Raw genomic sequence first — 55,739 nt, 5'->3', positions numbered from 1 at the left:
GCGCAGGCCCCGGCGATGCGCAGGGCGCGTGTGACGGACGCCGGCAGCGACCGTCCGATGAGGTCGTGCTGCTGGCGATCCATCGCGAAAGCCAGCGCGGTGAAGCCCGCCAAGCACAGCATGAAAGACAGTGGGTGACTCATGCTTCTCCTTTGCGCAGCGTGGCGCTGGTGGTCACGGGCTCCCGGCTCGGCTTGCGCGTGGATCGAAGCTTGGGCCGGTGCCTGGCCGTGCGTATCGCCAACGCCGCGTGGAGCCCGGCCAGCACCCAGCACATGAGATCCGTGCCGGCGAACACCCAGTCGCCTTCGACCAGGCTGTGCCACAGCGGCCGTTGCGTGGTGACCGCGTTGAGGATGGGCAGCAGCGCCAGCAGCGCGGTCGCCGCCCACAGCTGCTCGACCCAGGCTTTCTTGGCCGGACGCAGCACGGCGTGCGCCAGCGTCAACAGCCAGACGATGAAGAAAACGTGGATCTCCCAGTTGGCGCGCGCCACGAGATCCTGAGGCAGCAGGCGGTTGGCCCACAGGAACCCGGTCATGGCGACCGACAGGCCGGCGATGGTCACGATGTTCAGCCGCTCCACGATGTGGAAGCCGACATGGGGCCGTTCCGGATCGGGCAGCTTCTGCCGCCGCTTCACGATCCACATCACGAGCCCGGTGCCCACCATGGCCGTGCCCGCGAGGCTGACCAGGAAGTACAGCCAGCGCGTCACGCTGTCGCTGAAGCGCCCCAGATGCAGCGCGTAGAGCACGCCGCGAGTCTCGGCCGCCGCCCCGACGCCCTCGTGGACCGCCAACAGCCGGCCGGTGGTGCCTTCGAATTCCAGGTATTGTGGGCTCATGGAGACGCGGCCGGCCTCTCCGCGCGCCACGGCCACCCGCGCCGCCGCGTCGCCGGGATGGGTGGCGGTGACGCGGCCGACGTTGTCGCGGCCCCAGCGTTCCTGGGCCTGCCGCACCATCGCCTCGACCGAAGCCAGCGGTGCCGCCTGCCCGCTGGGCTTGCCCGGCTGGATGAAGGCGCTGAGTTCGGCGTTGAGCTGCTGGCGCTCGGCCGGCGTCTTGAACGCCGCCTGCTCGCCCCACGGCATGTACAGCGCCATCAACGTGACCAGACCGGTGTAGGTGATCATGAAGTGGAAGGGCAGCCCGAACACCGACACCGCGTTGTGCGCGTCGAGCCACGAGCGCTGTCCCTTGCCCCAGCGGAAGGTGAAGAAGTCGACGAAGATCTTCTTGTGCGTGATGACGCCGCTGACGATGGCCACGAGCATGAACATGGCCGCGACGCCCGCGATCCACCGCCCCCAGATCACCGGCATGTAGTGGAACTGGAAGTGGAAGCGGTAGAAGAAGTCGCCGCCCAGCGTGTCGCGCGCGGTCACCTTCTGCCCGGTGGCGGGGTCGAAGTTGGCCTCGCCGAAGCCGCGCTGGCCCGGTGTGCCCGTGGCGGTGCGCCAGAAGGCGTAGACGCTGTTGTTGCGCCCGTCCGGCAGGCGCATGCTCCATTGCGGGCTGCCGGGCGCGACGGTGCCGAGCTCGTCGGCGATGCGCTGGGCCACCACCGCTTGATCGGGCAATTCGGTTTGGTGCGCCAGCTCGGGGCGCATCCATTGGGACAGCTCGTCCTTGAAATAGGCCACGGTCCCGGTGAGGAACATGGCGTAGAGAACCCAGCCGAGCAGAAGTCCGACCCAGGTGTGCAGGTCGGACATGCTCTGGCGGATGCCTTGGCCGGCGGGGCGCGGCTCTTGGACCGTTTTCACAGCGGCGCTCCTCGTTACCAGACCGACCACGCCGCCAGCAGCAGCGGCGCGGCCACGACAAGAAGGCCGGTCCAGGCGCGGAGCGCGCTGCGCACCGCGAAGACCCAGATCACCGCCCCGGCGTAGATCGCGAAGCTTGCCAGCATGCCCGTGAGCACGGCCTGCGGCTTGCTCATGGGCAACGCCAGCACCGCCACGCTGGCGAGCGCGGCCAGCGCATAACCGCCGAACAGGGCGGCGGCGATGCGCGAGAGAAGCGGCCCGACGTTGCGGACCCTACCGGCCACGGAGATCATTTGCCGGGCGCTGCCGCCGGCCCAGCGGGGACCGGCGCCAAGCCGTCGGCGTGGACGTAGGTCACCGTGGTGACGTAGCTCACGCCGTCGTACTTCTCCGCACCGTTCGCGCCCGGACGCTCGCCGGGGGTGCGTTCGTTGAGGCTGACCTCGGCCACGTAGGTGCCCTTCCAAGGCATGTCGAACTCGACGAGCCCCTGCTCGTCGGTGTGGCCTTCCTTGGCCCAGCCCGACTGGGTGACCAGCGCCACCTTGGTCTTGGCCTTGGGCTGGCCCTTGAAGAACAGCTTGAATTGCCCCGGCTTGCCGGCGGGCACCAGATCCAGCGCCAGCTTGGGCGGCTGCTCGGCGAAGCCGGTGATCAGGCGCGCGGCGGGGTGGAACCAGTTGGTGGTGTCCTTGTCGCCCTGCTTCCAGGTGTAGAGCGGATATTGCGCGTCCTCGGCGACGATGCTCTCGCCGCCGGCCGCCTTGAAGGGCAGGGTGAAGCCGTCGGCGGCCTTGGCGGCGTCGGCCTTCTGCTCGCCCTTGGCGGAGACCAGCGTGCCGGCCGGCTTGACGAACTTGTCGAGCAGGCCGGGCGAGGCTTCGCGGAGGTTCTCGCCGAACTCCCCGAAGCGGACCGTCGCGTTTCCGCCGTCGGGCTGCTCGATCCAGATCTGGTGGGCCTGCGCCGGCAGGGCGAAGCTCAGCGCGGCGGCGAGGGCGATGGAAAGTTTGGTCATGGCAAATCCAACCGGAAAATGTGGGGCGTCAGAAATCGACGGAGGCGGACAGCACCACGGTGCGCGGCGCGCCGACGGTCACGTAGGTGCCGGTCGTGAGCCAGTAGTTCTTATCGAACAGGTTATCGACGTTGGCGCGCAGCGCGACCGGCTTGCCACCCACCTCGGTGTTGTAGCGGGCGCCGATGTCGACGCGGGTCCAACTGTCGAAGCGCAAGGTGTTGGCGGCGGTCAGGTAGGACCCCGAGGTGTGGATCACCCGCCCGTTGAGCGACAGTTCGGGCACCCACGGCGTGGTCCAGTCGAGGCCGCCGGAGAAGGTCTTGTCCGGCACGCCGGCCGCGTCGTTGCCCTGTTCGGCCGCGACGGCCGTGCGGGTCAGCTCCGGCTTCAGGAAGGTCGCGCTGGCCATGGCGCGCAGGCCGGGCAGGATCTCGCCATAGGCGGAGAGTTCCAGGCCGCGGTTGCGCTGCTCGCCGTCATAGGCCAGATCGTTGGAGGCCGTGCGGACCGAGTTCGGCTTGGACACCTGGAAGACCGCCGCCGTGGTCGTGAGGGTGCCCCAATCGACCTTGACGCCGGCCTCGTACTGCTTGGACTTGTACGGGGCGAGCACCGCGCCGGTGTTGGCGTAGCCGGCGCCGACGATGGTGCCGCGCGTCAGCCCCTCGGCGTAGTTCGCGTAGAGCGAGACGTAGTCCAGCGGCTTGACCACCAAGCCGGCCAGCGGCGTCGTCGCGCTGGCGTCGTATTTGCTGGTCAGCGCGCCGGTGGCCGTGTTGTAGCTCTTCACGGTCACGTTCTGGTCGCGCACGCCCAGCGTCAACAGGATGCGATCGTCCAGGAAGGACATCGTGTCGGCCACCGCGACGCTGGTCAGCGTCGTTTCGGACGCCTTCCTCGGGTCCGTGCGCGCGGCGGTGATGACGGGAAGCCGCGAGGGCCGGTAGATGTTGCTCGCGGCGCTGCCGGCCGATTGGATGTAGGCGTTGCCGCCTTCCTGCTGGAAACCGGTGAAGGCGACGTTGACCGAGTGGTGGACGGGCCCCGTGTCGAAGCGCAAGCGCGTTCCGGCCATGCCGCTGGTCGTCTCGGTGTAGGAGTCGTAGTAGGCGTTGCGGACCACGAAATTGCCGAGCGCGTTGACGGCCGTGGTGGAGGACGGGAAGACCTGATCGTTGGAGCCGTCACGATAGCCGAGGCCCGCGTAGACGGTCAGCCAGTCGGTCACGTCGAACTCGATGTTCGAGGCGACCGTCGTGTCCTTCTGGACCAGCGTCGTGCCCGGATACCAGTTGCTCCGCGCGTCCGGCGGTGACGGGATGGCGGTCGTGGTGGGCAGGAGGCTGATCTGCGGACGGAAATTATCCGTGCTGTCGCGCTGCACGATGGCGTCGAGCGACCAGCGCACGCGCTCACCCCGGTAGTCCACCCCCAGCGACCCGAGGCCGGTGCGCACGTCGCCGCCGTCGATCGAGCCCTCGCCGCCGCGCAGCAGGCCGTTGAAGCGGACGCCCCACTCCTTGTTCTCTCCGAAGCGGCGTCCCGTGTCCACGCTGAGACCGAAGTTGGCGTCGCTCTGGTAGGTGGTGGTCACGCGGGTGAGGGGCTCGTCGCCGGCGCGCTTGCTGAGGATGTTGATGCCGCCGCCGATGCTGCCGCTGGGGTTGATGCCGTTGGCGAGCGCGCCGGGTCCCTTGAGCAGTTCGATGCGTTCGATGATCTGTGCCGGCACGCGGTTCTGCGACACCAGACCGTACATGCCGTTGAAGCCGACGTCGGTGGCGGAAACGGCGAAGCCGCGGATTTGGAAGGTGTCGTCGAAACCGTTGCTGCCGGTGGTGGTGCGCACCGACGAATCGTTGATCAACGTGTCGGCCGCCGTGCGCGCCTGCTGGTCCTCGATCAACTGGGAGGTGTAGTTGACCGTGCTGAACGGCGTGTCCATGACGTTCCGGGAGCCGAGCAGCCCCAGGGAGCCGCCCCGCGCCACCTGACCGCCGGCGTAGGGACGCTGGAGTTCGCCCGGAAGCGGCGCGGAGTTGGCCGTGACCTGCAGGGCCGGCAACACCGTTCCACCGGCCGCTGCGGCCGGCGCGGCGCCTTGCGCGACCAGCGTGTAGCCCGAGGCCGTGCGTCCGATCTGGTAGCCGCTTCCCGCCAGCAGCCGGCGGAAACCGTCCTCCACCGTCGTCGCACCGTTCAGCCCCGGCGCGGTCTTGCCTCGGACCTGCTCCGCGTCCACCGCGATGGCGACCCCCGCCTGCGTGGCGAAGCGATTCAGCGAATCGGCCAGAGGGCCTGCCGGCACATTGGCGTTGACTGTCCCAGTCGCAACCGCCGACTGGGCCTGGGCGGCCGGCGCGAACAAAAGGCCGCCCGCCAGCATGGCGCCGGCCAGATGAACCGCCACCGCGACCGGGCGCAGGCCGGAAACGGAGGCGTCGGACGCAACACGCATGTCGCTGCGGCGGTGGGCGGTTCGGCGCGAAGCGGCCTTACCGTGGACTCGATTCATAATGCCGGATCCTCTACCAAACGGCGGTCTCTGCAACGCAACTTCAGCGGCCGGCACCGTGTCCTCCAGCGAGGCGAACATCGGTGCGGATCGGCAAAAATGCGAATGATTATTATTATATGAGAGGTGCGGCGGGGCCTGCAAGAAATGTCTGTCTACGAATGACTTGGCCGAGCGCGCCGCAGCCGGCGTGTTGCACGGAGGTCACTGTCCGGATGGGGAAGGGATCGTCGTTGCCGCCGCGCGAGTTGTGCAATCGGCTGTGCTCCCTTGCCTCCGGAGTCGTCTTGCCTGTGTGGCGTAGGAGGCGAGCCTTTGCTGCGGCGACCAGGGTTTCGTGAATCGTCGCGCGTGTGTTTGTCCCACCCAGGCGGCGAGCGAACAGCAGCGGGTGCCCCAACGGCACCGTGACCACGGCCGCTCGTGAAACAGGAAGAGCAGGTTCAACGCCGGCTCGGAAGTGTCCGGCGGCCCGGCCCGCGCGAGGCCGAACCGACCGGACAGCGGGCGGGGCCTTGGGTGGTGAGCGCCTCGGCTTGGATGATCAGCCGGCGCGCTCCTTTTTACCCGTTCCCGGATTCGGTGGCGCTTGCCGCGTTCAAACGCTCGATCGACGCGGGATCGAGCCGCAAATGGGCCGCCGCGAACAGATCACCCAGTTGTTCGACCCGCGAAGCGCTGGCGATCGGAGCGGTCAGGCCGGGCCGGGCCATGAGCCAGGCGAGCGCCACCTGCGCCGGCGTCGCCTCGTGCTGTCCGGCCACCTCGTCCAGCGCGTCCAGAATCGCAAGGCCCCGCTCGTTCAGGTATTTGGAAACGGCGCTCCCGCCGCGCGCGCTCTTGCCGGCGTCCCCGGCGGAGCGGTATTTGCCGGTCAGGAAACCACTGGCCAGCGAATAGTAGCTGATGACGCCCAACTCCTTTTCCCGGCACACTCCTTCCAGTTCCGCCTCGTAACCCTTGCGGTCGTAGAGATTGTATTCGGGTTGCAGAGTTTCATAACGCGGCAGCCCGCTTCGCTCGCTGGTCCGCAACGCCTCGCGCAGCCGCGCCGCAGTGAGGTTGGAGGCGCCGATGGCCTGGATTTTTCCCTGATCGATCAAATCCTTGTAGATGCCCAGCGTGTCTTCGAACGGCGTGTCGGGGTCGTCCCAGTGGGATTGGTAAAGGTCGATGCGGTCGGTTCGCAGACGGCGCAGCGACGCCTCGACGGCGGAACGGATATAGGCGGGGGACAGTCCCTTCTTGCCGGGCCCCATCTCCGACCCGACCTTGGTCGCGAGCACCACCTTGTCCCGGTTGCCTCGGCTTGCCATCCAATTGCCGATGATGGTCTCGGATTCGCCGCCGCTGTTGCCGGGCGCCCAGGCGGAATAGACGTCGGCGGTGTCGATGAAGTTGAACCCGGCGTCCATGAAGCTGTCGAGCAGGCGATGGGATGTCGCCTCGTCGGCGGTCCATCCGAACACGTTGCCCCCGAAACAGAGCGGAGCCACCATCAGGTTTGTCCGGCCAAGCTGTCGCTGCTCCATAACCCTCGTCTCCTGTTCGTTCCTTGTGGGGAGGGACATGGGGGGACGGCGGACGGCTTGCCAGACGAACCGGACCGTTTCCCTGTTGCGGCTCACTCGACGAAGACCTCCTGGCGGCCGCGCTTGACGGCCGGCAGCAGCGTGAGGGCCAGGAGGGCGGCGGCCAGCAGCAGCAGGACCAGGCTCACCGGCTCGCGCAGGAAGACGCCGGCGTCGCCGCGCGACATGGTCATGGCCCGGCGCAGGTTCTCCTCCATCAGCGGTCCCAGGATGAAGCCCAGCAGCAGCGGCGCCGGCTCGAAGGCGGCCTTGACCAGGACGTAGCCGAGCAGGCCGAAGGCGGCGGCGAGGCCGACGTCGAAGGCGCTGTTGCTGACGCTGTAGATGCCGATGCAGGCGAACAGCAGGATGGCCGGGTAGAGCAGGCGGTAGGGGATGCGCAGCAGCCGAACCCACAGCCCGATCATCGGCATGTTGAGCAGCACCAGCATCAGGTTGCCGATCCACATGCTGGCGATCATGCCCCAGAACAGGTCGGGCCGCGAGGTCATGATCTGCGGACCCGGCGTGATGCCGTGGATCATCATCGCGCCGACCATCAGCGCCATCACCGCGTTGGACGGCAGCCCCAGCGTCAGCAGCGGGATGAACGAGGTCTGGGCCGCCGCGTTGTTGGCCGATTCCGGGGCGGCGACGCCCTCGATGGCGCCCTTGCCGAAGCGCTCGGGCGAGCGCGACAGCTTCTTCTCCAGCGCGTAGGCGGCGAAGGAGGCGAGCGCGGTGCCCCCGCCCGGCAGCAGCCCCAGCAGCGAGCCCAGCGCGGTGCCGCGCAGCACCGGCTTCCAGGACTGGCGGACGTCGTCCCGGCTGGGCCAGACCCGGCCGTGGGGGATGACGGTCCCCTCCTCGTCCTTGCGGCGCTCCAGCGTGACGATGATCTCGCCGATCCCGAACAGCCCCATCGCCAGCACGACGAAGTTGATGCCGTCCGCCAGCTCCGGCAGCCCGAAGTCGAAGCGCGACACCGCCGAGTTGACGTCGGTCCCTACCAGCCCGAGCAGCAGGCCCAGCACGATCATCGACACCGCCTTCAGCAGCGAGCCCTGCGCCAGCACCACCGCCCCGACCAGCCCGACGACCATCAGCGAGAAGTAGTCGGCCGGGCCGAAGCGGACGGCGATGGCGCCCAGCAGCGGCGAGAACAGCGCGATCAGCAGCGTCGCGGCGCAGCCGGCGAAGAAGGAGCCCAGCGCCGACACCGCCAGCGCCGGCCCGGCGCGCCCCTGGCGGGCCATGGCGTGGCCGTCCAGGCAGGTCACCACCGACGAGGTCTCGCCCGGCAGGTTCAGCAGGATCGAGGTGGTCGAGCCGCCGTACTGGGCGCCGTAGTAGATGCCGGCCAGCATGATCAGCGCGCTGGTCGGCTCCAGCGCGAAGGTGGCGGGCAGCAGCACGGCGATGGTGACCACCGGCCCCACCCCCGGCAGCACGCCGACCAGCGTGCCGAACAGCGACCCCATCAGGCAGTAGAAGAGATTGATCGGCGTCGCCGCCACCGAGAAGCCCAGGATCAGGTCGTTCAGCATCATCCGCGCTCCTTAAGCTCAGACCGGCCAGATCTTGATGGGCAGGCCGAGCCCGTAGACGAAGACGACCAGCGAGAAGCCGCTGAGCCCCAGCGACAGCACCGGCACCTCCCAATGGCGGACGTCGTGCGTCGCCAGCGCCGAGACGGTCAGCGCCAGCAGGCTGGCCAGCGCCAGCCCCAGCACGCCCAGCGCCACCGAGAAGGACAGCACCCCGCCCAGCACCAGCACCAGCGGCCGCCACGCGACTCCGCCCATCCGGTTGCCCTCGTCGATCCACAGCGCGCGCAGGCTGATGGCGATGCCCAGCAGGGCCAGCAGCCCGCCCAGCAGCGCCGGGAAATAGCCCGGCCCCATGCGGAAGGCGGTTCCCATGGCGTAGTCGCGGGCGGCGAAGAGCGCGCCGCCGCCGACGGCGACCAGCGCCAGACCGGACACGAAGTCGCTTGTGTTTCGGATGCTCATGGACTTTTCCCTCACCATTTCTCGGGTGGCAGCACGGACATGCTGTCGCGCGGGGCGTCGCCGCGCTGGACGCTGGCGATCAGCGCCGTCTCGCCGGCCGTTGCCGCCTGGGCGCGCCGCAACACCTCGTCCACAAGATCGGCCGGCACGGCGATCAGCCCGTCGCGGTCGCCGAGCAGCAGGTCGCCGGCCTGCACCTGGGTGCCGCCGATGTCGATCACGCCGTTGAACTCGACGATCTCCAACCGGTGCTTGCCGGTGCGCGGGGTCAGGCCGCGCGACCACACCGCCAGCCCCATGCGCCGCATGGATTCGGCGTCGCGCACGCAGCCGTCGACCACCACCCCGGCCAGCCCGCGGCTGTGCACCGCCGTCGCCATCAGCCCGCCGAAGCTCGACGCGTCGTCGGCGCCCCCGGCGTCGATCACCAGCACATCGCCGGGACGGCTCAGCGTCACCTGATCGAGCCCGCCCAGGCGCGGGACCAGGCGGTGGGCGACGCCATAGCCGGCCGGACGGCGCACGCGGGCCTGCCGCACGGTGACGGCCGGGCCGACGATCCGCTGCTCCGGGGCGAGCGGGGACAGCCGCCCGCCGGGGATCGCGGTGTCGAAGCCGAGATCGTCGAGAATGTCCGCCACCACCGAGGTCAGGTCGGGCAGCGCCTTGTACCCGGCGATAAGCTCGGCGGAGGGGCGGGGGATGGCGACGCGCCGGATCATCTCCGGCGGCAGCAGGCCTAGCAGGTCGGCCGCGAAGGGGGCCAGTTCGGCTTCAACTTGCGGATCCATCACTTGGCCTCGATGCCGGCGTCAGCGACCACTTTCGTCCACAGCGCCAGATCCTTCACCAGCGTCTGGCTGAACTCGGCCGGGCCAGAGCCGACCCAGTCGATGCCGGCGGCGGCCAGCTTGGCGCGGAAGGCGGTGTCCTGGCCGAGCGCCAGGATCTCGCGGTTGAGCAGGGCGACGATGTCGGGCGGCGTCCCGGCCGGGGCCAGCGCCCCCAGCCACCACTGCACGCCGTAGCCGGGCACGCCGGCCTCGGCGATGGTCGGCAGGTCGGGGGCGGCGGGGGTGCGCTTGGCGCCGCCGGTGGCCAGCGCCTTCAGCGCGCCCTTGGCGAAATAGGGCTGGGCGGTGCTGAACACGCCGATCATCAATTGCACGCGGCCGCCCAGCATCTCGGTCAGCATCTGACCCTGGCCTTGCAGCGGAATGTGGACGATGTCGGCACCGGTGGCCGATTTCAGGTATTCGGTGGAGAGGTGCTGCGGCGCGCCGATGCCGGCCGAGGCGTAGTTCAGCTTGCCGGGGTTGGCCTTGATGTAGGCCAGCGCCTCGGCCAGCGTCGCGCCCGGCACGTCGGGCGTCACCGCCAGCACGGTCGGCAGCTCGGCGACCAGCGAGATCGGCGTGAAGTCCTTGACGGCGTCGAAGCGGAGCTGGCGGTTGAGCGCCGGGGCGGTGACGAGGCTGTTGGACACCACCAGGATGGTGTAGCCGTCGGCCGGGGACTTGGCGACCGCCTCGATGCCGATGGCGCCGCCGGCGCCGCCCTTGTTCTCGACGACGAAGGGGGCCTTCAGGCGCTGTGCGAGAGCGTCGGCGATCTCGCGGGCCAGCAGGTCGTTGGAGCCGCCGGGTGGGAAGGGGACGACCAGCTTGACCGGCCGTGAGGGGTAGGCGTCGGCGGCCTGCGCGCCCGGCGTGCCGGTCACAAGCACGGCCAGCGGCGCCAGCAGGCCGGCGACGAGGAGCGCGCGGCGAAGTTTGGACATGGTGTCGGTTCCGACTGGGTGGGGCTGTCGCTTGAAGCCCTTCTCCCGCGAGGGAGAGGGGCTCATTCGCAATTCAAGAGAAGCGTCAGTGCGTCAGTTCGATGCCCTTGCTTTGCAGCAGGGCGTCCAGGTTCAGCATGTCCCAGGTGGTCTTGCCGCTGAGCAGCGCCTCGCGGAAGCGCTCCTCCTTCTTCTCGCGCTCGCGGCTGGCGGCCAGCACCGCTTTCGCCGTCTCAAGCGGCACCACCACGACGCCGTCGTCGTCGCCGATGATCAGGTCGCCGGGGTTCACCGTGACCCCGGCGATCACCACCGGGCGGCCGATGGGGCCGAGGCTCTCCTTGACCGTGCCGATGATGGACTGGGCGCGGGCGAAGACCGGGAAGCCGATGTCGCGGATGGTGGCGCCGTCGCGCACGCCGCCGTCGGTCAGCAGCCCGGCGATGCCGTTGCCCTTGGCGCAGCTCGCCATCACGTCGCCGAACAGGCCCTGTTCGGTGAAGCCGCCGGTCGCGCAGACCAGCACGTCGCCCGGCTTGGCGAGCTTGAGCGCCGCGTGCAGGGTCAGGTTGTCGCCCGGCGGGCATTCGCAGGTGAAGGCGGGGCCGAGCAGCCGCATGCCGGAATAGATCGGCTTGACGCCGGAGGCGAGCGCGCCGGTGCGGCCCTGCGCCTCGTGGGCGGTGGCGGCGGCCACGGTGGCGAAGGCGCGGACGAGGTCCGGGGAGGGGCGGCGGTGGTCGTTGACGTGGGGCATGGGAAAGGGTCCCGAAATCAGGAAAGGGGGATCAGGGAATGGGAAGGATCAGCGCGTGACGTTGGCGACGCCCCACACGTAGTTCTTGCGCGGGAATTCCTCCCAGTACTGGCGCATGTCCTTGTGCGGGAAGTCCTGGTAGGGGCGGGCGAGCAGCGCCTCGCGGTCGATCTCGACGCCGAGGCCGGGGGCGGTCGGCAGCACCGCCCAGCCGCCCTCCTCGATGACGATGGGCGAGGGCGTGATGGCGTCGCAGGGTTCCTGGAGGTTGATGAACAGCTCGGCGATGGTGAAGTTGGGGATCACCGCCGACAGGTGCAGCGTCGCCGCCAGACCGACGATGGTGCTGTTGTAGTTGTGCGGGCTGATGGCGACCGCGTGCGGCTGGGCCATGGCGGCGATGTCGAGCATCGCGCCGATGCCGCCGACCGCGCAGACGTCCGGGTTGAGGATGTCGGCGGCGCGCTTGGCCAGCACCGGCACGAAATCCTCCTTGGTGTAGAGGGTCTCGCCCGTCACCACCGGCACGTCGATGGCCTGCCGGACCTCGGCCACCAGATCGATGTTGTCGGAGAGGCAGGGCTCCTCGTAGCAGTAGATGCCGAATTCGGCCAGCCGGCGGGCGACGCGGATCGCGTGGTGCGGCGCCACCCGGCGGTGGGCGTCGATCAGCAGGTCCATCTCCGGCCCGACCGCCTCGCGCACGGCGCGGACGTTGTCGACCGCGTAATCCTCCTCCGCCGACGAGACGAAGGTGCGCCAAGGGCCGGGGAAGGGATCCCATTTCAGGGCGGTGTAGCCCATTGCCTTGACCGCCAGGGCGCGCTCCACCGTCTTCTCGATGGAATCGACGCCGTACCACCAGCCGTTGGCGTAGACGCGCACCTTCTCGCGCACCGCTCCGCCCAGGATGTTGTGCAGCGGCAGCCCGGCCTTCTTGCCGACGAGATCCCACAGGGCGATCTCGACCGCGCTCCAGGCGCAGAGGAAATCGACCGAGCTGCGGCGGATGGCGAAGTCGTCGAACAGGATCTGGCCGAGATGGCGGATGTTGAAGGCGCTGCGGCCGATCAGGTAGGAGGCGATGGCCTTCAGATACTGATCGACCACCTTCTCCTTCTTGACCGAGACATAGGCCTCGCCCCAGCCGTGCAGGCCGCTTTCGGTCTCGATGCGCACGAACAGCAGGTTCTTGCCGCTGCCCGGATGGAACAGGAAGGTTTCGACGCGGGCGATTTTCACCGATGGTCTCCTAGGGATTCGTCGAGCAGGGCAACGGATTGCGCCACGGTGGGGCGGCCCTCGACGTCGGGGTGCGGAATGCGGGCGGCGGTGCGGGCCATCAGCGTAGCGGTGGCGGCGGACAGCAGCGGGTCGAGGCCGGACTCCTCCACCATGCGGGCGGACAGCGCGCATTCCTCGGCCCGGCGGGCGGCGTGCAGGAGATGCGAGCGCAGCAGCATCGCGGCGGTGTCCTTCGCCGGGCGGGCGTCGAGGAACTCGGCGACGCTGGCCTCCACCGTGTCGAGCACGCCGAGGCGGCGGGCGGCGACGAAGGCCTCGACGTAGAGGGCTTCGAGCCCCTTCACGAAGACGCTGCGCACCAGCTTGATCGCCGCCGCTTCGCCGGGCCGCTCGCCGACCACCGAAATGACCATGCCGTGGGGCGTGAAGAGCTCGGCGAAGCGGGCGGCGCCCGGCCCCGAGGCGACCAGCGGAACCCGGTGGCCGCGCTCGACCGCCGAACCGAGGATGGCGGCGTCCACGAACACGCCCGGTGCCAGCTCGGCCGCCGCGCGCTTGCCGGCGGGGTCCAGCGAACTCACGTCCACATAGAGGACGCTCGACGGCAGGCCGGCGGCGCTCCGGGCGGCGTCCACGGCGGCCAATCCCGGCACGGAGGCGAACACCACGTCGCGGTCCGCCAGCGCGGCGATATCGGCGCTGGCCGTGGCGCCCAGCCCGGCGGCGCGGTCGCGCGCCTCTTGGCGGCGGGCGCAGACGGTCACGTCGGTCAGCCCGGCGGCGCGCAGGCCCGGCATCACGTGCGAGGCCACTTCGCCGAAGCCGATGAAACCGATGCGGGGAGGGGCGCCGCTCATGCTCCGCTCACTCCGCCTGGATGCCGGAGTCGGCGACGATGCGCGCCCATTTGGCGATCTCGGCCTCGACATGCGCCTTCAGGCTGGCGGGGGTCGAATCGGTGACCGGGTCGAAGCCGATCTCGGCCAGCTTGCCGGCCAAGGACGGGTCGGAGACGGCGGCGCGGAACACCGCGTTCAGGCGGTCGACGATGGCCGGCGGCGTTCCGGCCGGGAGGAAGATGGCGCTGGTGGAATAGGCGTCCACGCCGGGGATGCCCTGTTCGAGCAGCGTCGGCACGTCCGGCGCGCCGTGCGAGCGGGACGGCCCCGCCACCGCCAGACGGTTCAGCGAGCCCGCCGCGACGTGCTGGTTGGTGGCGGCGAAGGTGTCGAATTGCAGGATGGTGCGGCCGGCCAGCAGGTCGGCGATGGCGGGGGCCGAGCCCTTGTAAGGAACGTGGACCACGTCCACCCTCGCCGACTTCTTGAACAGCTCGCCGGCCAGATGCAGCGGCGCGCCGGTGCCCGACGAGCCGTAGTTGAACGTGCCGGGGTTGGCCTTCAGGTAGGCGACCAGCTCGGGAGTCGTCTTGGCCGGCACCGAGGGGTGGGTGACCAGCACCAGCGGCACCACGGCGACCAGCGCCACCGGCTCGAAGCTCTTGATCGCGTCGAAGTCGAGCTTCTTGAACAGCGCCTGGTTCATGCCGTGCGTCGCCGCCGTGCCGAGCAGCACCGTGTAGCCGTCGGGCGCGGCGGCGGCGACCGTGCTGGCGCCGATGTTGCCCGACGCGCCCGGACGGTTGTCGATGACCAGCGGCTGGCCCAGCTGTTCGGAGACCTTGTTGGCGATGACGCGGATGAAGATGTCCTGCCCGCCGCCGGCCGAGAACGGCACCACGATCCGCACCGGACGGTCGGGATAGGCCGCCTGCGCCGTCCCGGCGGCCAGCGTCGCCAGCCCGGCCATCGACAGGGCGGCCATCGAAAGGCCAACCGCCCGAACCCAAAGCCTCCGCATTTCACACTCCACGCAAAAATTTCATCGCTATTAAAGGCTATAAATCTCGTAGGTTAAACTGACTTTTTTTCACGATGCGCAATCGCTCCTCTTCATCAGCCTTGTTTTCTGCCAGATTGGGCCGGCAAGGCCTTGAGGCGCGGGTTTTGCGCGTCATGGGTGTGATTGATCGCTTTTTTTCATTAAACAGGACTTCCTGTGCAATGCTGACATTAAAACAGATCGAAGCCGTCTATTGGGTGAACGAACTCGGCAGCTTCCACGGCGCCGCCGCGCGGCTCGGCACCACGCAATCGACCATCTCGAAGCGCATCCACGAGCTGGAGACCCATTTCGGGGTCGAACTGATCGAACGCGGCAGCGCCGCCACCCTGACCTTGAAGGGCCGCGAGGTGATCGACGACTTCTCGGCGATGCTGGACCTGCGCCAGGGGGTGCTGCACCGTCTGGCCGGCGACGACTCCTTCTCGGGCCGCTTCCGCTTCGGTGTCACCGAGATGGTGGCCCTGACCTGGCTGGCCGATCTGGTGGCGGCCATCCGCCGGGTCTACCCGCGCATGGTGCTGGAGCCGCGCGTCGACATGGCGACCGGCCTGCGTCACCAGCTTGCCCGCCACGCCCTGGATCTGGTGATCAGCCCGTCCCTGGAGTCCGACGCCGGCTACGTCACCCACCCCTTGCCGAAGCTGGAATCCGCCTGGATGTGCAGCCCCGAGCTGATCCCCGCCGGGGAGGACCGGTTGCCGCTGGAGCGCTTGGCGCAGCTTCCCGTGCTCACCCACGCCGAGGGGTCGATGCTGCATCTGCGCCTGCTGCGCGAGCTGGACCGGCTGGGGATCGACCGGGGCCGGGTGCTGACCTGCAACAGCCTGATCGGTCTGGCGGAGCTGGCGCGCGCCGGGCTCGGCGTCACCTATCTGCCGCGCGCCTATTTCGCGCCCTATGTCGAGGCGGGCGAACTGCGCATTGTCGAGGTTCCGCTCGCGTTGGCCCCGCTCGATTACGCCATCGTGCATCGCGGCGACGCGATCAGCCGGCGGGTGGCGGATCTCATCCCGCCGGTCTGCAACTTCGCCGGGGTCGCCTGCCGTGTCGAGCGCAAGCGGGAGGACATCTGCCTGGGCGAGGGGATTTGATTCCGTTGGCCTTGCAATGACTCGCGCTGGCGGCCGTGTGCAGCAGAACGACGCTGCTCTTGCAGCCGCTGCGGCTGTCCCTCAAGCTTGGTGGGTGGTCAGCCGCGTGAGGTGGAGGATGGCGGTTTCCTGAAGGGAGAGGGCGCGGCCGAGAACCGCTTCGTCGGTTGCGGTCGCAGCGATGTCGGCGAAGCGTTCGGCCAGTCGCTCGGCGATGGCGATGGCCGCCGGCCAGGGTTCCATCGCTCCGGCGGCTGCCGGGGGAGTGGTTGCCGGAATGGTCGGTTGCCCGCTGTTCGCAAGGGACTCCTCCTCCAAGGCGATCTGCCCCAGCAACGCCGAGCCGGCCGCATTTCCAGACGCCGCGAGTTGGCGGGACAGGGCGGCGTGTTCGGTGGCGGCGGCGCTCAGCAGGGTTTGGGCGATGCGGTCCAACGCGGCGGAGCTGTCGACCCGCACGGGTGTCTCCGCGCCGCCATGGTCGCGATGGAAGGCCTTGCGCCGCTCGCGCCGCAGTAGGGCGGCGTGCTGCAATTCCTCCCGCGCCAGGGTCTCGGCGTGGCCGCGCACCGTGTCGTTGCCGGTTCCCGCCGCGATGTGGCTGTAGAAGGCGAAGGCGCGCTGTTCGTTCACCACCGCCAGCGACAGCGCCTGATAGGGCGTCAACCGGGTCCGGTCGAGCAGATCGTCCCAGGAGAGCGCGATGTCCGGCGGCAGCACCCAGAGAAAAGATACCTCATCGGGCGCCGCGCGGCCGAGAGCCGTCGCCCAGCGGTCGACGGCGTCGGTGTGCTTTTCCTCCTCCGCCCTCAGGCCATGGAAGGTGGCGGCGGTCGCGGCCTCGCCCCGCCGTTCCATCAGCGCCGCGAGCTGTCCGTAGCGGCGCACCGCCTCGGCCTCCATGGCCATGGCGATGCCCAGCAGGCTGTCGAGGTCGTCGATCCTGGCTGGTGGTTCGTGGTGCAGCAATGGCATCGGTGCAACCTCCTCGATTCGAGAACTTCTCTGTATGATTGCATAAAATGATAATCTAATAAACTTTTGAGCGACTTGACCAAGATCAAGGAGGCCGCGGTTCGACAGGTTCCTACTGTGGAACCGCCGTGGTTTCGATCCCGTCGGCCATTGCCACAACGACGCTGAACGGCGCATCCATGCTGACGGATTTGGTTGACGGTTTCTGGAACAGGGCGCGCGCGGGCTGCGCGGCCGGGCTGCTGCTGTGCGCCGCGCTCGGCTGGGACCTTGGCGGTGCGCTGGCGGCGGATGCGCGTGGCGGCACGGCGGTCGTCGACCGCTTCATCGGCATGGTGCAGCCAGCCGACCTGATGCCCGGCGCCGACCGTTTCGGGCCCATCGCGGCGAACGCGCCTGTCCTGCCGGTCTACAAGGGAAGCGCGCTGGTCGGCCATGCCTTCCTGACCTCCGATTTCGTCAACACCACCGGCTATTCCGGGCGTCCGATCCATGTGCTGGTCGGGCTGACGCCGGACGGCGTGGTGACCGGGGCGAAGCTGGTCGATCACCATGAACCCATCGTCCTGATCGGCATCCCGCCCGCCCGCATCACCGCCTTCATCGACGGTTACATCGGGCGCAACGTGCTGGAGCTGGCCCGGCAAAACGTCTCAAGCCCGCCGGTGGACATCGTGTCGGGCGCCACGGTGACCGTCATGGTCATCGGCGATTCGATCATCCGCTCCGGCAAGAAGGTCATGCAGGCGCTGGGCAAGGGCGGCGCCGAGGCCGCCGCCCCCACCGTCGTCAAGAGCATCGACCCGTCCAAGACCGGCACGGAGGATTGGGCGACCCTGGTCGGCGACGGCTCGGTGCGCCGTCTGACGCTGACGGTGGGCGAGGTCAACGCCGCCTTCGAGCGCACCGGCAAGGCCGAGGCCATCGCGCGCGCCGAACCCGGCACCGCCGACGAGACCTTCATCGACCTCTACGCTGGCCTTGCCACCATCCCGGTCGTCGGACGCTCGCTGCTGGGCGACGCGGAGTACGAGGCGCTGCTGCAACGCCTGAAGCCCGGCCAGCAGGCCATCGTGGTCGCCGGGCAGGGGCGCTACTCCTTCAAGGGGTCGGGCTATGTGCGCGGCGGCATCTTCGACCGGTTCGAGTTGATCCAGCACGAGGGCGCCGTCCGTTTCCGCGACAAGACCCACAAGCGGCTGGGCAACCTCGCGGCGGCGGGCGCCCCGGATTTCCCGGAGATCGGCCTGTTCATCCTGCCCGAGGGGACCGAGTTCGATCCGGCGGACGCTTGGCGCCTGCAATTGCTGGTGCAGCGGGCGACGGCGGCGCTCGACAAGGCGTTCGTCACCTTCGACCTCGGCTACCAGCCGCCCGACAAATATCTGAGGATCGAGCGGATTGCCGCTCCCGCCCCGTCCGTCGCGGCTGCCGTCGCCGATCCGGTCGAGCCGGAGGCCGCCGCCGAGACTCCGCTGTGGCAGCGCATCTGGCAGAACCGGGTGGTGGACGTCGCGGTGACCGGGCTCGCCATCCTGCTGCTGACCGCGATCTTCTTCTTCCAGGACCAGATCGTGAAGCGACCGGCGCTGTACGAGCGACTGCGGCTGGGATTCCTGGTCTTCACGCTGGTCTGGCTCGGCTGGATCGCGCACGCCCAGTTGTCGGTGGTCAACGTGATGACCTTCGCCAACGCGCTGCGCACCGATTTCCGCTGGGACTATTTCCTGATGGACCCGCTGGTGTTCATCCTGTGGTGCTCGGTGGCGGCGTCGCTGCTGTTCTGGGGGCGCGGCGCCTTCTGCGGCTGGCTCTGCCCGTTCGGCGCCTTGCAGGAACTGGCGAGCAAGGCGGCGAAGAAGGCCGGCATCCGGCAGATCGCCGTCCCCTTCGGCCTGCACCAGCGGCTGTGGCCGATCAAGTACATGATCTTCCTGGCGCTGTTCGGCCTGTCCTTCTACTCGCTGGCCTTCGCCGAGCGGATGGCCGAGATCGAGCCGTTCAAGACCGCCATCATTCTGCATTTCATCCGCGACTGGTGGTTCGTGGCCTTCGCCGTGGCGCTGGTCGCGGCCGGGCTGTTCATCGAGCGCTTCTTCTGCCGCTACCTCTGCCCGCTGGGCGCCGCGCTGGCGATCCCCGGCCGGATGCGGATGTTCGACTGGCTCAAGCGCTACAGCGAATGCGGGAGCCCGTGCCGGCGCTGCGCCAACGAATGCCCGGTTCAGGCGATCCACCCCGACGGGTCGATCAACCCCAACGAATGCATCCAGTGCCTCCATTGCCAGATGCTCTACCACCACGACCGCAAATGTCCGGTGGTGATCCAGAAGCGCCTGAAGCGGGAGCGCCGCGAGGCCACCCAACCCGCCTTGGCAGACACAGCCTTGAGCGGCACGCCGGCGCCCCGCGCGCCCGTGCTGACCAGCGATCCCGCGACCGGGCGTCTCACCGCCCGGCCCTGATACCAACCCGAGGCCGGCGTTCCGGCCGCGCAAAGCCCCTCAAGACCGGGGCCAAGAATGGAGCAGAGAATGTCTGACGAGAAGTCCAAGGCGGTGGGGGTCGTGAACCGCCGCGATCTCCTGGGTGGGACGGCGAAGGTCGCGGCGCTGGCGGGGCTCGCCGGCGCGGCGGGCGGGGCTGCGATCGGTGGCGACGCGCTGTTCGGCGCCGCCACCGCGCGCGCGGCCACCGCCACCCCCGGCAAGCAGGTCTACGAGGTCAAGCCGGGCGATCTCGACGAGTATTATGTGTTCCATTCCGGCGGCCATTCCGGCGAGGTCCGCATCATGGGCGCGCCGTCGATGCGCGAACTGATGCGCATCCCGGTGTTCAACCGCTGCTCGGCCACCGGCTGGGGCCTGACCAACGAGAGCCGCAAGATCCTGCTGGCCCATCAGACCCCGGAGACGAAGAAGTTCCTGGAGAAGCGCGGCGGCGAGTATTTCAACGGCGACCTGCACCACCCGCACATGTCCTTCACGGACGGGACCTACGACGGGCGCTACATCTTCGCCAACGACAAGGCGAATTCGCGGATCGTGCGCATCCGTTGCGACATCATGAAGCCCGACACGATCCTGGAGATCCCCAACGCGTCGGCGATCCACGGCCTGCGGCTCCAGAAATACCCGCGCACCGGCTACGTCTTCTGCAACGGCGAGCAGCGCGTGCCGACGCCCAACGACGGCAAGATCCTCGACGAGCCCAAGCGCTACCGCTCCCACTTCACCGCCGTCGACGGCGACACGATGAAGATCGCCTGGCAGGTCTGGGTCGACGGCAACCTCGACAACACCGACGCCGACTACCAGGGCAAATACGTCTTCTCGACCTGCTACAACTCGGAGGAGGGCGTCACCACCGCCGAGATGACCGGCAACGAGCAGGATTGGCTCGTCGTCTTCAACCTCAAGCGCATCGAGGAGGCGGTGAAGGCCGGCAAGGTCGAGGTGATCAACGGCGTTCCCATCGTCGACGGCCGCCACAACACCCCCTACACCCGCTACATCCCGATCCCCAACAGCCCGCACGGCGTCAACACGGCACCGGACGGCATCCACGTCACCATCAACGGCAAGCTGTCGCCGACCGTCTCGGTCATGGACGTGCGCAAGCTCGACGACCTGTTCGACGACAAGATCAAGCCGCGCGACGTCATCGTCGCCGAGCCGCAGGTGGGTCTGGGGCCGCTCCACACCGCCTATGACGGGCGCGGCAACGCCTACACCACGCTGTTCCTCGACAGCCAGGTCGTGAAGTGGAACATCGACAAGGCGATCCGCGCCTTCAAGGGCGAGAAGGTCGATCCCATCGTCCAGAAGCTCGACGTGCACTACCAGCCGGGCCATCTGCACAGCTCCATGGGGCAGACCAAGGAGGCCGACGGCAAGTGGCTGATCGTGCTGAACAAGTTCTCCAAGGACCGCTTCCTCAACGTCGGCCCGCTGAAGCCGGAGAACGACCAGTTGATCGACATCTCCGGCGACGAGATGAAGCTGGTGCATGACGGCCCCACCTTCGCCGAGCCGCACGACACGCTGATCGTCCACCGCTCCAAGGTGAACCCGAAGAGCGTCTACACCCGCGACGACCCGATGTGGGAGGACGCGCGCCAGCAGGCCAAGAAGGACGGCGTCGATCTCGACAACGACGCCAAGGTCATCCGCGACGGCAACAAGGTCCGCGTCTACATGTGGAGCCGGGCGCCGGCCTTCGGCTTGGAGGAGTTCAAGGTCAACCAGGGCGACGAGGTGACCGTGTACGTCTCCAACATGGACGACGTGGACGACCTGACCCACGGCTTCACCATGACCAACCACGGCGTCTGCATGGAGATCGGGCCGCAGATGACCGCGTCGGTGACCTTCACCGCCGACCGCCCCGGCGTGCACTGGTACTATTGCCAGTGGTTCTGCCACGCCCTCCACATGGAGATGGGCGGCCGCATGCTGGTCGAGCCGCGCAGCACCTGATGCGAGGAGCCCTTCTCCCCTCGTGGGAGAAGGGCTTTCCCATGGTGCTTTCATACAGACAGGTCACCCCATGCTTCTCCGCCTCGCCCTTCCGCTCGCCGCCGTCCTCCTGTGCGGTCCGGCGCTGGCCGCCACCGTCGTGGTGCCGCCGGGCGGGCTGGAATCGGCGCTGTCCGCCGCCTCGCCGGGCGACACGCTGCGGCTGGCGCCCGGCGTGCACCCCGGCCCGGTTACGGTCTCCACCACCGTGACGCTGGAGGGGGAGCCTGGCGCCATACTCGACGGCGGCGGGCAGGGCAGCGTGCTGACCGTGACGGCCCCCGGCGTCACCATTCGCGGCATCGAGGTCCGCAATTCCGGTCTCAGCCTGTTCGAACAGAACGCCGGCATTTTCCTGGGCAAGACCGCCAAGCGGGCGGTGGTCGAGGACAACCGGCTGCGCGACAACCTGATCGGCGTCTATGTCTGGGGCGCTGACGACAGCGTGGTCCGCCGCAACGACGTCACCGGCCGCACCGACCTGCGCGTGTCCGAACGCGGCAACGGCATCCAGATCTGGAACGCGCCGGGCGCCAGGGTGCTCGACAACAGCGTGCGCGACGGGCGCGATGGCATCTTCACCACCACCTCGCGTAAGAACGTCTTCGCCGGAAACCGGTTCGAGCGGGTGCGCTTCGCCGTCCATTACATGTACACGAACGACTCCGAGGTGTCGGGCAACGTCTCGCTCGGCAACGGCGTCGGCTACGCGATCATGTATTCCAACAACCTGACGATCCGCAACAACCGCTCGGTCGCCGACCGCGAGCACGGCATGCTGCTGAACGCCGCCAACGGCTCGGTGATCGAGAACAACAGCGTGCTCGGCCGTTTCGCCGGGGCCGTGTCCGACAGCGGCGAGGCGCTGCCCGACGCCGACGTTCCGCGCGACAGCGAGGCGATGGACGACCGCCTGCGCAGCGGCACCTGGAAATGCGTCTTCATCTACAACGCCAACAAGAACCGCTTCGTCGGCAACCGGTTCGAGGGCTGCGAGATCGGCGTCCACTTCACCGCCGGGTCGGAGCGCAACGCGATGACCGGCAACGCCTTCGTCGGCAACCGCACCCAGGTCAAGTATGTCGGCACCCGCTCGCTCGACTGGTCGGAGAAGGGACGCGGCAATTACTGGAGCGACAACGCCGCCTTCGACCTGAACGGCGACGGGGTCGCCGACGAGGCATACCGACCCAACGACGTGGTGGACCGCGTCATGTGGGCCTACCCGGCGGCCAAGCTGCTGATGAACAGCCCCGGCATGCAGGTGATCCGTTGGGCGCAGAAGCAGTTCCCCGCCCTGCACCCCGGCGGCGTGATCGATTCGGCGCCGCTGATGGCGCCCCCCGCCGGGCCGCAACTGGCCGAAAGGACCGCAAGATGACCAGCGAACCGACCATCATCGTCGAGGGCGTCTCCAAACGCTACGGCGACCAACACGCGGTGCGCGGGGTGGATCTGGCGCTGATGCCCGGCGAATGCGTGGCGATGGTCGGGCACAACGGCGCCGGCAAAAGCTCGCTGATCAAGCTGATGCTGGGGCTGACGACGCCGACCGAGGGCCGCATCCGCGTGCTGGGCGGCGATCCGGCCAGCGCCGCCGCCTCGTCCATCCGCCGGCAGGTCGGCTTCCTGCCGGAGAACGTCGCCTTCCACCCCAGCATGACCGGGCGCGAGACGCTGGACTTCTACGCCCGGCTGAAGGGCGTGCCGACGCAAGGCAACGCCGCGCTGTTCGAGCGGGTCGGTCTGGAATCCGCCGCCGTGGCGCGCCGCGTCGGCACCTATTCCAAGGGGATGCGGCAACGTCTGGCCCTGGCGCAGGCGCTGCTGGGCGCGCCGAGAATCCTGTTCCTCGACGAGCCGACGACCGGCCTCGACCCGGCGCTGCGCCAGAGCTTCTACGAGATCGTCGCCGCCTTGCGCGACGCCGGGACCACGGTCCTGCTGTGCAGCCACGCCCTGACCGAGTTGGAGGGGCAGGCCGACCGCGTCGTGGTGATGAGCCGGGGCCGCAAGGTGGCCGACGGTTCGCTCGCCACGCTGCGTGGGCTGGCCCGGCTGCCGGTGCGCATCCGCCTGACGCTGGCCGACGGGGACGTCGACGGACTGGCCCGCTGGGTGGGCGAGGACGCGGTCCTCACCCGGCTGGCCGGCGGCGTGGTGGAACTGGCCTGCGCCAACGACGACAAGGTCGGTCTGGTCCGCCGCATCGCCTGCGACGGTCCGGCCGTGCACGACATCGAGATCGTCCAGCCGAGCCTGGACGAGATGTACGCCCATTTCCTGCGCCGACCGGACATGGTCGGGGAGGCTGCGGAATGAACACGCTTCTCATCATCGCCGCGAAGGAAATCCGCGACGGTCTGCGCAATCGCTGGGTCGTCGCCACCACGCTGCTCATGGCGGCGCTGGCGCTGAGCATGAGCTTCCTCGGCGCCGCGCCCACCGGCAGCGTCGGCGTCGGGCCGGTCGAGGTCACCATCGTCAGCCTGTCGAGCCTGACCATTTTCCTGCTGCCGCTGATCGCCTTGCTGCTGTCCTTCGACGCGGTGGTCGGCGAGATCGACCGGGGCACCATGACGCTTCTGCTGTCCTACCCGGTGGCGCGCTGGCAGGTGCTGCTCGGCAAGTTCCTCGGCCACGCGGCGATCATCGCCTTCGCCACGGTGCTGGGCTACGGCTCGGCCGGGGCGGCGCTGTTCCTGAGCGGGGCGGAGATCGGTCCGGAGAGCTGGCGCGCCTTCGCCGCGATGATCGGGTCGAGCGTGCTGCTCGGCGCCGCCTTCACCGCGCTCGGCTACCTCGCCTCGACGTTGGTGCGTGACCGGGGCACGGCGGCGGGCATCGCGGTGGCGATCTGGCTCGGCTTCGTGCTGCTCTACGACATCGCCCTGCTGGGGATTCTGGTCGCCGACGGCGGCAAGACGGTGAACGCCGGGGTCCTGAACGGGCTGCTGCTCGCCAACCCGGCCGACGCCTACCGGCTGTTCAACCTGACCGGCTTCGGCAACGTCAGCCTGCTGGCCGGAACCGCCGGGCTGGCGGCGCAGGTGCAGTTTTCCGGAACCGTGTTGCTCGCCGCGCTGGCCGCCTGGGTCGCGGCGCCGCTGGCGCTGGCGGTCCTGCTGTTTTCGAGGAAGCAGATCTGATGCGAACCTTCATCCAAACCACGCTGCTGGCGGCGGCGCTGCTGCTGCCGCTGTCCGCCTGCAAGCCGGAGAAGGCGGAGGCGCCGCCGCCGCAGGCCATCGCCGCCGACGCGGTGGGGCGCTATTGCGGGATGAATCTCGCCGACCATCCCGGTCCCAAGGGGCAGGTGATCCTCAAGGGCACCGACAAGCCGGTCTGGCTGTCGTCGGTGCGCGACACGCTGGCCTTCACCGCCTTGCCGGAGGAGCCGAAGGACTACCGCGCCGTCTACGTCACCGATCTCGGCCGCGCCGCCGATCCGCAGAAGCCGGATCTGTCGGCCTGGGTCGAGGCGCGGCAGGCGTGGTACGTCCTGAACAGTGGCCGCACCGGCGGCATGGGCGAGGCGGAAACCCTGTCCTTCGCCGAGGAGGGCGCGGCGCGGCGCTTCGCCGGCGCCAACGGCGGCACCGTGAAGCGCTTCGCCGATCTGACGGCCGACGAGATCCTGACGCCCGACCAGCCGGAGCCGGCGGCGCCGCAGGAAAGCGCTCCGCAGGAGAGCGGCGCGCATGGCGGGCACGGTCCCAAGGGGGCGATGTGAGACACGCGTCGTTGTTCACCCGCCGCCGCTTTCTGACCATCGGCGCCGCGCTCGCCGGCACCGCCCTGCTGCCGGAGCGGCTGCGGGCGGACGGGATCGGCCTGCGGGAGTGGCGCGGCGTCGCGCTTGGGGCGGACGCCTGTCTCCAACTGGCCCATCCCGACCCGGCCGAGGCCGACCGGCTGATCCGCCTGTGCCTGGACGAGGTCGGACGGCTGGAGCGGCTGTTCAGCCTCTACCGGCCGGACTCGGCGCTGCGCCGCTTGAACCGCGACGGCGCCCTGGCCGATCCGCCGGGCGACGTGCTGCGGCTGTTGTCGGAGGCGGTCGCCTTCGGGCGGCGGACGGACGGCGCCTTCGACGTGACGGTGCAGCCGCTGTGGCAACTCCACGCCGCGCATTTCGGCCGTCCCGGCGCCGATCCGGAGGGACCCCCGGAAACGGCGGTGGTGGCGGCGCGCGGGCTGGTCGATTACCGTGCCTTGCGCGTCGGGCCGGAGCGCATCGCGTTTGCCCGGCGCGGCATGGCGGTGACGCTGAACGGCATCGCCCAGGGCTACGTCACCGACCGGGTGAGCGAGCTGTTGCGCGGGCAGGGGATGGACCGGGTGATGGTCGATCTGGGCGAGATCCGCGCCCTTGGGTCCCACCCGGACGGGCGGCCCTGGCGCGTCGGCCTGAAGGATCCCACCGCCGAATCCCGCTTGTCCGAGACGCTGGAGATCGCCGACCGCGCGGTGGCGACCTCCGGCGGTTACGGAACGCGCTTCGACGCCGCCGGACGCTTCAGCCATCTGTTCGACCCCGCCACCGGGCATAGCGCCCGGCACTGGTCGGCGGTCACGGTGACCGCCGCCGACGCGACCACGGCTGACGCCCTGTCCACCGCCCTGTCGATCCTCCCCGCCAGCAAGGCCGAAGCCCTGCTGAGCGGTTTCCCCGGCGTGACCGCCCGTCTCACCCGCCCCGATGGCGGCGTGCTGCGGCTGGCGGCCTGACAGTCTTTTCGAACCTTTTGGAGACGATGACGATGATGGGAAGTTTCAGCCTGATGCACTGGATGGTCGTGCTGCTGCTGGTCCTGCTGCTGTTCGGCGCCGGCAAGCTGCCGAGCGTGATGGGCGACTTGGCCAGGGGCGTGAAGTCCTTCAAGGCTGGCCTGAAGGACGAGGACGACACGCCGCCCAAGGCCCTGCACTGATTGCGGTCCCGTTCTGCGGCCGGCCAGCCGCATCTTATGAAGCTTCCGCTTCTGCGCGGAAAGGCCACGGTCCTCATCGACATCGCCGACGTCGTCTGCCTGACCGCGCAGGGGCATTATTCCCAGGCGACGACGTCCAGCGCCACGTCCCTGTGCCCCCTGACGCTGGCCGAGTTGGAGCGGAGGATCGGCCTGCGGTTGTTCATGCGCGTGCACCGCAAGCATCTGGTCAATCTGCGCCATGTCGACCGCGTGGACGGGCGGTGGGGCCTGCATCTGTCCGGGGAACAGAAGCTCCGCATCCCCATCGGGCGGGAGAAGGTCAAGATCGTCCGCCGGCTGCGGGCCGTTTGAGACGCCGGCCGTTCGAGATGCCGTTCGTGCGGCGATAATGCCGTTCATCCAGACAGGAGGCGGTCTGGGCCGGAGCTGTTGCCGGCTGGGAGCGTCTTTGTCAAGGTCGTGACCATCACCAAACCGGGGATCCTCCATGACCGCCAGCACCGTGACCACCAGTTCCGCCGCCGACCGTTACGTCAGCTTCAACGGCATCGACTTCGAAGGCAACATGCAGATCGTGTTGCAGCATCTCTTCCGCTACATCGACGACCCGGCCACGGGCAACGCCTTCTGGGACCGCTTCAAGGAGCGTCTGGCCAAGGCGAGCGACGATTCGGTCCGGGTGCAGGACAAGCTTTTGCTGCTCCACTCCCACGTCTATTACATGGTCGAGCTGTTCGAGGAGCACGAGGACGAACAGGCCCTGCGGGATCTGAAGAAGCTCGAAGAGGAATGCTTCTGAGGGCAGCGTCGGTTTTCAAGCGGCCGGGGGCGGGGTCGGTCGCTTTTCCCAATCGGCGTCCCGGAGGGGCCGGGCTGGAGTCGTCGCCAGCCACGGCCCGTTGACGGCGTTGAAGTTGTGAGGGTCAGAGGGCTTCGGTCTGCTTGCGCAGGACGAATTTCTGGATCTTGCCGGTGGAGGTCTTCGGCAGTGGGCCGAACACCACCGTGCGCGGGCATTTGAAATGCGCCATATGGGCGCGGCAGAAGGCGATGATGTCGGCCTCGGTCGCCGTCGCCCCATCCTTCAGCATCACGAAGGCGCAAGGGGTCTCGCCCCATTTCTCGTCGTGGCGGGCCACCACGGCGGCCTCCAGCACGTCGGGGTGCTTGTAGAGCACGTCCTCCACCTCGATGGAGGAGATGTTCTCGCCGCCGGAGATGATGATGTCCTTCGAGCGGTCCTTGATCTCGACATACCCGTCTGCGTGCCACACGGCCAGATCGCCGGTGTGGAACCAGCCGCCCGAGAATGCCTCGGCTGTCGCCTTGGGGTTCTTCAGGTAGCCTTTCATGACGTTGTTGCCGCGCATCATGATCTCGCCCATCGTCCGGCCGTCAGTGGGGCAGGGCTCCAGCGTGTGCGGGTCGGCGACCATGATCGCCTCCAGCATCGGGCCGCGCACGCCTTGGCGGGCCTTGATCGCCGCCTGCTCATCGAGCGGCAGTTCGTTCCAGCGCTCGTGCCAGACGCAGACCACCGTCGGGCCGTAGCATTCGGTCAGGCCGTAGACATGGGTGACCTCCCAGCCCATGCGCTCGATCCCGGCGATCACGGCGGCCGGCGGGGCGGCGCCGGCGGTCATCACCTTCACCGTGTGGTCGATGCCGGCCTTCAGTTCGGCGGGGGCGTTGTTCAGCATGTTCAGCACGATGGGCGCGCCGCAAAAGTTCGTCACCGTCTCCTCGCGGATCAGGCGCAGCACGGTGTCGGGGCGGACCTGGCGCAGGCAGACGCTGGTGCCGGCGGTCACCGCGATGGTCCAGGGGAAGCACCAGCCGTTGCAGTGGAACATCGGCAGCGTCCACAGATAGACCGGCGCGTCGCCCATGTTCCAGGACAGCGCGTTCGACACCGCGTTCAGGTAGGCGCCGCGGTGGTGGTAGACGACGCCCTTCGGGTTGCCGGTGGTGCCCGAGGTGTAGTTCAACGTGATGGCCTGCCATTCGTCCTCCGGCAGGGTCCAGGGATGCAGAGCCCCGGTGTCGGTGAGGAAGGATTCGTAGTCGCGGTCGCCGATCAGTTCGCCACCGCTGTAGCCCGGGTCGTCGATGTCGATCACCGGGATCGGCGAGTCGAGCGCGGCCAGCGCCCGCTTGGCGACGGCCGAGAACTCACGGTCGACGATCAGGATCCTGGCCTCGCCGTGGTTCAGAATGAAGGCGATGGCTTCGGCGTCGAGCCGGGTGTTGATGGCGTTCAGCACGGCGCCGGCCAGGGGCACGCCGAAATGCGCCTCGAAGAGTTCGGGCGTGTTGGCGGCCAGCATGGCGACGGTGTCGCCCTTGCCGATGCCGGCGTTGGCCAGGGCGGCGGCCAATCGGCGTACCCGGACGAAGGTCTCGGCCCAACTGCGGCGGACCGCGCCATGGACGACGGCGGTGCGGTCCGGCCAGACGGCGGCGGCCCGCTCCAGATAGGTCAGCGGCGTCAGCGCCACGAAATTGGCGGCGTTGCGGTCGAGGTCGCGCTCGTAGACGTTCGGTTCGGTGCTGGGCTCGCTCATCGGATCGTGCTCCCTCAGGCTTCTTCTTGGCTTCGTTCATGCCACGCCCGATGGCCGGGGTGGGTGTTCTCGAAGGCGATGGCCGATGGGCACCGGCATCCGCCGCAGCGCGCATTATCAGGACAGAACGCCCAACAAAAAAGGGCCTTCCTCGGCAGGAGGAAGGCCCTTTTCCGTGCAACGGACCGAAGCGGTTACTTCAGCTCGTCCATGGTGTCGATGATGTGGCTGACGATGCCGTATTCCTGGGCTTCGTTCGCGAACATCCAGTAGTTGCGGTCCGTGTCCTTGGCGACCTTCTCATAGGTCTGACCGGTCTCGCGCGCGATGATCCTGTTCAGACGTTCGCGCATGCGGATGATTTCCTTCGCCTCGATGGCGATGTCCGTCGCCCGCCCGCCGGTGCCGCCCAGCGGCTGGTGGATCAGGAAGCGCGTGTTGGGGAGGCAGAACCGGTCCTCCTTCTTCGCCGCCAGGAAGATGTGGCAGCCGGCGCTGGCGACCCAGCCCGTACCCAGCATCTTCACACGCGGCTTCACGAACCGGATCATATCGTGGATGGTGTCGCCCGCCTCGACATGGCCGCCGGGGGAGTTCACCACCACGGTGATGTCGTCGTCGCCTTCATGGGCCAGCGCCAGCAGCTGGGCCGACACCGCTTGGGCCAGCTTCATGTCGATCTGGCCGAAGATCAGCACGGTGCGTGCCTTGAACAGGGTCTGCTGCACGGCTGCGAACGGCGGCTGGGCGGTGTCCTTCGACTTTTCGTCCGGTTCCTTTTCGGGTTCGTCGTCGAACCGGGTGTATCCGACCTGCGCCATTGATGTTGTTCTCCCTGGTATCGGAAACCTGGATATCGGAAACCTGGCTGTCAGACTTGGCTGTCAGACCTGGATCCGAGCATTGCCCCGCCTAGTCTCCAGATAGCCTGTATCGGTTCCATGTTCAACGTCCCGCGACGCCAAAAACGGCGGTGGACGCCGCAGCGGCACGGCCACGTTGACGGTGGGGGCGGCTTGTCCCCACACTCGCGGTCCGGATGGCGGGAAGGGTGCGACGGAATGACCGGGCGGACGGAAGGCGTGGGCGTGTCGGTGATCGTCGCGGCGTACCGCGCGCACGGCACCATCGAGCGGGCCGTGCGCAGCCTCCTCGTCCAGGGTTGGACCGCGTGGCAGGCGGTGATCGTCAGCGACGACGGCACCGACTACCGGGCGACCCTGCGCGCGGCCGGCATCGACGATCCCCGGCTGAAATTCACGGACACAGGCGCCGTCGGGGCCGGCGCCCCCGCCGCGCGCAGCGCTGGGCTGGCCTGCGCGACCCTGCCGCTGGTGGCGCCGCTCGACGCCGACGATCTCTACCGGCCGGGGCGGCTGGAAAACCTGGCGCCGCTGGCGCTGGCGCATGGCGCCGCCTTCGACAACGTCGCCGTGGTGCGCGACGAGGACGGCACCCCGCTGTCCACCCTGTTCGCAGCCGGGCAGGGTGTCGGGCGTCTCGACACGGACGGTTTCCTGGAAACCTCGGTGCCGATGTTCCCGGTGGTCCGCCGCGATCTCGCGCGCTGGGAGGGGGATATCGATTTCTGCGACGACCTCGTCTTCAACATGCGGATCTTCGATCGCATCGCGGGTCGCACCGGGGCGGTGCCGCTGGTCCGCGTGCCGCTGTACGAGTACCGCCAGCGGGCCGGCTCCATCACCTTCTCCGCCGACAGCGGCGATCGGGCGGAGCGCGGCTACCGCCATGTGCTGGGACGGCTGGCGGACGACGGGTTGGGGATCGCGGACGCGGGCCTGCGTGCCCGCTTCGCGGCGGCGGTGGAGCGCAAGCGCGCCCTGAACACCGCCTATGGCGCGGCGCAGAAGGCCGGGCTCTGCGCCAATTTCCAGGAGTTCCTAGCCTTGCGCGGGGCGGGGGGCGGCATACCGGGGTAATCTTTGCTTTACCGTTTTCCGGCAGGCTGATGACGGTCTCATGACCGCCCCGATCGGGACTTCCTATGAACGCTCCTGCCTGCTGCCTCGCGCGGATACCGGCCAACGGCAAGTTCTGGCTGAGAAACGCCGCGCTCGACGATTCGCCGCCCGCCGACATCCGCATCGAGGAGGGACGCATCCGCGCGGTGATCCCGGCCGGAGAGGCTCCCTGCTGCGCGCCCGGTCTGGACTTGGACGGCGGTAGCGTGCGGTCGCTGGCGCCGGACGGGCGGGTCGCGGCGGGATTTCCGGCCGATTTGTCGGTGACCCTGTGCGGCGGCCGGATCGTGGAGATGCGCGCCGGCGATATTCCCGGCTTGATAAAAACTGGCGGCTGACCCTTTCCCGTTGAGGGGCGGGCGGGATAGAGTTTCTCCATCGGTCACGAAGGAACGGCCATATGGGGTTGATCGTCCGGCCGCGCGACGGACCGGACTCCGACGACGGAGGAGACCCCCCATGGCCCGCGTGCTGATCATCGACGACGACGACGTGGCGCGGATGATGCTGTTGCGCGCGCTGACCCGTGGCGGGCACGAGGCGACCGGCGCGCGAGACGGAGTCGAGGGCGTCGCCCTTTTCCGGGAGAGCCCGGCCGATCTGGTCATCACCGACATCTTCATGCCGAACCAGGAAGGGTTGGCGACGATCATGGAACTGAGGCGCAGCGCGCCCAGCCTGAAGATCATCGCCATTTCCGGGGGTGGTGCCCGCGCCTCTCTGGATGTCCTGTCGGTGGCGGAGGCGTTGGGGGCACAGAAGACTCTGCGCAAACCCTTCACGCCGTCGGAGGTGATGGACGCGGTGCGGTCCGTGCTCGGCGAATAGGCGGTGCGGTGGGTGAATCGGCCTGCCCGCCCCGTTGGGGCGGGGGACTTCGTCCTACGCGGCCAAACGTTCCTGCTGGGCGCGCAGGTTGCGGCGTACGCGATCGAGCATCTGTTGGAAGGTTTCCCGGTCGATCCCGTCGCGCGCCATGATGGCGATCACCATGGGATCCTCAAGGAGTTCCGAAAGGGTCGGCGGCGTCCTGCGGTCCATGCTTCCCTCCCTGTGAGTACCGGTCGGTCGATCCGGCTTGCCAATCCCTGCACGCTGTTACGATGGAGGTCGTGTTTCGATGGGGATAATGGGGTTTTCCCCTGGCGTTGGATTGTACGCTAAAAATACAATCGCGCAACCCTATCGCGGAACAAAAGAAATTGGCACCCGCACTTTGGGCGATCAGGCCTATATCCTTCCGTTGCTCCTTACTCATGGAACATCGACGTTTGTGCCAACGGAGTAATGCAAAAGTCGATGGCCGCTCAATGACCGTTTTCAGAGGCCGTTCTGTTGCGCCCGCGTGATGCTGGCTCCGGCCCCGGCGCCCTCGGCGGCGGTCGACGGCAGTTCCACATCGACGCGGACGCGCTGCACCTTGGCGTGGGTCAGGCAAAGATCGGCGGCCCGCTCGGCCAGATAATCGGGGCCGGGGATCGTCTCGTCGGCGCACAGCCGCCGCAGTTCCTCGACGATGTCCTCATAGGACATGACGGCCGCGATGTTGTCGGGAAAACCGGCGCCGGGATGGGTGACCGTCAGGGTCAGGTCGATGCGGACGGCCGGGCGTCCCGGCCGTCCGGCCAGGGCGACCGTCGCGGTGAAACCGCGCACGAGAATCGTGTAGGTCAGCGTCGCTCCGCCCGGTTGGACGATGGCGTGCCGCTCCGCGCTGTGATCGGACAAACAGCTTCTCCTGACCGGCCTGCCCTGGGGCCGGCTTTCCCCGGCGGCGGGGCTGGCGCTCATCGCCGTCCCGCCGCCGGGGCGTACTATAAGCGCAACGGCCAAGCCTTGCCAATCCGGCCGGGGCCAATCAGACCGGAGGCGGTGCTCGGCGGGGCACCGGACGGGCCGGATTGCCGACCACAATGCTCCCGGCCGGAACGTCCCGCGTCACCACACTGCCCGCCCCGACGATGGCGTCGTCGCCGATGGTCACGCCGGGCAGGATGATGGCGCCGCCGCCGATCCACACGTTGTTGCCGATGCGGACCGGGATGCCGGACTCATAACCCTCCCGCCGCAGATCGGGATCGCGCGGGTGGTCGGCGGTGTAGATCTGCACCGACGGGCCGATCTGGCAGTGGTCGCCGAGTGTGATCGGCACCACGTCCAGGAACACCGCGCCGAAATTGATGAAGGTGCCGCGCCCGATCCGGATGTTGAACCCATAGTCGCACTGGAAGGGCGGCCGCAGCATCAGCCCCTCCCCGGCTGCCCCCAGCAGTTCGGCCAGGATCGCGCCCCGCTTTTCGCTCTCCTCGGCGCCGGTCGCGTTGTAGGCGCGCAGCAGCCGGTCGGCCCGCAGCGCGTCGGCGGTCAGTTCCGGTCCTCCGGCGCGGTAGAGGTCGCCGGCCAGCATCTTCTGCTTTTCGCTGCGCGGATCCTGTGGGGGCACGTTGGAAGTCTCCTAGATCGTGGATGGGGAGGGCGGGTGCGGTTCCAGGGCATCGGCCACGCGGACCACGCTGTCGCGTCCAGGCGCGCCGGCCAGCAATTCGGCGATGGTTCGACCGAGCGCCGGGTGGCGCAAATCGGCGGCGATGTCGGCCAGCGGGCAGAGCACGAAGGCGCGTTCCGCGATGCGGGGGTGTGGGATCTCCAGGTCGGGCGACGCCATCACCAGCGCGCCTTGGAACAGGATGTCGATGTCGATGGGGCGCGGCCCGAAGCGCAGGCCGTCCAAGTTGCGGCCCAGTTCCTCCTCGATCCGCTTGACGGCGCGCAGCAGTTCCCGGGGCGCCAGGTCGGTGGTGCCGCTCAGCGCCATGTTCAGGAAGGCGGGCTGGTCGGTGACGTACATCGGCGCGGTTTCGTAGACGGCCGACAGCCGGTCGATGCGCAGCAGGGCGCCGAGCCGGTCGATCGCGGCCGACAGATTGGCCCGGCGGTCGCCGAGGTTGCCGCCGAGCGCCAGATGAACCGTGGTCACAAGCGAATCCTTGGCCGGATCCAGGGCCGAAGCGCCGCTTTTCGGGGGCAGGGTTTGATCGGACATGAGAGAAGGGCATCCCGGTGCAATCGACAATCCGCCATAGTCCTACCAAATCGCCGGGATCGCGTCATGGTTGGTGGGAACAGCGGAAGCCTGCCGGGGTTCCCGTTTCGGCACCGTTTGACAAGAACCGTTCGATGGAGGAGATGGCATTATGGGCGTGCGTGTTTCTGGAGTGTTGCTCGGCCTGTCGGTCGTGGTGCTGGCCGCCTGCGCTACCGGGCCGGGGGCGGAGGTGGCGCAGCGCGCCCAGACCGAGCTGGTCGGCATGCCCAAGGACCGTCTGCTGGCCTGCGCCGGCGTGCCGGAACGGCAGGCCAGCGCCGAGGGACGCGATTACTACACCTACGTCGCCCGCCCGTCCGGCGGTTATGGCCCGTCGAGCGGCCTCGGAATCGGCGCCGGAGGCGGCAGTTTCGGCAGTGGGGTCGGCCTCGGCCTCGGTTTCAGCCTGCCGGTGGGTGGAACTTCGACCGGCTGCGAGGTCACCGTCGTGCTGGGGCGTGGCGGCGCCGTGGAGCAGGTGAGCTATCCGGCCGGCGTCAGCCTGTCGGCCTGCGCGCCCATCGTCGAGAACTGCGTCCGGTCGCGCTGACGGCGCGGGTCCGAAGCCTGGGGCTGTCGCATCGGGCGGCGCCCCCCTATCTTCAGGCTTGGGCTTGGCCGCTCGCCTGGGCTCCGGACAACAAGACTTGGGAGGAACGACGATCATGGACATGAGCGGAAGCCACCGGATCGAGGCACCGCGAGACCGGGTGTGGGCCGCGCTGAACGACCCGGAGGTCCTGCGCCAGTGCATTCCCGGTTGCGAGGAGGTCGTGAAGCTGTCCGACACCGAGATGACCGCCAAGGTGGTCGCCAAGGTCGGGCCGGTCAGCGCGAAGTTCGCCGGCAAGGTAACGCTGTCGGATCTCGACCCGCCCAACGGCTACACCATCAGCGGCGAGGGATCGGGCGGGGCCGCCGGCTTCGGCAAGGGCGGCGCCACGGTGGCGCTGGCCGACGACGACGGCGCGACGCTGCTGACCTACACGGCGCGCGCCCAGGTCGGCGGCAAGCTGGCGCAGATCGGCTCGCGGCTGGTCGACGCGACGGCGCGCAAGATGGCCGACGATTTCTTCTCCCGCTTCACGCAGGCGGTCGGCGCGCCGCCCTCCGTCGAGGGACCCGAGAATGTTCCGCCGCCGGCCGCCGTCGCCGCTCCGGCCCATAAGGCCTCCGTCTACGCCGCCCCTGTCGATGCCGCGCCCATCCCCATCGCGCCCGTCGTGACGCCGCAGGCGGTGGCGCCGCCGCCCGAGGTGCCGCTGCCCTCCGCCCTTCGGGCCGCTACCGGAGCGGGTGAAAGCAATTTCTACCTGCCCTGGGGGGCGCTTCTTCTGATTGCCGTTCTGGGGATCCTCCTTGCCTGGATGACATAGCGTCGCAGCTCATGCTTTAGGCTGAGGGCGGCACGTTGGGGTGTTGGCCCCGACCTTGGAATGTGTATGCTGCCGCGCGTTTTCGGCCGGCGTCGCTTTGGCCGGCCATCACTCGGAAGGGAAGCCGAAGAATGAAGAAGCATCTGATGGGCGTGGCTCTGGTCGCCTCCGTCGTCCTGGGAGCCGGCGCCGCGCAGGCCGCCGACGCCGCCGCCGGCAAGGACGTGTTCAAGGTCTGCATGGCCTGCCACACCGCGGAAGCGGGCAAGAACAAGGTCGGTCCGTCGCTGTTCGGCGTGGTCGGCCGCCCCGCCGCCTCGATCGACGGCTTCCGTTACTCGGCCCCGATGAAGGAAAAGGGCACCGCCGGCTATGTCTGGACGGCCGAGAACCTGGATGCCTACATCAAGGCTCCCAAGGAGATCGTCCCCGGCGGCACGATGGCCTTCGCCGGTCTCAAGGACGACGCCAAGCGCGCCGATCTGATCGCCTTCCTGAGCGAGCAGAAGTAATCCACGAAGGCCCAAGGGCCTGGATGCGAAAAGGGCCGGAGGGAAACCTCCGGCCCTTTTCGTTGGACCGCCCGTCCGAGGTCAGCCGGCGGCGTCCAGGCTCTTGCTCGCCACCTCGTAGACATCCGGGGACAGCCCCGGCGTGGCAACGATGCGCTCCAGCTCGGCCTTCATCAGCCCTTGGCGGGCCGCGTCATAGCGCCGCAGGCGGGAGAACGGACCCATCAACCGGGCCGCAACCTGCGGGTTTATCGGGTTCAACCGCAGAACCTGATCGGCGAGGAAGCGGTACCCGGCGCCACCCGCGTCGTGGAAGCGGACCGGGTTGCCATTGGCGAAGCCGCCAATCAGCGCGTAGACCTTGTTGGGGTTCCGGATCTCGAAGGCCGGATGGCCGAGAAGCTCCGTCACCCGCGCCAGCGCGTCCGGCCGGCTGGACATCGCCTGCACGCCGAACCACTTGTCCACCACCAGCGCGTCGCCCTTCCAGCGTTCGTAGAAGCAGGCGAGCACCTCGTCGCGCTCGGGCGCCTGGGCGCTGGCGAGGAACTGGACCGTCGCGATCACGTCGGTCATCGCCCCGCCGTTGCGGTACTGGGCGAGAGCGAGGGCCAACGCCTCGTCCTCCTCCAGCGCCATCAGGTAGGCGAGGCAGAGGTTCTTCAGCGCCCGCTTGCCGATCGACTCCGCGTCCACCGAGAAGGCGCCGTCCGTGGCGTTCCGCCGATAGGTCTCCAGCCACTGCGACCGCAGGGCGGCGGCCAGCGTCTTGCGGGCGAACTCGCGGACCTCATGGATGCCGTCGGGGTCGATGACCGCCATCTGGGTGCCGAGATAGGCTTCGGTGGGCAGCACCAGCGCCTGCGCGGCGAAGGCGGGATCGCGGTCTGAATCCTCCAGGATCTTGGCGACGGCGGCGACGTAGGCGGTGGGCAGCACCAGCGCCCGGCCGTCCCGCCGGTCGGCGACCAGCCCCAGCAGGATGCGGGTGCCGAGGATCTGCCCGGCCTCCCACCGGTTGAAGGCGTCGCTGTCATGCGCCATCAGGAAGGTCAGCTCCTCGTCGGAGACGTCGGCCTTCAGCTTCACCGGGGCGGAGAAGCCGCGCAGCAGCGACGGCACCGGGCGGGCGGCGATGTCCTGGAACTCGAAGACCTGGGTCTCGGCCCTGACGTGCAGGATGCGGCTGGTTTCGGACGCCTTGTCCTCGCCGGCCAGACGCAGGGGCAAGTCGGCGCCGTCGGGGCCGAGCAGGCCGACCACCAGCGGGATGTGCATCGGCTGCTTGGTCGGCTGGCCCGGCGTCGGCGGCACGGTTTGGCGCACCGTCAACCGGTAGGTCTTCGCCGTTGCGTCATAGTCGCTGGAGACGTCGAGCTCCGGCGTGCCGGACTGCCGGTACCAGAGCTGGAACTGCGACAGGTCGACCCCGCTGGCGTCAGCCATCGCGGCGACGAAATCGTCGCAGGTCACCGCCTGCCCGTCGTGGCGCTGGAAATAGAGGTCGGTGCCCTTCCGGTACTTCTCCGGCCCCAGCAGGGTGTGGATCATGCGGATGACCTCCGCACCCTTGTTGTAGACGGTAGGCGTGTAGAAGTTGTTGATCTCGACGTAGCTGTCCGGCCGCACCGGGTGGGCCATGGCGCCGGAATCCTCCTGGAACTGGACGGTGCGCAGCCCCTGCACGTCGGCGATCCGCTTGACCGCGCGCGAGTTCAGGTCGGAGGAGAATTCCTGGTCGCGGAAGACCGTCAGCCCTTCCTTCAGCGACAACTGGAACCAGTCGCGGCAGGTGACGCGGTTGCCGGTCCAGTTGTGGAAATACTCGTGGGCGACGACCGCCTCGATGTTTAGGAAGTCGGTGTCGGTCGCGGTCTCCGGCTTTGCCAGGATGTACTTGGTGTTGAAGACGTTGAGCGACTTGTTCTCCATCGCCCCCATGTTGAAGTCGCCGACCGCGACGATGTTGAAGATGTCCAGGTCGTATTCGAGGCCGTAGACCTCCTCGTCCCAGCGCATCGACTTGATCAGCGAGCGCATGGCGTGGTCGACCTTGTCCTCGTTCCCCGGCTCGACGTAGATGCGCAAGCAGACGTCGCGGCCCGACGCGGTGCGGAAGCGGTCCTCGGCGTGGACGAGGTTCCCGGCGACCAGCGCGAACAGGTAGCAGGGCTTGGGGAAGGGATCCTCCCAACGCGCCCAGTGGCGGCCGTCGCCGATATCGCCCGAGTCGGCAAGGTTGCCGTTCGACAGCAGGACCGGGTAACGCGCCTTGTCGCCGGTGATGGTGGTGCTGTAGCGCGCCATCACGTCGGGGCGGTCGAGGAAATAGGTGATCTTGCGGAAGCCCTCGGCCTCGCATTGGGTGCAGAAGTTGCCCGACGACTTGTAGAGCCCCTCCAGCGCCGTGTTCTCCTGCGGCTTGATGCGGACCACGGTCTCCAGCGTGAAGCGGTCCGGGACCTCGGCGAGGGTCAGGTGGTCGGGCGTGAGCGTGTAGGCCTCCGCCCCCAGCGTCTGGCCATCGAGCGTCACCGACACCAGCTCCAGCCGTTGGCCGTCGAGCGTCAGAGGGGTGGCGGCGGCGTCGGGGCGGGCCGGGTTGCGGCGGATCGCCAGCACCGCACGGACCGTGGTGAAATCCTCGCCCAGATCGACGTGCAAATCGACCGTGTCGATCAGATGGGCGGTCGGGCGGTAATCCTGGAGTCGGATGGCCTTCGGCGTGCCTTTGTCCATGATGCCTTGTCTCTGCTCAGTCGTTCGCGAGGGTTCTGCCGAAGGGGACTGTAGCAAGGCGATCCGGGGCTGTCCCCTGTGGGAATGGGGGAGAGCGCACCGTTGGGCGACCGCCTTTTTGCCCGGCGCCGGCTGCCAAACCCTCCGACCATGGTCGAGCTTGACGTGGCAAGGCCCGTGCCGCGCCGAGGAGGGACGCTTTCAATGGCTTGCATTAACATTCCAATCGTGTGATAGAGAATTCTAATGAAATGCCATGAAAGGAAGGGGGTGAGTGTTAGCTCACAAAGTCTTTATTATTAATGATTATTAACTTAATGAGCATCATGTTTACAGCTTTGCTTTTCCATTAATGATTGATGCAACAGTAAGATTTTATCGTTAATATAATTTCCAAATGCCATCAGGAAAGTTTCAATTGCTGCGGGTTTTTTATTATGTGATATCTCGTATTTTTGGGGAATTTCCTTAAGTTTTTAATTTATTTGTACACAAAGATTTTCCTCATGAAGTCTCTATTCATCCAATCGTTGCGATGAAAGGATTTTCCCTTGGGGGAGGTTCCGGTGCAGCCGACAGTATCGACGAAGCAAGCAATGAGGACGGCGTATCCATCATGACGCTCCAGCCCCTAGCCAGCGAAACGCTCCGGATCCAAAACGGTTTCCGGCCCCTGTGGAGCATGCTCAAAGCAAAGGGATGCCGCCGCCGTTGGCTGTCGCTGGCGCTCTTGCCGTTGGCCGCTTACGTGCTTCTGCTTCTCGCTGCGGTGTCCTATGTACAAAGCCAGATGCTGCACGAGCGTCTCAACGATCAACTGGAAAAGGTGTCCGACAGCGTTCAGCAGATTTTGGCCCAGGAAATCGCCTATCTGTCGGGAATCGCAATTTCGAAAACTCTGGATGCCGCCGATCTGGATGGCTTCCGCGTCGCCGCCGAATTGGCGTGGAGGGAACGTCCTGCCGTCTACACCATCGTCCTGAACGACGAGGACCAGCAACTCCTCAACCTTCGTCTGGGAAAGGGCCGGAAGCCGCCCATCTGGGAAGCCGACAGCCTGAAGCGGGTCTGGGCGACAGGGAAGCCGGCGGTTGGGGATTTGGTGAACGGCATGTTTGCCGTGCGGGTCCCTGTTCTGCGTGACGGCAAGGTTCGCTATGTCCTGTCGGAAATCCTCGATCCCCAGATGTTCAACAACCTGCTGCACGCGGAGTTCTCCGCCAAAGGCTGGATCGCGGCCCTGATCGATCGCCGGCTGACCATCCTGGCGCGCAGCGAAAACGCCGAACGCTTCGTCGGCTTGTCCCCCACCTCCGACATCGTTCGGAACATCCGAACCGGACGCACCGGTTTGGAGAAGGTGATCACGAAGGACGGGATCCCATCCTATGGGGCGGTCGTGCCGCTGGGCGGTTCCGGCTGGTATCTGGGCATCGGCATTCCGGAAAGCGTGGCGGAGGCTTCGTACCAATCGACGCGATGGCTTCTGATCGGCGGCGGCGGGGCCTTGCTTGTCGTCATGATCGCCTTTGGGCTGTGGATCGGCTGGCGCAGCGTTGGAATGTTGGAGGATAAGACGGAAGTACTGTCGGCCAATCTGGTCAACGCGCACCGGGAAAGCGATGAGAAATCCACATTCCTTGCGGTCATGAGTCATGAATTGCGGACACCGTTGACCGGAATCATCGGTTTCTCCGAGCTTCTCACCAATTCCGGTCTTGATGAGCAGCAGAAGGAATGGGTTCTGCATCAAAGAATTGCCGGTCGCCATCTCATGGCGATCATCAATGACATTTTGGATTATTCAAAAGCCCAAGCCGGCGGGATCCGTTTGGAAGTCATCGATTTCGATGTCGTGGCGATGCTGGAAGAGGCGATGGCGTTGTCCAGACCGATGGCGGATGCCAAGGATCTCGCCCTCGTGATCGGCGAGACGTCCGGGACGGCGCGCTGGCTTCAAGGAGACCCAACCCGCTTGCAACAGGTGGTCAACAACTTCCTGAGCAACGCGCTGAAGTTCACGGCGAAGGGAGAGGTTCGGCTTTCGATGGGGCAGGAAAGCATCGGTGAGAGCCGGATTCTCCTGAAAATCACCGTTCAAGACACCGGCATCGGCGTTCCGGCCGACCAGCAGGGACGCCTTTTCAAGCGGTTCAACCAAGCGAATTCCGCCGTCGCGCGAGAGTATGGCGGCACCGGATTGGGATTGTCGATCTGCAAGTCGCTTGTCGAGTTGATGGGGGGAACGATCGGTTTCGAGAGCGTCGCCGGTCAGGGAAGCGCGTTCTGGTTTTCCGTCCCCCTCGCGGTGGGCTCCGAACCTGTGAAGAACATGGTGGAAACGGTGGACTGTGCGCCGGCGGACAGCGGTCCGAGGGCGCGGATTCTGCTGGTGGAGGACAGCCGCGTCAACCAGTTCCTGACCCGGACGATCCTGGAGAGGGACGGCTACCGGGTTGCCCTTGCCGCGGACGGTGCCGAGGCGGTCGACAAGATCCAGCGCGACCGGTTCGATCTCGTTCTCATGGACGTGCATCTGCCGGTGCTGGACGGTGTGGGCGCCACGCGCGCGATTCGCGCGCTCGGCGATGGCTACGCGCGCATCCCCATCTGGGCGTTGACGGGGAGCGTGGTCGAGGAGGACATCCGGAACTGCCTGTCGGCCGGCATGGACGGGCACCTCGCCAAACCCTTTCTGCCCAAGGATCTTCTGTCCATCGTGAAGCGCAGCCTCGAGCAACGGCGTTCCTCGGGCGCGGCGCCGAACCCGCCGACGCTTGACCCGGAGATGTATCGGGCCATGGTCTCCAGCCTCGGCCAGGAGAAGATGGACGAATTGCAGGCTGTGTTCTTCGACTGGTTGAGAAGCGCGAAGGCCGAATTTCCCGATCCCCGTACCGACTGGAATGCCCTGCACGAGGAAGCGCACCGGTTCATCGGCTCGGCGGGGATGTTCGGTTACTTTCGGATCGTCGAGGCGGCCCGGGAGCTTTGTCAGGCGTGCCAATCCCTGGACAGCGCGCGCGTCGAGAGAAGCCACGCGCGTTTGCTGGCCGAAGTGGACGCGGCCTGCGAGACGCAGGGCACGATGCGCATGTCCTGAGCGGAATGACTTCAGCCTGGAATGCGCCGAACCATGCGGCACCCCCAACCTTGCCCGGTTGAGGACATCGTCATGCGCAAAGCAGCGTGGCGGCCAAAATCATGCGGGAATCCAGTGATGGGCTGTTCCCGCCCTCCGCGTGGCCGGGTCAGACGTGGAAGCTTTCCCCGCACCCGCACCGGCCCTTCTCGTTCGGATTCTTGAACACGAAGCCGGTCTGGAACTTGTCGTCCACGTAATCCATCTCGCTGCCGATCAGGAACATCACGGCGGCGGGGTCGATCAGGATGGTGACGCCCTTGTCCTCCACCACCTCGTCGAACTTCAGCTTCTCCTTGGCGTACTGCACGTCGTAGCTGAGGCCGGAGCAGCCGCGCGCCTTCACGCCGATGCGAAGCCCGACGATGTCGTCGGTCGCCTTGGACATCAGCGCCTTCACGCGGTCGGCGGCGTTGTCGGTGATGGTGAGCGCCTTGGGAAGCGAACGGGCCATGGCAGTGATACTCCCTGTACTCGGCTTGCTCTCGAACGGCTCAGAACATGTCCAGCTGGACGCGGGCGACCTCGGACATCATGCCCTGGTGCCAGGGCGGCTCCCAGACGAGGTCGATCTTGACCTCGTTCACGTCCTCCACGCCCAGCACGGCCTGACGGACCTGTTCGGGAAGTTCGCCGGCCACCGGACACATGGGGCTGGTCAGCGTCATGTCAATCTCGACGTTGCGCTCCCCATCCATGTCCACGCGGTAGATCAGGCCAAGTTCCCAGATGTCCACCGGGATCTCGGGGTCGTAGCAGGTCTTGATCGCCGCCACGACCCTGTCCATCAGTTCTTCGCGCGGGTCGTAGCCGGGAGGCGGGGCAAGCGGGTTCGTCGGCGCCGGAGCTTCGGAGCTGGCGGATGGCTGGCTCAAGGAATGTTCGGTCATCGCGGTCACCCCGTCTCAATACTGGTCGCTGGAAGCGGAATCCTGACCGTGCAGGGCCGCGTTCATGGCGTGCCACGCCAGCGTGGCGCATTTCACCCGCACCGGGAACTGGCGTACGCCGGACATCACCATCAGCTTTTCCATGGTCTCCTCGTCCACGTCGCCATGGGCGCCCTGTTCGTCCTCGTCCTTGGTGCAGAGGTCGTGGAAGGCGTGGAACAGAACCTCGGCCTCCGCCGCCGTCTTGCCCTGCACCAGCTCCGTCATCATCGAGGCGCTGGCGGTGGAGATGGCGCAGCCGCGCCCCTGGAAGGCCACGTCGGCGACGACGCCGTCCTTCAGGGTCAGGTAGACCATGAAGCGGTCGCCGCACATCGGGTTCTCGCCCTTCGCCTCGCGGTTGGCGTCGTCGGGATGGCGGAAGTTGCGGGGGTGTTTGCCGTGGTCCAGGATCACCTCCTGGTACAGCTCGCGCAGGTCGTCCATCATGCTCCGAAGAACTCCTTGACCGCCTGGAGGGACTCGACCAGAGCGTCGGCCTCCGCGCGGGTGTTGTACAGGCCGAAGGAGGCGCGGACCGTCGGGCCGACCCCGAAGCGCTCGGCCAGCGGCTCGGCGCAGTGGCGCCCGACGCGGACGGCGACGCCGTACTGGTCCACGATGGTCCCGACGTCGTGCGGGTGGACGCCGTCCAGCGCGAAGGAGACGATCGGTCCCTTGCCGGGCGCCGTGCCGACGATGCGCAGCCCCTCGATCCGGGAGAGCTGCTGGGTGGCGTAGTTCAGCAGATCGTGCTCGTGCACCGCAATGGCGTCGCGGCCGAGAGCCTCGACGTAGTCGATGGCGGCGCCCAGCCCGATGACCTCGGTGATCGGCGGGGTGCCGGCCTCGAAGCGCGAGGGCGGGGCCTTGAAGGTGGTGCCCTCGAAGCTGACGGACTCGATCATGTCGCCGCCGCCCTGATAGGGGGGCATGCGCTTGAGCAGGTCGTACTTGCCGTAGAGCACGCCCAGCCCTGTCGGGCCGTAGAGCTTGTGGGAGGTGAAGACGTAGAAGTCGGCGTCGATGTCCTGCACGTCGACCCGGCCGTGGACCACGGCCTGGCTGCCGTCGAACAGCACCGGCACGCCGCGCTCATGCGCCAGCGCCGCGATGGCCTTGGCGGGAGTCACGGTGCCGAGCACGTTCGAGCAGTGGGTGATCGCCACCAGCCTGGTGCGGTCGGAGAGAAGGCCCTTGTAGGCGTCCATGTCGAGGACGCCGTCCTCGTCGCAGGGCACGACCTTGATGACGATCTTCTTCTCGGCCTGGAGAAGCTGCCACGGCACGATGTTGGCGTGGTGCTCCATGATCGAGAGGATGACCTCGTCGCCTTCCGACAGGAAGGTCCGGCCGTAGCTGGCCGCCACGAGGTTGATCGCCTCGGTGGAGCTGCGGGTGAAGACGATGCAGCGGTCGCTCGGCGCGTTGATGAAGCGCGCGACCTTGGTCCGCACCGCCTCGAACTGGTCGGTGGCGGTCTGCGACAGGAAATGCACGCCCCGGTGGATGTTGGAATAATCCTCCTCCAGGAAGCGCGTCATCGCCTGGATGACCTGGCGCGGCTTCTGGGCCGAGGCGCCGCTGTCGAGATAGACCAGCGGCTTTCCGGGCTTTCCCTTCCGGGCGTGGACGCTGCGGGCGAGGATCGGGAAATCCTCGCGGACGCGCAGGACGTCGTAGGCCTCAACGGACCTCTGGGCGCTCAGGATGGCGTCGGCGTCGGGCATCAGCGTTTTTCCTCCAGCCAGCCGGAAACGAGCGCCTGGAAGGCGTCGCGGACCGGTTCCTCGGCGATCTCCTCCATGGCCTCGCCCAGGAAGGCGCCGATCAGCAGGCCGCGCGCGGTCTCCTGGTCGATGCCGCGGGCGCGCAGGTAGAAGAGGGCGGCGTCGTCCAGTTCGCCGGCGGTGCAGCCGTGGCTGCACTTCACGTCGTCGGCGTGGATCTCCAGCTCCGGCTTGGCGTCGATCTCGGCCGTGTCGGAGAGCAGCAGCGCGCGGTTCAACTGGTGCCCGTCGGTCTTCTGGGCCTGCGGGCGGACGATGATCTTGCCCTGGAACACGGCGCGTCCGGTGTCGTCGATGACGCCCTTGTAGACCTCCCGGCTGGTGCCGTTGGGCTGGGCGTGGTCGATCAGGGTGGTGGTGTCGGCGTGCTGGCTGCCGCGCACCATGTAGCCGCCGCTGACATGCGTCCGCGCGTCGGTGCCGGCGAGCACGCTGGTCACCTCGTTGCGCGACAGCCGGGCGCCCAGCGTCAGGATGAAGTTGTCGTAGCAGCCGTCCTTGGCCACCGTCGCCGCCGTGTGCGACAGGTGGAAGGCGGACGCCGTCTCGCGCTGGGCCTTGTAGTGGTACAGCGTGGCGCCCTCGCCGACGAAGACCTCGGCGACGTGGTTGGCCAGCGTCGTGCCGGTGCCGCAGCCGATGTGATGCTCGACCACCACGGCGCGGCTTCCGGCCTCGGCCACGATCAGCGTGCGCGGGTGGAAGGAGGTCGGCCGCTCGTCCGATCCGGCGGAGACGAAGACCAGCTCGATGGGCTGGTCAACCGCGACGCCGGCCGCGACGCGCAGCACCGGGCCATCGGCCAGGAAGGCGCTGTTCAGCGCCACCAGCGGCCGGTCGTCGGCCAGGGCGAGGCGGCCGAGGTGCTCGCCGATCAACTCGCCGTGGCTGGCGAAGGCGGCGGCGAGGCTCAGCAGCTCGACGCCGGCCGGCAGCGCTTCGGTCGAGGACAGTTCGGCGCGGAAGCGGCCGTCCACGAAGACGAGGCGCGGGCCGGTCTGCCCTTCCGTCCGCACCGTGGGCAGCACGTCGAAGCGGACGTTGCCGTCGGCGGCGTCGGCCGGGTGGAAGGCCAGCTTGGTGAGGTCGCGCAGGTTGGTGTAGCGCCACGTCTCGTTGCGGATCGTCGGCAGGCCGACGGCGGCGAAGCGCTCGCGGCCCTGTTCGCGCAGGTCGCGCAGCCAGGACAGCGCGGCGCCCGGCAGGCCGCTCTTCAGCTGGTCGAGCGGAGCCAGGAAGGCCGGGGCGGTGCTGGGGTCGGCGCCGCGCGTCGCGTAGGTGGTCGTGAGCATCACGCGGCCTCATTCACGCCGAAGTCGCGGTAGCCGTTCTTCTCCAGCTCCAGCGCCAGTTCCTTGCCGCCCGACTTCACGACGCGGCCGGCGGCCAGGACGTGGACGTGGTCGGGCACGATGTAGTCGAGCAGGCGCTGGTAGTGGGTGATGACCAGCATGGAACGCTCGGGCGAGCGCAGCGCGTTGACGCCCTCGGCGACGATCTTCAGCGCGTCGATGTCGAGCCCGCTGTCGGTCTCGTCGAGGATGGCGAATTTCGGCTCCAGCACGGCCATCTGGAGCGTCTCGTTGCGCTTCTTCTCGCCGCCGGAGAAGCCGACGTTGACCGCGCGCTTGAGCATCTCGTCCGACATGCCGAGCGCCTTGGTCTTCTCGCGGATCAGCTTGAGGAACTGCATGGCGTCCAGCTCCTTCTCACCGCGATGCTTGCGCATGGCGTTGATCGCGGTCTTGAGGAAGGTGGTGTTGGCGACGCCAGGGATCTCCACCGGGTACTGGAAGGCCAGGAACACGCCCTCGGCGGCCCGCTGCTCGGGCTCCAGGGCCAGCAGGTCCTTGCCGTAATAGGTGACGGAGCCTTCGGTGACCTCGTAGCCCTCGCGGCCGGCCAGCACGTAGGACAGGGTGCTCTTGCCGGCGCCGTTCGGACCCATGATGGCGTGGACCTCGCCGGGGCGGATCGTCAGGTCGACGCCCTTGAGGATGTCCTTGCCGTCCACTTTGGCGTGCAGATTCTTGATTTCGATCATGGTTCGGTCCTTCAGGCGTTCGGCTGTCCGGGGGGCTCGTCTGGTCCCGGAGACTGGCTGTCGAGATCCCGCGAGCGGGCGGCGGGCGTGGGCGGTTACCCCACGCTGCCTTCCAGGCTGATGCCCACCAGCTTCTGGGCTTCCACCGCGAACTCCATGGGGAGTTCCTTGAGGACCTCCTTGCAGAAGCCGTTGACGATCAGCGAGACGGCGTCCTCCTCCGCGATGCCGCGCTGGCGGCAGTAGAAGAGCTGGTCGTCGCTGATCTTGGCGGTGGTCGCCTCGTGCTCGATGCGGGCGGAGCGGTTGCGGCTCTCGATGTAGGGCACGGTGTGGGCGCCGCACTGGTCGCCGATGAGCAGGCTGTCGCACTGGGTGTGGTTGCGCGCGCCCTCGGCCTTGGGCAGGATCTTCACCAGCCCCCGGTAGGTCTGCTGCGCCTTGCCGGCCGAGATGCCCTTCGACACGATGGTCGAGCGGGTGTTCTTGCCGATGTGGATCATCTTGGTGCCGGTGTCGGCCTGCTGGAAGTTGTTGGTGATGGCGACCGAATAGAACTCGCCCACCGAATTGTCGCCCTGCAGGATGCAGCTCGGGTACTTCCAGGTGATCGCCGAGCCGGTCTCGACCTGCGTCCACGAGATCTTCGAGTTCTTGCCGCGGCAGGCGCCGCGCTTGGTCACGAAGTTGTAGATGCCGCCGACGCCCTCGGCGTTGCCGGGGTACCAGTTCTGCACCGTCGAGTACTTGATCGTCGCGTCGTCCATCGCCACCAGCTCGACCACGGCGGCGTGGAGCTGGTTCTCGTCGCGCTGGGGCGCCGTGCAGCCTTCCAGGTAGCTGACGTGGCTGCCCGCGTCGGCGATGATCAGCGTGCGCTCGAACTGGCCGGTGTTGGCCTGGTTGATGCGGAAATAGGTCGACAGCTCCATCGGGCAGCGGACGCCCTTGGGGATGTAGACGAAGCTGCCGTCGGTGAAGACCGCGCAGTTCAGCGTCGCGTAGAAATTATCGGTGTAGGGCACGACGGAGCCCAGATACTTCTTCACGAGATCCGGGTGCTTCTGCACGGCTTCGGAGATCGCGCAGAAGATGATGCCCATCTCCTCCAGCTTGGCCTTGAAGGTGGTGGCGACCGACACGCTGTCGAACACGGCGTCCACGGCGATGGCCGGGCTCTTGCCCTCGGACCCCTCGACGCCGGCCAGGATCTCCTGCTCGCGCAGCGGGATGCCGAGCTTGGCGTAGGTCTTCAGCAGTTCCGGATCGACCTCGTCCAGCGACTTCGGCCCGGCCTTCTGCTTGGGCGCGGCGTAGTAATGCGCGTCTTGGTAATCGATCGGCGGGAAGCTGACGGCGGCCCATTGCGGCTCCTCCATCGTCTGCCAGACGCGGAAGGCCTTCAGGCGCCACTCCAGCAGCCACTCCGGCTCGTTCTTCTTGGCTGAGATGAAGCGGACGATGTCCTCGTTGAGGCCCTTGGGCGCCACGTCGGATTCGATGTCGGTCGTGAAGCCGTACTTGTACTTCTGCTCGGTGACGGCGCGGACCTGATCGATGGTTTCCGGTTGGGCGGCCATGGCTTGCCTCGTCCTCTTGGGAATGGGTTCAGTGGGCCGGACGCGCGGCGGGCGCATCGACGACGTGGGAGGGAGCGGCGGCGGGGGCCGGGAACAGGACGGGCACCATCATGTCCGCCAGGGTGACCTGCTCCAGGGCGCCACGGATGGCGCGGTTGACCTTCTCCCAGCCGCCGCGCATCGGGCAGAGCCGCTCGACCCCACATTGGCTCTCGGCGCCGTCCACGCAGGCGGTCAGCGCGATGGGGCCGTCCAGCGCCGTGATGATCTCCGCGATGGAGATTGCGTCGGCGGGCCGGTTCAGCGCATAACCCCCGGCGGCGCCGCGCTGCGAGGTCGTCAGCCCGGCGGGGGTCAGGGCCTTCATCAGCTTGGCCACCGTGGGGGCGGGCACGCCCGTGCGTTCCGCCAGGACGGACACGGTGTGGACCGTGCCGGCGTGGCGCGCCATCTCGCTCAAAACGACGATGGCGTAGTCGGTCAGCTTGCTGAGCCGGATCATGGGCGCACCCCGGGGGACAAACGTTGAGACTCCGAATACAGGACTAAATCGGTCCTGATTAGGTGGTCTTCATAGGCCCTTTGTCAAGCGAAACCCTGGCGGAACAGGGCGCTGGAATGCCCGCGCGCGCCACTAAGGTATACATTTCTGCCATGCGAAAATGCCGGACGTCGAACCGGATGCGTCATTCTGCCGCATGCGGGGCTCGCGCGGTCAAAAGAAAAAGGCCCCGCGCGGAAGGCGCGGGGCCGAAGTCGTCTGCCGGATGGACGTTCGATCAGGCCGAAGCGGCGGGTCAGGCCGGCTTCTTGACCTCTTCGCGGGCGGCCTCTCGCGCGGCGTCGGTGGCGTTGCTCGCCACCTCGGTCACTTCCTCCTTGGCGGCCTCGACGGCGGCCTGGGCGGCGCGGGTGCCGCGATCCAGCGCGTCCATGGCCAGGGCCTTGGCGCGCTCGGTCGCCTCGTCGGCGTAGTCGCCGACCCAGCGGTTCTCGTACTGGGTGGAGGGCAGGGCGGCGCCGATGGCCGCGCCCAGCGCGATGCCCATGGCGCCGGCCACGACCGGGTGCTCCTCGACCAGTTCCCAGATGCTGGACGAGACGCCGTGCAGACGTTCGCGCATGTGCGAGCCGCCGGTCTGCACCGAGGGCAGGCGGTTCGACACGCGGCCGGACGCGCCGCCGACGGCCCCGCTCACCCGCTCGCTGGCGCTGTCGTAGGCGCCGCTGACGGCCCCCGACGCGCTGTCGTAAGCCCCGCTGACCGCGTCCGACGCGCTGTCGTAGACCGAGCCGGCGGCGTTGCGCACGCTGTCGCTGGCGCTGCTGAAGGTGTCGCGGGCGTAGTCCATCGCGCCGCCGACGGCGTCGCTGGCCCGGTGACGGACGTTGCGCACGGTGCTGCTGCGGGCGATGCGGCGGTCGTAGCCGGTGGACGACAGCGCCAGCCAGCCCAGCCCGATGCCGACCAGGGCGAGCGGGATCGGGTTGCTGGTGACGTTCCCGATCACGGAGGAGGAGCGGGAGGTCGTCTGGCGGGACTGCGGCTCGCGGACCGGGTAGCCATGCTCGTCGCGGTCGTTCGGGGTGTAGGCGTGCTTCATGGTGCGCTCCATCAGGGTTCGGGGGCTGAGCCGCGCGATCCGGCCGCGCAGCGCGTCGACGGTGCCGTCGATGCGCGCGCGGCTGGCGCGAATCTCGCCCTCCAGGGTGTCGAGGTCGGGCGTGGCGTCCGGGTTGGCCGCCGGGCCGGTGGGCGGTGTGCCGTTCATCGGGCGAGTTGGGACTCCGCCCAGCGCTTGTCGTCGTTCAGGGTGCCGATGGTGCGGCGGGGGCGCAGGTTTTCGGGCTTCAGCCGGTTCTTGCCGACATAGGCCAGGATGCCTCCGACCGCAGCGACGACGACGCCGACGATCAGCGCGGCCAGCCAGGGGGCCAGCACCGTGGACAGGCCGAGAACCGCCGCCGCCAGAAGGACCAAAACGCCCGCGAAGGCGACCAGTCCGCCAGCAGCGATGTAGGCGACTCCGCCGGCCGCCTCGGCCGCCTTGTCGCTCAGCTCGGCCTTGGCGAGCGCGATCTCCGAACGGGCGAGATTGGTGGTCTCGCGCGCGAGGTCGGCGAACAGACCGGCGAGCGGCCGGTCCTGCCGGGAATCGTGACGCCGGGGATCGTCGTAGCGGTTCTCGGCCGCGCTCATGGCCGCTGACCTTGCGGCTTGATGGCGGTCGGGCCGCTGCCGGTGACCGTCGTTCCGCTACCGGTCGGGCCGGTCACGGTGCTGCTGCCCAGCGCGGTGGTCGAGGTGCTGGCGCCCGAGGGCGCCGGGCTGTGCCCGGTCACCGAGGCCGGCGCGCGCGACAGCGGCATGCCGACGGTGGCCGGCTTGGGCGTGTTGGTGGCCGTGTCCGTCAGGTCCGACGTGCGGCGCGGGCTGCGCAGCGCGGAGTCGGCGATGCCGCCGGCCATGGAGCGGCCGGCCTCGGTGCCGCTCGGGAACCTGCCGACGTCACCCTTGGCGCTCTGGTAGTCCGAGGTGCGGCGGGCGTGGCGGTTCGCGGTGTCGGCGGCGGTGCGGCTGTGGAGCGTGCCGGTGGTCTGGCCATGCAGGCGGCGCTCGCCGGAACTCTTGACGAAGCGAGCGGCCAGGAAGCCCAGCGCGAAGGCGCCGCCGATGAACAGCTCGGGCTGGCGGCGGGCGAAGCCCTCCACCTCGCCGACGATGTCGTCGAGGCTGGAATGGCGCAGCATGTCGGCCACGCGCTCCACCCGGTCGGCCGCCTGGACGGCGTATTGGGCGGCGGTGCCGTTGTTCTCGGCCTGCAACTGGTCGGCGGCCTTCTGGAGGGCGCTGGCGACGCCGCCCAGCTGGTCGGCGGCGCGGTCGGTCTGCTGCTCCAGCAGCGAGCGGATGCGGCCCTGGGCCGAGTCGACGCCGTCGCGACCGGCGTCCAGCGCCGCGTCGGCCGCCTGCTTGACGCTCTGCTTCATGCCCGCCACCGTATCCTGCGAGCCGGTGCGGCCGGTGTCGGTCGTGTCGCGGTCTGCCATTCTGATTTCCTCCTGGGAAGTCCCGTTTTCTACGGGCGCGGGGTCAGCCGCGCGCCGTGTCGTCCGATGATGGGCAAGAAACAACAGCGGAGGCTTCAGGGTTCCACGCGGGGGTTGGAGCAAATGGACAAGGGGTGCGTTTGTGCTAAACTTTGCCGGGAAGGACTGTGGTTCCGCCTAACCGGAGGGCGATGGGCATGAACGGCGTTTTCAGCGTGCTGTCCGACGCGCAGGCGGGGATGTTCCGCCTGCAGCAGACCAGGAAGCCGTGGGAAAAGGACAGCGAGGCCAAGGACGCCCAGGGCCAGCTCGCCCAGAAGGCGGAGCGCGCCGCCGGTGCCTTCCAGCTCACGCCGCGCCAATTGCGCGACCACGCGAGTGCCAAGGCGGCGCTGGAGGAGGCGATCCGCGTCGGCGGTCCCAAGGCGTCGGCCGAACAGCGGATGGAACGGGTCGAGCGCAAGATCGACGAGCTGAAACTGGCCATGCGCTTCGCGCGCGGCGACCCGGAAAAGCTGGCGCGTCTGGCCCATGAGGCGGCGCTGCTGTGCAAGGAGGCCGGACGGGCGGCCAAGGAGTATGGCACCGGCATCGCCAACGCGGCGGAGATGGGGCTGGGCGGCGGGGCCGGGACCGCCGGCTCCACCGAGACCACGCGCACGACGACGGTGACGACCCTGACCGTGCAGCAGACGGAGGTGTCGGTCTCGCTGACGGTCAAGCTCGGATCGGGCGACGCCGATGCGGGGGGCGATGCAGGCGCCAGCGCCGACGTCAACGCCGAAGCCGGGGCCGCCGGGGCGGCGCAGCTTGCCGCCGACCTCGCCAGCGGGGAGGCCGCCGCGTCGGCGCCGTCCCCGGAGGGCGAATTGCCGCCGGAGCTGGCGCGGATGGTGGACGGCGCGCTGTCGGGCCTGCGGGACGGCGAGGGGCTGGCCGGCGGCGGGCGTGCCGGTAAGTTCTCCCAGGCCCTGATCCAGAGCCTGATCGCCGACAACGACCGGAAGATGTCCCGCTTCAAGGAAGCCGACGGCTTCGGGCGGCGGGTCGAGGCGGTGCTGCACGTCGCCAAGCAGGTGCTGGGCGAGGCGAAGGTCGCCAACATGGCCGACGAGTCTGAGGAGCGCCGCAAGGAGCGGCGCGAGCGCTTCAAGGCCGACGACAAGCTGGTCGACGGCGCGCAGAAGGAGGTGAACGCCCTGCGTCAGGCGGCCTTCGGCTCCGGCGTCGCGATCACCGATGCGTTGGGTTTGTCCGACGATACGGCGGGCGGGGACGAAACCGGCGAAATGACGGTCGATGCGGTTGCGGCGGATGGCGTGGAGACCGGCCCGCAGGCGGTGAACATGCTGGCGTGACCGTCATCTGGCGTTTCTCTTCGTTCGAAAGGTCGGATTTTTCCAATCCAGAGCGAGAAACAAAAGAACGACGATTGCTTTCTGCAATTGACGGACTTCGGAAATTCACGGACGCGCGAAATATTAATCGGGGTGATACGGTTTTTGTTTCGATAAATTTCTAAGCTTCAAAGAAAATCACAGTTCTTTCATTTGACCGGCCGGGCTGTCAGCATACCTCCTAATCGCAGAAGGCATCGCCGATGCCAGCAGACCGGAGGCGGCCGTATGGCCTTTCAGAATCTCAAATTGGTCTACAAGGTGCTGTCCACCCTGCTGCTGATGGCGATGCTGTCGATCGGCCTGACCGCCAACGGGGTGATCCAGCTCGACCGGCTGGATCAGCGCTACACCACGCTGCTGGAGCAGGACGCCGAGGCGGCGATCTGGCTGGCCCGTGCGACCTCGACCCTGAACGAGACCGGGCGCCTGATCTACGCCCTGGTGGCCGAGGACGACGCGGCGAAAATGCCCGCGCTGTCCGCCGCCATCGACAAGCAGATCGCGGTCTTCGACGAGCGGCTCGGTCTGGTGACGAAGGCGCAGCCGGCGCTCGCGACGGACATGCGGGCGGCGCGCGACGGCTTCGAGGGCATGGCCGGCGTCGGCCGCGCGGTGGTGGCGCTGGCGCTGGCCAACGATGACCAGCGGGCCGTGCGCATGATGGAGGAGCGGTTCGATCCGAAATTCCAGTCCATCCTCGACAGCTTGCGCCGGATGATCGACCAGACCAACCAAGGCATGACCGAAAGCTCGCGGCAGGCCACCGAGGCGTTCCACGAATCGCGCTTCTGGTCGATCCTGGCCGCCGCGCTGGGCATCGCCGCCAGCTTCGGCGTCGCCATCCTGATGGTGCGGCACACGGTCTCCGCCCCGATCCAGCGGCTGACAAACGGCATGCGGGATCTGGCCGGCGGCACGCTCGACATCGCGGTGACCGATCAGGACCGCCGGGATGAGGTCGGCGGCATGGCCAAGGCGTTGCAGATCTTCAAGGACAACGCCCTGGAGCGTGTGCGGCTGGAGGCGGCCCAGGCGGAGGAACGCCTCGCCAAGGAACGCCGGACGGCGACCGTCGAGGCGATGGTGCGCGAGTTCGACCGCGCGGTCGGCAGCCTGTTGGGCGGGGTCGCGTCGGCCTCCACGCAGCTCAGCGGCACCGCCGAGACCATGAGCCGGCTGGCCGAGCAGACCAATCACCGGGCCAGCGCGTCGGCCGGGGCGTCGGAGCAGACGTCGGCCAGCGTGCAGACCGTGGCCGCCGCGACGGAGGAGATGGCCGCCTCGATCCAGGAGATCAGCCGGCAGGTCGCCCGCTCCAACCAGATCGCCGGCAAGGCGGTCTCCCAGGCCCAGGCGACCACGGCGTCGGTGCGCGGGCTGGCCGAGGCGGCGTCGCGCATCGGCGAGGTGGTCGGGCTGATCCAGAACATCGCCGCCCAGACCAATCTGCTGGCGCTGAACGCCACCATCGAGGCGGCGCGGGCGGGGGAGGCCGGGAAGGGCTTCGCCGTCGTGGCAAGCGAGGTGAAGGCGCTGGCCAACCAGACCGCCCGCGCCACCGAGGAGATCGCGGCCCAGATCGACGGCGTCCAGAGCGCGACCCAGGGCACCGTCGCGGCCATCGGGCAGATTGGCGACACCATCACGACGATCAGCGAGATCGCCTCGATCATCGCGTCCGCCATCGAGGAGCAGAACGCCACCACCCTGGAAATCACCCGCAGCATCCAGCAGGCGGCCCAGGGGACCGAGGAGGTGACGGGCAACATCCGCCACGTCAGCGACGCGTCGACCGAAACAGGGGTGGCGGCCGGTCAGGTGCTGGAGGCCTCGCATGGCCTGTCGCGGCAGGCATCGACCCTGCGTGGCCAAGTGGAGACCTTCCTCACCGGGATCCGGGCGGCCTGAGCGTCAGGAAACCGTTGCGCCGGGCGGCAGGGTGAAGGTGAAGGTCGTCCCGTCCGGCGACGACGCCACCTCCATCCGGCCGCCATGCGACCGGGCGATCTCGCCGGTGATGTACAGCCCCAGCCCCAGCCCGTCCTGCGGCGTGTCGCTGGCGGGCCGCCAATAGGGCTGGAACAGGCGGGGGATGACGTCGGCCGGGATGGGGCGGCCCTGGTTGGTGACGGACAGGGTGAAAACGCCGCCCTGCTGCTGCGCCACCACTTCCACGGCCCCGTCGGCGGCCCCGTGGGTCAGCGCGTTGGCGACGAGATTCGACAGGAGCTGGGCGATCCGGTCGCCGTCGCAGCGGATGCCGTCCACCGGGCCGATCGTGCTCCGGATGGTCCGGCCGGGATGGGCGCTGCGCAGCTCGGAGACGACCTGGCCCAGGGTCGCCGTCAGATCGTGGCAGTCGCGGACATCGAGCGGAATGCCGTGGCCGAGGCGGCCGCGCGCGAAATCCAGCACGTCGTCGACCAGCCGCAACGCCCGCCGGCCGCTGGCCAGCATGCGGTCCACAACCTTGGCGACGGTGGCGTCGAGCGGCCGGCGGAGCAGGTATTCGGCGCCCGACGTGATGCCGAACAGCGGGTTGCGCAGGTCGTGCCCGAGAACGGCGATGAACTGCTCCCGCAGTTCGGCGGTTTGTCGCGCGTCCAGCAGGGCGGCTTCGGTCCGCTCGAACCCCTCCTCGGCCTCCAGTTGCATCGCCAGCAGCTTGGCGAAGGAAGTCAGCATCGCCGGGACCTTCGGTTCCGACAGATGCGCCGGCAGGGGATCGAGCGCGCAGATGGTTCCGAAGAAACTGCCGTCCTTCTGGAACACGGGCACCGAGATGTAGCTCTGGAAGCCATAGATTTTGGGTGTGTGGTGGTTGCAGTACTTCGTGTCCTCGCTGACGTTGTCGATCACGATGGGCTCATGCGAGGCGTGGATCTCGTGACACAGCGTCGATACCAGGTCGAGTTCGCCGCCGACCTTCAGGCCCAGGCCGATCTGGTCGAGAACCGCGCAGGCGGTCCAGGAACTCCCCGTGACCCGCGCGACGGCGGCGAAGCGCAGGCCGGTCGTCTCGCAGATCACCTGAAGCATGGCCGGGACCGCGCTGATCCGGCCGATGGCGGAGATATCGTCGGCGATTGAACGCGTCGTCATGCTTGGTCCCGGAAGCCTTCGCTTGGATCGTGCCGCAGCGTGATGGAGTGTGGAAAGTGTGGACTGTATCACGCTGCCATGACGGGAACAGCCCCGGCGTGGGGCGGGCTTGCGAACGCATAAACGGCCTGTGCGATCGGTGCTTCGGGAAAGCGTGGGGGATTGTGGCCCGGCTCACAGCCGGGGGATCGGGGGAGGGGTAGGGTCTGGTCATCGAGACGGCGACACGCAGGACGGCCCGAGAGGCCAAGCGGAACCGGTCTCGTCTCCCTTCCCAAACCCTGAACGACAAGGAACTCCCGCCATGCTCCGCACCGCCCTGCTCTCCGGCTTCGCCACCCTC

Annotated in this window: 53 protein-coding genes and 1 pseudogene (1 of these 54 running past the window's edge); 20 read left to right on the top strand and 34 right to left on the bottom strand. The window is 68.0% G+C overall.

What is annotated here, in order from left to right:
• From EJ913_RS26825 to EJ913_RS26755, 14 genes are all read right to left on the bottom strand, one after another.
• Positions 1–143, bottom strand: partial view of a DUF3325 domain-containing protein gene (locus EJ913_RS26825; protein ID WP_127003719.1) — the 5' end (the start) only. 151 nt of this gene lie to the left of the window's left edge; only the first 143 of its 294 coding nucleotides appear in the window; it begins with the start codon at positions 141–143; its stop codon lies off the left edge, out of view.
• On the bottom strand, positions 140–1,771 hold the full coding sequence (locus EJ913_RS26820; RefSeq protein WP_244939504.1) for a PepSY-associated TM helix domain-containing protein: 1,632 nt from the start codon (positions 1,769–1,771) through the stop codon (positions 140–142). Before EJ913_RS26820 ends, EJ913_RS26825 begins: the two co-directional genes overlap by 4 nt.
• A 14-nt stretch (positions 1,772–1,785) precedes the next feature.
• Entirely contained in the window at positions 1,786–2,067 is a 282-nt protein-coding gene (locus EJ913_RS26815) for a DUF3649 domain-containing protein (RefSeq protein WP_127003717.1), read from the bottom strand.
• A complete protein-coding gene (locus EJ913_RS26810) occupies positions 2,064–2,792 on the bottom strand; it encodes a DUF4198 domain-containing protein (RefSeq protein ID WP_127003715.1) in 729 nt (242 codons plus the stop codon). The genes EJ913_RS26815 and EJ913_RS26810 overlap by 4 nt, the downstream gene beginning before the upstream one ends.
• A 28-nt stretch (positions 2,793–2,820) precedes the next feature.
• Entirely contained in the window at positions 2,821–5,253 is a 2,433-nt protein-coding gene (locus EJ913_RS26805; protein ID WP_244939503.1) for a TonB-dependent receptor, read from the bottom strand.
• 620 nt (positions 5,254–5,873) lie between these two features.
• Positions 5,874–6,842, bottom strand: coding sequence for an aldo/keto reductase (locus tag EJ913_RS26795; protein WP_127003712.1), 969 nt, complete (start codon positions 6,840–6,842; stop codon positions 5,874–5,876).
• Between the two features lie 92 nt (positions 6,843–6,934).
• Positions 6,935–8,431 carry a tripartite tricarboxylate transporter permease gene (locus tag EJ913_RS26790; RefSeq protein WP_127003710.1) on the bottom strand — a complete coding sequence of 499 codons (1,497 nt, stop codon included), beginning with the start codon at positions 8,429–8,431 and terminating at the stop codon, positions 6,935–6,937.
• Between the two features lie 15 nt (positions 8,432–8,446).
• Complete coding sequence (locus EJ913_RS26785) at positions 8,447–8,893, bottom strand: tripartite tricarboxylate transporter TctB family protein (RefSeq protein ID WP_185909955.1); 447 nt, start codon at positions 8,891–8,893, stop codon at positions 8,447–8,449.
• Between the two features lie 11 nt (positions 8,894–8,904).
• Positions 8,905–9,684 carry an RraA family protein gene (locus EJ913_RS26780; protein ID WP_244939502.1) on the bottom strand — a complete coding sequence of 260 codons (780 nt, stop codon included), beginning with the start codon at positions 9,682–9,684 and terminating at the stop codon, positions 8,905–8,907.
• Positions 9,684–10,673, bottom strand: a complete 990-nt coding sequence (locus EJ913_RS26775) for a Bug family tripartite tricarboxylate transporter substrate binding protein (protein ID WP_185909954.1) — start codon at positions 10,671–10,673, stop codon at positions 9,684–9,686. Before EJ913_RS26775 ends, EJ913_RS26780 begins: the two co-directional genes overlap by 1 nt.
• Positions 10,674–10,758: 85 nt before the next feature.
• A complete protein-coding gene (locus tag EJ913_RS26770; RefSeq protein ID WP_127003702.1) occupies positions 10,759–11,430 on the bottom strand; it encodes a 4-carboxy-4-hydroxy-2-oxoadipate aldolase/oxaloacetate decarboxylase in 672 nt (223 codons plus the stop codon).
• Between the two features lie 48 nt (positions 11,431–11,478).
• Complete coding sequence (locus tag EJ913_RS26765) at positions 11,479–12,672, bottom strand: mandelate racemase/muconate lactonizing enzyme family protein (RefSeq protein WP_127003700.1); 1,194 nt, start codon at positions 12,670–12,672, stop codon at positions 11,479–11,481.
• Complete coding sequence (locus tag EJ913_RS26760) at positions 12,669–13,532, bottom strand: DUF1932 domain-containing protein (RefSeq protein ID WP_185909953.1); 864 nt, start codon at positions 13,530–13,532, stop codon at positions 12,669–12,671. Before EJ913_RS26760 ends, EJ913_RS26765 begins: the two co-directional genes overlap by 4 nt.
• 7 nt (positions 13,533–13,539) lie before the next feature.
• Positions 13,540–14,499, bottom strand: coding sequence for a Bug family tripartite tricarboxylate transporter substrate binding protein (locus tag EJ913_RS26755; protein ID WP_211099045.1), 960 nt, complete (start codon positions 14,497–14,499; stop codon positions 13,540–13,542).
• A gap of 239 nt (positions 14,500–14,738) precedes the next feature.
• Here EJ913_RS26755 and EJ913_RS26750 point away from each other — a divergent pair, with 239 nt between their 5' ends.
• Positions 14,739–15,671: a LysR family transcriptional regulator gene (locus EJ913_RS26750; RefSeq protein WP_185909952.1), complete on the top strand. Its 933-nt coding sequence runs from the start codon at positions 14,739–14,741 to the stop codon at positions 15,669–15,671.
• A gap of 81 nt (positions 15,672–15,752) precedes the next feature.
• On the opposite strand, the gene EJ913_RS26745 is transcribed toward EJ913_RS26750, so the two are convergent.
• Positions 15,753–16,646, bottom strand: coding sequence for a ferritin-like domain-containing protein (locus EJ913_RS26745; RefSeq protein WP_127003692.1), 894 nt, complete (start codon positions 16,644–16,646; stop codon positions 15,753–15,755).
• A 179-nt stretch (positions 16,647–16,825) separates the two neighbouring features.
• Here EJ913_RS26745 and EJ913_RS26740 point away from each other — a divergent pair, with 179 nt between their 5' ends.
• The 10 genes and pseudogenes from EJ913_RS26740 to cowN all read left to right on the top strand — a co-directional run bounded on the left by EJ913_RS26740 (position 16,826) and on the right by cowN (position 26,899).
• Positions 16,826–19,111 carry a NosR/NirI family protein gene (locus tag EJ913_RS26740; protein WP_244939501.1) on the top strand — a complete coding sequence of 762 codons (2,286 nt, stop codon included), beginning with the start codon at positions 16,826–16,828 and terminating at the stop codon, positions 19,109–19,111.
• Between the two features lie 69 nt (positions 19,112–19,180).
• Positions 19,181–21,124, top strand: a complete 1,944-nt coding sequence (gene nosZ, locus EJ913_RS26735) for a TAT-dependent nitrous-oxide reductase (protein ID WP_127003690.1) — start codon at positions 19,181–19,183, stop codon at positions 21,122–21,124.
• Positions 21,125–21,194: 70 nt separating this feature from the next.
• Positions 21,195–22,544: a nitrous oxide reductase family maturation protein NosD gene (locus tag EJ913_RS26730; protein ID WP_127003688.1), complete on the top strand. Its 1,350-nt coding sequence runs from the start codon at positions 21,195–21,197 to the stop codon at positions 22,542–22,544.
• Complete coding sequence (locus EJ913_RS26725; protein WP_127003686.1) at positions 22,541–23,485, top strand: ABC transporter ATP-binding protein; 945 nt, start codon at positions 22,541–22,543, stop codon at positions 23,483–23,485. Before EJ913_RS26730 ends, EJ913_RS26725 begins: the two co-directional genes overlap by 4 nt.
• Positions 23,482–24,312 (top strand): ABC transporter permease, encoded by an 831-nt coding sequence (locus tag EJ913_RS26720; protein WP_127003684.1) that lies wholly within the window; start codon positions 23,482–23,484, stop codon positions 24,310–24,312. Before EJ913_RS26725 ends, EJ913_RS26720 begins: the two co-directional genes overlap by 4 nt.
• A complete protein-coding gene (locus EJ913_RS26715) occupies positions 24,312–24,896 on the top strand; it encodes a nitrous oxide reductase accessory protein NosL (RefSeq protein ID WP_127003682.1) in 585 nt (194 codons plus the stop codon). Before EJ913_RS26720 ends, EJ913_RS26715 begins: the two co-directional genes overlap by 1 nt.
• Positions 24,893–25,894 (top strand): FAD:protein FMN transferase, encoded by a 1,002-nt coding sequence (locus EJ913_RS26710; RefSeq protein WP_127003680.1) that lies wholly within the window; start codon positions 24,893–24,895, stop codon positions 25,892–25,894. The genes EJ913_RS26715 and EJ913_RS26710 overlap by 4 nt, the downstream gene beginning before the upstream one ends.
• A gap of 35 nt (positions 25,895–25,929) precedes the next feature.
• Positions 25,930–26,073: pseudogene (gene tatA / locus EJ913_RS26705) on the top strand (twin-arginine translocase TatA/TatE family subunit); the annotation flags it as partial.
• A 60-nt stretch (positions 26,074–26,133) separates the two neighbouring features.
• Positions 26,134–26,451: a LytTR family DNA-binding domain-containing protein gene (locus tag EJ913_RS26700; RefSeq protein WP_127003678.1), complete on the top strand. Its 318-nt coding sequence runs from the start codon at positions 26,134–26,136 to the stop codon at positions 26,449–26,451.
• A 136-nt stretch (positions 26,452–26,587) separates the two neighbouring features.
• Positions 26,588–26,899: a N(2)-fixation sustaining protein CowN gene (cowN, locus tag EJ913_RS26695; protein ID WP_127003676.1), complete on the top strand. Its 312-nt coding sequence runs from the start codon at positions 26,588–26,590 to the stop codon at positions 26,897–26,899.
• 124 nt (positions 26,900–27,023) lie between these two features.
• Here cowN and EJ913_RS26690 read toward each other — a convergent pair whose 3' ends face one another.
• Positions 27,024–28,664: an acyl-CoA synthetase gene (locus EJ913_RS26690; RefSeq protein ID WP_127003674.1), complete on the bottom strand. Its 1,641-nt coding sequence runs from the start codon at positions 28,662–28,664 to the stop codon at positions 27,024–27,026.
• Between the two features lie 194 nt (positions 28,665–28,858).
• Complete coding sequence (locus EJ913_RS26685) at positions 28,859–29,485, bottom strand: ATP-dependent Clp protease proteolytic subunit (RefSeq protein ID WP_127003672.1); 627 nt, start codon at positions 29,483–29,485, stop codon at positions 28,859–28,861.
• Between the two features lie 240 nt (positions 29,486–29,725).
• On the opposite strand from EJ913_RS26685, the gene EJ913_RS26680 reads away from it, so the two are divergent.
• The 3 genes from EJ913_RS26680 (at position 29,726) to EJ913_RS26670 (ending at position 31,474) form a co-directional block, all read left to right on the top strand.
• The gene (locus EJ913_RS26680) at positions 29,726–30,604 is read left to right on the top strand and encodes a glycosyltransferase family 2 protein (protein ID WP_127003670.1); all 879 of its coding nucleotides are present in this window, start codon (positions 29,726–29,728) and stop codon (positions 30,602–30,604) included.
• Positions 30,605–30,669: 65 nt separating this feature from the next.
• Entirely contained in the window at positions 30,670–30,984 is a 315-nt protein-coding gene (locus EJ913_RS26675; protein WP_127003668.1) for a hypothetical protein, read from the top strand.
• 121 nt (positions 30,985–31,105) lie between these two features.
• Complete coding sequence (locus EJ913_RS26670) at positions 31,106–31,474, top strand: response regulator transcription factor (protein WP_127003666.1); 369 nt, start codon at positions 31,106–31,108, stop codon at positions 31,472–31,474.
• A 54-nt stretch (positions 31,475–31,528) separates the two neighbouring features.
• Here EJ913_RS26670 and EJ913_RS31925 read toward each other — a convergent pair whose 3' ends face one another.
• The 4 genes from EJ913_RS31925 to folK all read right to left on the bottom strand — a co-directional run bounded on the left by EJ913_RS31925 (position 31,529) and on the right by folK (position 33,689).
• On the bottom strand, positions 31,529–31,687 hold the full coding sequence (locus tag EJ913_RS31925) for a hypothetical protein (protein ID WP_185909951.1): 159 nt from the start codon (positions 31,685–31,687) through the stop codon (positions 31,529–31,531).
• Between the two features lie 279 nt (positions 31,688–31,966).
• A complete protein-coding gene (locus EJ913_RS26665) occupies positions 31,967–32,374 on the bottom strand; it encodes a dihydroneopterin aldolase (RefSeq protein ID WP_185909950.1) in 408 nt (135 codons plus the stop codon).
• A gap of 130 nt (positions 32,375–32,504) precedes the next feature.
• Positions 32,505–33,089 (bottom strand): sugar O-acetyltransferase, encoded by a 585-nt coding sequence (locus EJ913_RS26660; protein ID WP_425321127.1) that lies wholly within the window; start codon positions 33,087–33,089, stop codon positions 32,505–32,507.
• Between the two features lie 12 nt (positions 33,090–33,101).
• On the bottom strand, positions 33,102–33,689 hold the full coding sequence (gene folK, locus EJ913_RS26655; RefSeq protein ID WP_127003662.1) for a 2-amino-4-hydroxy-6-hydroxymethyldihydropteridine diphosphokinase: 588 nt from the start codon (positions 33,687–33,689) through the stop codon (positions 33,102–33,104).
• Between the two features lie 151 nt (positions 33,690–33,840).
• Between folK and EJ913_RS26650 the strand changes: the two genes are divergently transcribed.
• The 3 genes from EJ913_RS26650 to EJ913_RS26640 all read left to right on the top strand — a co-directional run bounded on the left by EJ913_RS26650 (position 33,841) and on the right by EJ913_RS26640 (position 35,619).
• Entirely contained in the window at positions 33,841–34,281 is a 441-nt protein-coding gene (locus EJ913_RS26650; RefSeq protein WP_127003660.1) for a hypothetical protein, read from the top strand.
• Positions 34,282–34,396: 115 nt separating this feature from the next.
• A complete protein-coding gene (locus EJ913_RS26645; RefSeq protein WP_127003658.1) occupies positions 34,397–35,107 on the top strand; it encodes an SRPBCC family protein in 711 nt (236 codons plus the stop codon).
• A gap of 131 nt (positions 35,108–35,238) precedes the next feature.
• On the top strand, positions 35,239–35,619 hold the full coding sequence (locus EJ913_RS26640; protein ID WP_127003656.1) for a c-type cytochrome: 381 nt from the start codon (positions 35,239–35,241) through the stop codon (positions 35,617–35,619).
• An 81-nt stretch (positions 35,620–35,700) separates the two neighbouring features.
• Here EJ913_RS26640 and pepN read toward each other — a convergent pair whose 3' ends face one another.
• Entirely contained in the window at positions 35,701–38,358 is a 2,658-nt protein-coding gene (gene pepN / locus EJ913_RS26635; RefSeq protein WP_127003654.1) for an aminopeptidase N, read from the bottom strand.
• Positions 38,359–38,974: 616 nt separating this feature from the next.
• Here pepN and EJ913_RS26630 point away from each other — a divergent pair.
• A complete protein-coding gene (locus tag EJ913_RS26630) occupies positions 38,975–41,461 on the top strand; it encodes a hybrid sensor histidine kinase/response regulator (protein ID WP_185909949.1) in 2,487 nt (828 codons plus the stop codon).
• A gap of 148 nt (positions 41,462–41,609) precedes the next feature.
• Here the strand turns inward: EJ913_RS26630 and EJ913_RS26625 are convergent, their stop codons facing one another.
• The 11 genes from EJ913_RS26625 to EJ913_RS31920 all read right to left on the bottom strand — a co-directional run bounded on the left by EJ913_RS26625 (position 41,610) and on the right by EJ913_RS31920 (position 50,894).
• Complete coding sequence (locus EJ913_RS26625) at positions 41,610–41,954, bottom strand: HesB/IscA family protein (RefSeq protein WP_127003650.1); 345 nt, start codon at positions 41,952–41,954, stop codon at positions 41,610–41,612.
• A gap of 40 nt (positions 41,955–41,994) precedes the next feature.
• A complete protein-coding gene (locus EJ913_RS26620) occupies positions 41,995–42,390 on the bottom strand; it encodes an iron-sulfur cluster assembly protein (RefSeq protein ID WP_127003648.1) in 396 nt (131 codons plus the stop codon).
• Positions 42,391–42,405: 15 nt separating this feature from the next.
• Positions 42,406–42,879 (bottom strand): Fe-S cluster assembly sulfur transfer protein SufU, encoded by a 474-nt coding sequence (sufU, locus tag EJ913_RS26615; protein ID WP_127003646.1) that lies wholly within the window; start codon positions 42,877–42,879, stop codon positions 42,406–42,408.
• Complete coding sequence (locus tag EJ913_RS26610) at positions 42,876–44,159, bottom strand: cysteine desulfurase (RefSeq protein ID WP_127003644.1); 1,284 nt, start codon at positions 44,157–44,159, stop codon at positions 42,876–42,878. Before EJ913_RS26610 ends, sufU begins: the two co-directional genes overlap by 4 nt.
• Positions 44,159–45,511, bottom strand: a complete 1,353-nt coding sequence (gene sufD / locus EJ913_RS26605; RefSeq protein ID WP_127003642.1) for a Fe-S cluster assembly protein SufD — start codon at positions 45,509–45,511, stop codon at positions 44,159–44,161. Before sufD ends, EJ913_RS26610 begins: the two co-directional genes overlap by 1 nt.
• Positions 45,511–46,263: a Fe-S cluster assembly ATPase SufC gene (gene sufC, locus EJ913_RS26600; protein ID WP_127003640.1), complete on the bottom strand. Its 753-nt coding sequence runs from the start codon at positions 46,261–46,263 to the stop codon at positions 45,511–45,513. Before sufC ends, sufD begins: the two co-directional genes overlap by 1 nt.
• 95 nt (positions 46,264–46,358) lie before the next feature.
• The gene (sufB, locus tag EJ913_RS26595; protein WP_127003638.1) at positions 46,359–47,843 is read right to left on the bottom strand and encodes a Fe-S cluster assembly protein SufB; all 1,485 of its coding nucleotides are present in this window, start codon (positions 47,841–47,843) and stop codon (positions 46,359–46,361) included.
• A gap of 28 nt (positions 47,844–47,871) precedes the next feature.
• The gene (locus EJ913_RS26590; protein ID WP_127003636.1) at positions 47,872–48,345 is read right to left on the bottom strand and encodes an SUF system Fe-S cluster assembly regulator; all 474 of its coding nucleotides are present in this window, start codon (positions 48,343–48,345) and stop codon (positions 47,872–47,874) included.
• A 295-nt stretch (positions 48,346–48,640) separates the two neighbouring features.
• Positions 48,641–49,615: a hypothetical protein gene (locus EJ913_RS26585; protein ID WP_127003634.1), complete on the bottom strand. Its 975-nt coding sequence runs from the start codon at positions 49,613–49,615 to the stop codon at positions 48,641–48,643.
• The gene (locus EJ913_RS26580) at positions 49,612–50,043 is read right to left on the bottom strand and encodes a phage holin family protein (protein WP_127003632.1); all 432 of its coding nucleotides are present in this window, start codon (positions 50,041–50,043) and stop codon (positions 49,612–49,614) included. Before EJ913_RS26580 ends, EJ913_RS26585 begins: the two co-directional genes overlap by 4 nt.
• Positions 50,040–50,894, bottom strand: a complete 855-nt coding sequence (locus EJ913_RS31920; RefSeq protein WP_185909948.1) for a hypothetical protein — start codon at positions 50,892–50,894, stop codon at positions 50,040–50,042. Before EJ913_RS31920 ends, EJ913_RS26580 begins: the two co-directional genes overlap by 4 nt.
• Positions 50,895–51,091: 197 nt before the next feature.
• Between EJ913_RS31920 and EJ913_RS31915 the strand changes: the two genes are divergently transcribed.
• A complete protein-coding gene (locus EJ913_RS31915; RefSeq protein WP_185909947.1) occupies positions 51,092–52,252 on the top strand; it encodes a hypothetical protein in 1,161 nt (386 codons plus the stop codon).
• A gap of 267 nt (positions 52,253–52,519) precedes the next feature.
• Positions 52,520–54,202: a methyl-accepting chemotaxis protein gene (locus EJ913_RS26565; protein WP_244939499.1), complete on the top strand. Its 1,683-nt coding sequence runs from the start codon at positions 52,520–52,522 to the stop codon at positions 54,200–54,202.
• Between the two features lie 3 nt (positions 54,203–54,205).
• On the opposite strand, the gene EJ913_RS26560 is transcribed toward EJ913_RS26565, so the two are convergent.
• Positions 54,206–55,396 carry a GAF domain-containing sensor histidine kinase gene (locus EJ913_RS26560; protein ID WP_127003630.1) on the bottom strand — a complete coding sequence of 397 codons (1,191 nt, stop codon included), beginning with the start codon at positions 55,394–55,396 and terminating at the stop codon, positions 54,206–54,208.
• Between the last annotated feature and the right edge of the window lie 343 nt (positions 55,397–55,739).

The sequence above is a fragment of the Azospirillum doebereinerae genome, assembly GCF_003989665.1.
In the GTDB taxonomy this organism is placed as follows: domain Bacteria; phylum Pseudomonadota; class Alphaproteobacteria; order Azospirillales; family Azospirillaceae; genus Azospirillum; species Azospirillum doebereinerae.
This window is presented reverse-complemented; position numbering and strand designations above follow the sequence as displayed.

Excerpts from the sequence above, each read along its gene's own strand:
- EJ913_RS26815 (WP_127003717.1), bottom strand. The coding sequence starts at position 2,067 with ATGATCTCCGTGGCCGGTAGGGTCCGCAACGTCGGGCCGCTTCTCTCG.
- EJ913_RS26810 (WP_127003715.1), bottom strand. The coding sequence starts at position 2,792 with ATGACCAAACTTTCCATCGCCCTCGCCGCCGCGCTGAGCTTCGCCCTG.
- EJ913_RS26805 (WP_244939503.1), bottom strand. The coding sequence starts at position 5,253 with ATGCGTGTTGCGTCCGACGCCTCCGTTTCCGGCCTGCGCCCGGTCGCG.
- EJ913_RS26795 (WP_127003712.1), bottom strand. The coding sequence starts at position 6,842 with ATGGAGCAGCGACAGCTTGGCCGGACAAACCTGATGGTGGCTCCGCTC.
- EJ913_RS26790 (WP_127003710.1), bottom strand. The coding sequence starts at position 8,431 with ATGATGCTGAACGACCTGATCCTGGGCTTCTCGGTGGCGGCGACGCCG.
- EJ913_RS26785 (WP_185909955.1), bottom strand. The coding sequence starts at position 8,893 with ATGAGCATCCGAAACACAAGCGACTTCGTGTCCGGTCTGGCGCTGGTC.
- EJ913_RS26780 (WP_244939502.1), bottom strand. The coding sequence starts at position 9,684 with ATGGATCCGCAAGTTGAAGCCGAACTGGCCCCCTTCGCGGCCGACCTG.
- EJ913_RS26775 (WP_185909954.1), bottom strand. The coding sequence starts at position 10,673 with ATGTCCAAACTTCGCCGCGCGCTCCTCGTCGCCGGCCTGCTGGCGCCG.
- EJ913_RS26770 (WP_127003702.1), bottom strand. The coding sequence starts at position 11,430 with ATGCCCCACGTCAACGACCACCGCCGCCCCTCCCCGGACCTCGTCCGC.
- EJ913_RS26760 (WP_185909953.1), bottom strand. The coding sequence starts at position 13,532 with ATGAGCGGCGCCCCTCCCCGCATCGGTTTCATCGGCTTCGGCGAAGTG.
- EJ913_RS26755 (WP_211099045.1), bottom strand. The coding sequence starts at position 14,499 with ATGGCCGCCCTGTCGATGGCCGGGCTGGCGACGCTGGCCGCCGGGACG.
- EJ913_RS26750 (WP_185909952.1), top strand. The coding sequence starts at position 14,739 with ATGCTGACATTAAAACAGATCGAAGCCGTCTATTGGGTGAACGAACTC.
- EJ913_RS26745 (WP_127003692.1), bottom strand. The coding sequence starts at position 16,646 with ATGCCATTGCTGCACCACGAACCACCAGCCAGGATCGACGACCTCGAC.
- EJ913_RS26740 (WP_244939501.1), top strand. The coding sequence starts at position 16,826 with ATGCTGACGGATTTGGTTGACGGTTTCTGGAACAGGGCGCGCGCGGGC.
- nosZ (WP_127003690.1), top strand. The coding sequence starts at position 19,181 with ATGTCTGACGAGAAGTCCAAGGCGGTGGGGGTCGTGAACCGCCGCGAT.
- EJ913_RS26730 (WP_127003688.1), top strand. The coding sequence starts at position 21,195 with ATGCTTCTCCGCCTCGCCCTTCCGCTCGCCGCCGTCCTCCTGTGCGGT.
- EJ913_RS26725 (WP_127003686.1), top strand. The coding sequence starts at position 22,541 with ATGACCAGCGAACCGACCATCATCGTCGAGGGCGTCTCCAAACGCTAC.
- EJ913_RS26720 (WP_127003684.1), top strand. The coding sequence starts at position 23,482 with ATGAACACGCTTCTCATCATCGCCGCGAAGGAAATCCGCGACGGTCTG.
- EJ913_RS26715 (WP_127003682.1), top strand. The coding sequence starts at position 24,312 with ATGCGAACCTTCATCCAAACCACGCTGCTGGCGGCGGCGCTGCTGCTG.
- EJ913_RS26700 (WP_127003678.1), top strand. The coding sequence starts at position 26,134 with ATGAAGCTTCCGCTTCTGCGCGGAAAGGCCACGGTCCTCATCGACATC.
- cowN (WP_127003676.1), top strand. The coding sequence starts at position 26,588 with ATGACCGCCAGCACCGTGACCACCAGTTCCGCCGCCGACCGTTACGTC.
- EJ913_RS26690 (WP_127003674.1), bottom strand. The coding sequence starts at position 28,664 with ATGAGCGAGCCCAGCACCGAACCGAACGTCTACGAGCGCGACCTCGAC.
- EJ913_RS26685 (WP_127003672.1), bottom strand. The coding sequence starts at position 29,485 with ATGGCGCAGGTCGGATACACCCGGTTCGACGACGAACCCGAAAAGGAA.
- EJ913_RS26680 (WP_127003670.1), top strand. The coding sequence starts at position 29,726 with ATGACCGGGCGGACGGAAGGCGTGGGCGTGTCGGTGATCGTCGCGGCG.
- EJ913_RS26675 (WP_127003668.1), top strand. The coding sequence starts at position 30,670 with ATGAACGCTCCTGCCTGCTGCCTCGCGCGGATACCGGCCAACGGCAAG.
- EJ913_RS26670 (WP_127003666.1), top strand. The coding sequence starts at position 31,106 with ATGGCCCGCGTGCTGATCATCGACGACGACGACGTGGCGCGGATGATG.
- EJ913_RS31925 (WP_185909951.1), bottom strand. The coding sequence starts at position 31,687 with ATGGACCGCAGGACGCCGCCGACCCTTTCGGAACTCCTTGAGGATCCC.
- folK (WP_127003662.1), bottom strand. The coding sequence starts at position 33,689 with ATGTCCGATCAAACCCTGCCCCCGAAAAGCGGCGCTTCGGCCCTGGAT.
- EJ913_RS26650 (WP_127003660.1), top strand. The coding sequence starts at position 33,841 with ATGGGCGTGCGTGTTTCTGGAGTGTTGCTCGGCCTGTCGGTCGTGGTG.
- EJ913_RS26645 (WP_127003658.1), top strand. The coding sequence starts at position 34,397 with ATGGACATGAGCGGAAGCCACCGGATCGAGGCACCGCGAGACCGGGTG.
- EJ913_RS26640 (WP_127003656.1), top strand. The coding sequence starts at position 35,239 with ATGAAGAAGCATCTGATGGGCGTGGCTCTGGTCGCCTCCGTCGTCCTG.
- pepN (WP_127003654.1), bottom strand. The coding sequence starts at position 38,358 with ATGGACAAAGGCACGCCGAAGGCCATCCGACTCCAGGATTACCGCCCG.
- EJ913_RS26630 (WP_185909949.1), top strand. The coding sequence starts at position 38,975 with ATGACGCTCCAGCCCCTAGCCAGCGAAACGCTCCGGATCCAAAACGGT.
- EJ913_RS26625 (WP_127003650.1), bottom strand. The coding sequence starts at position 41,954 with ATGGCCCGTTCGCTTCCCAAGGCGCTCACCATCACCGACAACGCCGCC.
- EJ913_RS26620 (WP_127003648.1), bottom strand. The coding sequence starts at position 42,390 with ATGACCGAACATTCCTTGAGCCAGCCATCCGCCAGCTCCGAAGCTCCG.
- sufU (WP_127003646.1), bottom strand. The coding sequence starts at position 42,879 with ATGATGGACGACCTGCGCGAGCTGTACCAGGAGGTGATCCTGGACCAC.
- EJ913_RS26610 (WP_127003644.1), bottom strand. The coding sequence starts at position 44,159 with ATGCCCGACGCCGACGCCATCCTGAGCGCCCAGAGGTCCGTTGAGGCC.
- sufD (WP_127003642.1), bottom strand. The coding sequence starts at position 45,511 with ATGCTCACGACCACCTACGCGACGCGCGGCGCCGACCCCAGCACCGCC.
- sufC (WP_127003640.1), bottom strand. The coding sequence starts at position 46,263 with ATGATCGAAATCAAGAATCTGCACGCCAAAGTGGACGGCAAGGACATC.
- sufB (WP_127003638.1), bottom strand. The coding sequence starts at position 47,843 with ATGGCCGCCCAACCGGAAACCATCGATCAGGTCCGCGCCGTCACCGAG.
- EJ913_RS26590 (WP_127003636.1), bottom strand. The coding sequence starts at position 48,345 with ATGATCCGGCTCAGCAAGCTGACCGACTACGCCATCGTCGTTTTGAGC.
- EJ913_RS26585 (WP_127003634.1), bottom strand. The coding sequence starts at position 49,615 with ATGAACGGCACACCGCCCACCGGCCCGGCGGCCAACCCGGACGCCACG.
- EJ913_RS26580 (WP_127003632.1), bottom strand. The coding sequence starts at position 50,043 with ATGAGCGCGGCCGAGAACCGCTACGACGATCCCCGGCGTCACGATTCC.
- EJ913_RS31920 (WP_185909948.1), bottom strand. The coding sequence starts at position 50,894 with ATGGCAGACCGCGACACGACCGACACCGGCCGCACCGGCTCGCAGGAT.
- EJ913_RS31915 (WP_185909947.1), top strand. The coding sequence starts at position 51,092 with ATGAACGGCGTTTTCAGCGTGCTGTCCGACGCGCAGGCGGGGATGTTC.
- EJ913_RS26565 (WP_244939499.1), top strand. The coding sequence starts at position 52,520 with ATGGCCTTTCAGAATCTCAAATTGGTCTACAAGGTGCTGTCCACCCTG.
- EJ913_RS26560 (WP_127003630.1), bottom strand. The coding sequence starts at position 55,396 with ATGACGACGCGTTCAATCGCCGACGATATCTCCGCCATCGGCCGGATC.